General features: G+C 67.5%; 45 protein-coding genes (2 of these 45 only partly in view). 18 read left to right on the top strand and 27 right to left on the bottom strand.

From position 1 onward, the window contains the following. The 3 genes in view from JY500_RS02075 to thiL are tightly spaced (at most 18 nt apart) and all read right to left on the bottom strand, a layout consistent with a single transcriptional unit that may run on beyond the window. Positions 1 to 159: the beginning of a phosphatidylglycerophosphatase A family protein gene (locus tag JY500_RS02075; protein ID WP_172202612.1), read on the bottom strand. It extends 324 nt beyond the left edge of the window; the window shows 159 of its 483 coding nt (coding positions 1-159); the start codon lies at positions 157 to 159; its stop codon lies off the left edge, out of view. A gap of 18 nt (positions 160 to 177) precedes the next feature. Further along, on the bottom strand, positions 178 to 1,044 hold the full coding sequence (locus JY500_RS02070) for a DMT family transporter (protein WP_206254907.1): 867 nt from the start codon (positions 1,042 to 1,044) through the stop codon (positions 178 to 180). Continuing rightward, positions 1,041 to 1,997, bottom strand: a complete 957-nt coding sequence (gene thiL / locus JY500_RS02065) for a thiamine-phosphate kinase (RefSeq protein WP_206254906.1) — start codon at positions 1,995 to 1,997, stop codon at positions 1,041 to 1,043. The genes JY500_RS02070 and thiL overlap by 4 nt, the downstream gene beginning before the upstream one ends. A 187-nt stretch (positions 1,998 to 2,184) precedes the next feature. Between thiL and JY500_RS02060 the strand changes: the two genes are divergently transcribed. The 3 genes from JY500_RS02060 (at position 2,185) to JY500_RS02050 (ending at position 4,974) form a co-directional block, all read left to right on the top strand. Further along, on the top strand, positions 2,185 to 3,423 hold the full coding sequence (locus JY500_RS02060) for a glycerophosphodiester phosphodiesterase (RefSeq protein ID WP_206254905.1): 1,239 nt from the start codon (positions 2,185 to 2,187) through the stop codon (positions 3,421 to 3,423). 147 nt (positions 3,424 to 3,570) lie between these two features. Further along, complete coding sequence (locus tag JY500_RS02055; protein WP_206254904.1) at positions 3,571 to 4,368, top strand: substrate-binding periplasmic protein; 798 nt, start codon at positions 3,571 to 3,573, stop codon at positions 4,366 to 4,368. Between the two features lie 147 nt (positions 4,369 to 4,515). Then, positions 4,516 to 4,974, top strand: a complete 459-nt coding sequence (locus tag JY500_RS02050; protein WP_206254903.1) for a hypothetical protein — start codon at positions 4,516 to 4,518, stop codon at positions 4,972 to 4,974. Here the strand turns inward: JY500_RS02050 and JY500_RS02045 are convergent. Then, positions 4,971 to 5,381, bottom strand: a complete 411-nt coding sequence (locus tag JY500_RS02045) for a hypothetical protein (RefSeq protein WP_206254902.1) — start codon at positions 5,379 to 5,381, stop codon at positions 4,971 to 4,973. The genes JY500_RS02050 and JY500_RS02045 overlap by 4 nt on opposite strands. A 183-nt stretch (positions 5,382 to 5,564) precedes the next feature. Here JY500_RS02045 and JY500_RS02040 point away from each other — a divergent pair, with 183 nt between their 5' ends. The 13 genes from JY500_RS02040 (at position 5,565) to ptsP (ending at position 19,432) form a co-directional block, all read left to right on the top strand. Beyond that, positions 5,565 to 7,718, top strand: a complete 2,154-nt coding sequence (locus JY500_RS02040) for a 4Fe-4S binding protein (RefSeq protein ID WP_206254901.1) — start codon at positions 5,565 to 5,567, stop codon at positions 7,716 to 7,718. 10 nt (positions 7,719 to 7,728) lie between these two features. Further along, positions 7,729 to 8,994: a nitrous oxide reductase family maturation protein NosD gene (locus JY500_RS02035; protein ID WP_206254900.1), complete on the top strand. Its 1,266-nt coding sequence runs from the start codon at positions 7,729 to 7,731 to the stop codon at positions 8,992 to 8,994. Beyond that, positions 8,975 to 9,877: an ABC transporter ATP-binding protein gene (locus JY500_RS02030; RefSeq protein WP_206254899.1), complete on the top strand. Its 903-nt coding sequence runs from the start codon at positions 8,975 to 8,977 to the stop codon at positions 9,875 to 9,877. The genes JY500_RS02035 and JY500_RS02030 overlap by 20 nt, the downstream gene beginning before the upstream one ends. Then, positions 9,874 to 10,689, top strand: a complete 816-nt coding sequence (locus JY500_RS02025; RefSeq protein WP_246479748.1) for an ABC transporter permease — start codon at positions 9,874 to 9,876, stop codon at positions 10,687 to 10,689. Before JY500_RS02030 ends, JY500_RS02025 begins: the two co-directional genes overlap by 4 nt. After that, entirely contained in the window at positions 10,686 to 11,192 is a 507-nt protein-coding gene (locus JY500_RS02020) for a nitrous oxide reductase accessory protein NosL (RefSeq protein ID WP_246479747.1), read from the top strand. Before JY500_RS02025 ends, JY500_RS02020 begins: the two co-directional genes overlap by 4 nt. Before the next feature lie 45 nt (positions 11,193 to 11,237). Then, the gene (locus tag JY500_RS02015; RefSeq protein ID WP_206254898.1) at positions 11,238 to 12,506 is read left to right on the top strand and encodes an Eco57I restriction-modification methylase domain-containing protein; all 1,269 of its coding nucleotides are present in this window, start codon (positions 11,238 to 11,240) and stop codon (positions 12,504 to 12,506) included. A gap of 61 nt (positions 12,507 to 12,567) precedes the next feature. Next, a complete protein-coding gene (gene gshA / locus JY500_RS02010; protein WP_206254897.1) occupies positions 12,568 to 13,860 on the top strand; it encodes a glutamate--cysteine ligase in 1,293 nt (430 codons plus the stop codon). Further along, positions 13,857 to 14,789, top strand: a complete 933-nt coding sequence (gene gshB / locus JY500_RS02005; protein WP_206254896.1) for a glutathione synthase — start codon at positions 13,857 to 13,859, stop codon at positions 14,787 to 14,789. Before gshA ends, gshB begins: the two co-directional genes overlap by 4 nt. 108 nt (positions 14,790 to 14,897) lie before the next feature. Further along, complete coding sequence (locus JY500_RS02000; RefSeq protein WP_206254895.1) at positions 14,898 to 15,788, top strand: GH12 family glycosyl hydrolase domain-containing protein; 891 nt, start codon at positions 14,898 to 14,900, stop codon at positions 15,786 to 15,788. Positions 15,789 to 15,894: 106 nt separating this feature from the next. Further along, positions 15,895 to 16,941: an FAD:protein FMN transferase gene (locus tag JY500_RS01995; RefSeq protein ID WP_206254894.1), complete on the top strand. Its 1,047-nt coding sequence runs from the start codon at positions 15,895 to 15,897 to the stop codon at positions 16,939 to 16,941. Between the two features lie 79 nt (positions 16,942 to 17,020). Continuing rightward, positions 17,021 to 17,428: a PTS sugar transporter subunit IIA gene (locus JY500_RS01990; protein ID WP_172201380.1), complete on the top strand. Its 408-nt coding sequence runs from the start codon at positions 17,021 to 17,023 to the stop codon at positions 17,426 to 17,428. Further along, positions 17,415 to 17,684, top strand: a complete 270-nt coding sequence (locus JY500_RS01985) for an HPr family phosphocarrier protein (protein WP_206254893.1) — start codon at positions 17,415 to 17,417, stop codon at positions 17,682 to 17,684. Before JY500_RS01990 ends, JY500_RS01985 begins: the two co-directional genes overlap by 14 nt. Further along, on the top strand, positions 17,684 to 19,432 hold the full coding sequence (gene ptsP, locus JY500_RS01980; RefSeq protein WP_206254892.1) for a phosphoenolpyruvate--protein phosphotransferase: 1,749 nt from the start codon (positions 17,684 to 17,686) through the stop codon (positions 19,430 to 19,432). The genes JY500_RS01985 and ptsP overlap by 1 nt, the downstream gene beginning before the upstream one ends. A 22-nt stretch (positions 19,433 to 19,454) precedes the next feature. On the opposite strand, the gene JY500_RS01975 is transcribed toward ptsP, so the two are convergent. The 23 genes from JY500_RS01975 to JY500_RS01865 all read right to left on the bottom strand — a co-directional run bounded on the left by JY500_RS01975 (position 19,455) and on the right by JY500_RS01865 (position 54,422). Beyond that, entirely contained in the window at positions 19,455 to 20,774 is a 1,320-nt protein-coding gene (locus JY500_RS01975; protein WP_206254891.1) for a patatin-like phospholipase family protein, read from the bottom strand. 35 nt (positions 20,775 to 20,809) lie between these two features. Continuing rightward, positions 20,810 to 24,487 carry an eCIS core domain-containing protein gene (locus JY500_RS01970; RefSeq protein ID WP_206254890.1) on the bottom strand — a complete coding sequence of 1,226 codons (3,678 nt, stop codon included), beginning with the start codon at positions 24,485 to 24,487 and terminating at the stop codon, positions 20,810 to 20,812. Further along, on the bottom strand, positions 24,484 to 26,451 hold the full coding sequence (locus JY500_RS01965; RefSeq protein WP_206254889.1) for an AAA family ATPase: 1,968 nt from the start codon (positions 26,449 to 26,451) through the stop codon (positions 24,484 to 24,486). Before JY500_RS01965 ends, JY500_RS01970 begins: the two co-directional genes overlap by 4 nt. Beyond that, positions 26,448 to 28,370, bottom strand: coding sequence for a hypothetical protein (locus tag JY500_RS01960; RefSeq protein ID WP_206254888.1), 1,923 nt, complete (start codon positions 28,368 to 28,370; stop codon positions 26,448 to 26,450). The genes JY500_RS01965 and JY500_RS01960 overlap by 4 nt, the downstream gene beginning before the upstream one ends. A gap of 2 nt (positions 28,371 to 28,372) precedes the next feature. Then, positions 28,373 to 29,614 carry a hypothetical protein gene (locus tag JY500_RS01955; protein ID WP_206254887.1) on the bottom strand — a complete coding sequence of 414 codons (1,242 nt, stop codon included), beginning with the start codon at positions 29,612 to 29,614 and terminating at the stop codon, positions 28,373 to 28,375. Positions 29,615 to 29,624: 10 nt separating this feature from the next. Then, the gene (locus JY500_RS01950) at positions 29,625 to 30,938 is read right to left on the bottom strand and encodes a hypothetical protein (RefSeq protein ID WP_206254886.1); all 1,314 of its coding nucleotides are present in this window, start codon (positions 30,936 to 30,938) and stop codon (positions 29,625 to 29,627) included. Further along, on the bottom strand, positions 30,935 to 32,605 hold the full coding sequence (locus JY500_RS01945) for a hypothetical protein (protein WP_206254885.1): 1,671 nt from the start codon (positions 32,603 to 32,605) through the stop codon (positions 30,935 to 30,937). Before JY500_RS01945 ends, JY500_RS01950 begins: the two co-directional genes overlap by 4 nt. 949 nt (positions 32,606 to 33,554) lie before the next feature. Next, a complete protein-coding gene (locus JY500_RS01940; protein ID WP_206254884.1) occupies positions 33,555 to 36,017 on the bottom strand; it encodes a phage tail protein in 2,463 nt (820 codons plus the stop codon). Positions 36,018 to 36,101: 84 nt separating this feature from the next. Then, complete coding sequence (locus JY500_RS01935; protein ID WP_206254883.1) at positions 36,102 to 38,369, bottom strand: baseplate J/gp47 family protein; 2,268 nt, start codon at positions 38,367 to 38,369, stop codon at positions 36,102 to 36,104. Then, positions 38,369 to 38,764: a GPW/gp25 family protein gene (locus JY500_RS01930; protein WP_172201404.1), complete on the bottom strand. Its 396-nt coding sequence runs from the start codon at positions 38,762 to 38,764 to the stop codon at positions 38,369 to 38,371. Before JY500_RS01930 ends, JY500_RS01935 begins: the two co-directional genes overlap by 1 nt. 916 nt (positions 38,765 to 39,680) lie before the next feature. Continuing rightward, positions 39,681 to 41,771, bottom strand: a complete 2,091-nt coding sequence (locus tag JY500_RS01925) for a hypothetical protein (protein ID WP_206254882.1) — start codon at positions 41,769 to 41,771, stop codon at positions 39,681 to 39,683. 2 nt (positions 41,772 to 41,773) lie between these two features. Next, positions 41,774 to 42,499, bottom strand: a complete 726-nt coding sequence (locus tag JY500_RS01920; RefSeq protein WP_206254881.1) for a phage baseplate assembly protein V — start codon at positions 42,497 to 42,499, stop codon at positions 41,774 to 41,776. After that, positions 42,478 to 43,542, bottom strand: a complete 1,065-nt coding sequence (locus JY500_RS01915; protein WP_206254880.1) for a phage late control D family protein — start codon at positions 43,540 to 43,542, stop codon at positions 42,478 to 42,480. Before JY500_RS01915 ends, JY500_RS01920 begins: the two co-directional genes overlap by 22 nt. Before the next feature lie 2 nt (positions 43,543 to 43,544). Continuing rightward, entirely contained in the window at positions 43,545 to 43,718 is a 174-nt protein-coding gene (locus tag JY500_RS01910) for a hypothetical protein (protein WP_172201410.1), read from the bottom strand. 3 nt (positions 43,719 to 43,721) lie between these two features. Then, complete coding sequence (locus JY500_RS01905) at positions 43,722 to 44,525, bottom strand: CIS tube protein (RefSeq protein ID WP_172201412.1); 804 nt, start codon at positions 44,523 to 44,525, stop codon at positions 43,722 to 43,724. Further along, positions 44,525 to 45,004 carry a phage tail protein gene (locus JY500_RS01900; protein ID WP_172201414.1) on the bottom strand — a complete coding sequence of 160 codons (480 nt, stop codon included), beginning with the start codon at positions 45,002 to 45,004 and terminating at the stop codon, positions 44,525 to 44,527. The genes JY500_RS01905 and JY500_RS01900 overlap by 1 nt, the downstream gene beginning before the upstream one ends. A 1-nt stretch (position 45,005) precedes the next feature. Next, a complete protein-coding gene (locus JY500_RS01895) occupies positions 45,006 to 47,768 on the bottom strand; it encodes a phage tail sheath C-terminal domain-containing protein (protein WP_206254879.1) in 2,763 nt (920 codons plus the stop codon). 910 nt (positions 47,769 to 48,678) lie between these two features. Continuing rightward, entirely contained in the window at positions 48,679 to 49,131 is a 453-nt protein-coding gene (locus tag JY500_RS01890; RefSeq protein ID WP_172201417.1) for a phage tail protein, read from the bottom strand. Positions 49,132 to 49,146: 15 nt separating this feature from the next. Continuing rightward, positions 49,147 to 51,456: a phage tail sheath family protein gene (locus JY500_RS22080; RefSeq protein WP_246479745.1), complete on the bottom strand. Its 2,310-nt coding sequence runs from the start codon at positions 51,454 to 51,456 to the stop codon at positions 49,147 to 49,149. Between the two features lie 9 nt (positions 51,457 to 51,465). Beyond that, on the bottom strand, positions 51,466 to 52,311 hold the full coding sequence (locus JY500_RS01880; RefSeq protein ID WP_206254878.1) for a hypothetical protein: 846 nt from the start codon (positions 52,309 to 52,311) through the stop codon (positions 51,466 to 51,468). Beyond that, complete coding sequence (locus tag JY500_RS01875; RefSeq protein ID WP_172201420.1) at positions 52,308 to 52,913, bottom strand: Pvc16 family protein; 606 nt, start codon at positions 52,911 to 52,913, stop codon at positions 52,308 to 52,310. The genes JY500_RS01880 and JY500_RS01875 overlap by 4 nt, the downstream gene beginning before the upstream one ends. Next, the gene (locus JY500_RS01870) at positions 52,914 to 53,174 is read right to left on the bottom strand and encodes a hypothetical protein (protein WP_172201421.1); all 261 of its coding nucleotides are present in this window, start codon (positions 53,172 to 53,174) and stop codon (positions 52,914 to 52,916) included. Positions 53,175 to 53,339: 165 nt separating this feature from the next. Beyond that, positions 53,340 to 54,422 carry a sigma-54 interaction domain-containing protein gene (locus tag JY500_RS01865; RefSeq protein ID WP_206254877.1) on the bottom strand — a complete coding sequence of 361 codons (1,083 nt, stop codon included), beginning with the start codon at positions 54,420 to 54,422 and terminating at the stop codon, positions 53,340 to 53,342. Positions 54,423 to 54,710: 288 nt separating this feature from the next. On the opposite strand from JY500_RS01865, the gene JY500_RS01860 reads away from it, so the two are divergent. Together JY500_RS01860 and metX are read left to right on the top strand one after the other, a co-directional pair. Next, complete coding sequence (locus JY500_RS01860; RefSeq protein WP_206254876.1) at positions 54,711 to 56,333, top strand: methyl-accepting chemotaxis protein; 1,623 nt, start codon at positions 54,711 to 54,713, stop codon at positions 56,331 to 56,333. Between the two features lie 234 nt (positions 56,334 to 56,567). Next, positions 56,568 to 57,671, top strand: partial view of a homoserine O-succinyltransferase MetX gene (gene metX / locus JY500_RS01855; protein ID WP_206254875.1) — the 5' portion only. Its footprint extends 24 nt past the window's final position; only the first 1,104 of its 1,128 coding nucleotides appear in the window; it begins with the start codon at positions 56,568 to 56,570; its stop codon lies beyond the right edge, outside the window.

Raw genomic sequence — 57,671 nt, 5'->3', positions numbered from 1 at the left:
GCTCCATTCGGTGTGGAACAGCCCGCGCAGCATCGGATACAGCGCCCATGCGGCAAGCGTGCCGAAGGTACCGGGCGCCTTCGGGGCAAGGCCGGACCCGAAGCCCAGCGCGAGAAAGTGCGCCGGATGCGCAAACAGGAAACGGACTGTGGGGCGGATGCTCATGGCGCGATCCTATCAGGCCGCATCGCTGACGGCTGCGGGCGCCGGCTGCCAGGCGGACACCAGCGCAGCACTTGCGACCAGCAGTGCGCCAGCGATTTCGCGAACGCCCATCGCCTCGCCGGCCCACCACCAGGAGAACAGCGCGGCGAACACCAGCTCGGTACTCATCAGCATCGCCGCCAGGTTGGCGGGCAGGCGCTGCAAACCCCACTGCATCGCCACGATGATGCCGAGCATCGCAAGGCCGACGAAGGCCGCCATGCCAAGCGGCGCCGCATCCGAGGCCGGCATTTCGCCCTCGGCGAGCAGCCAGCCCGCTGCCAGCACCAGCTCGACAAGAAAGATCAGCGCCACGCGCGGCCGCTCGTCGCCATGGGGCAGCGCGCGGATCAGCACGTTGTAGACCGCGAGGCTGAGCCCGGCGAGCAGCGCCACCCATTCCCACGGCGTGGCGGGCCATGGATAGCCCAGCGCGGGATGCCACAGCATGAGCAGCGCGCCACTGCTGCACAGCGCCAGCGCAACGTAGCCGCGCAGACCGGGACGCTCGTGCAAGAGCCACCATGCGAGCGGCACCGTCCATAGCGGTGCGGTGTAGAGCAGCAGCACCACTTTCATCACCGGTGCATGGGTCGCGGCCGCGTTATAGCCGAGGTTGCAGATCGCCGAGGCAAGCGCCATCACGAGCAGCCGCGGATCGCGCAGGAAAGCTGGCAGGCGCCCGCGCGACCAGATCAGCGCGCCAACAGCGCCGAAGGCGAACGCCAAGGTGTTGGCCTGTGCGCTGCTGAGGCCGCGCTCCAGCAACCAGCGGAAGGGCCACCAGATTGCGGCCCAGCACATGGCAGTGCCGATCAGCGTCAGTGCAGGGCGGTTCATGCGAAGTGATCGAAACCGCGCGGGGGTAGTGCCACGATCGCGCCATCGCGCTGCCGCAGTTGCAGGCCGGGTGGGGCCACGCAGGTGCCGATACGGCTCAGCGGCAGATCAAGCTGTTTTGAGATGGCCGTAATCGCGTCGCGTTTGTCCGGTGCGGCGCAGAAAAGCAGTTCGTAGTCGTCGCCGCCGGCCAGCACACAGCGCTGCGCCAGCGCGGCATCGCCACAGGCCGCCTGCGCGTGCGCCAGCGGCAGCGCTGCCTCGTCGAGCACCGCGCCGCAGGCCGAACGTTCGAGGATGTGCGCCAGGTCGCCGGCAAGCCCGTCCGACACATCCAGCATCGCCCTCGCCACACCACGCAGCGCCAGACCGAGCGCCACGCGAGGCTGAGGCCGTTCGAGCGCCTCGACACAGGTGTCGCGCCAGTCGGCGTCGAGCGGCGTGCCGTCGAGCAGATGGCGCAGGCCCAGCGCGGCCAAGCCCGGCCAGCCGGAAACCCAGATGTCGTCGCCCGCGTGGGCGCCACTGCGGCGGATTGCACCGCCCACCTCGACCTCACCGAACGCGGTCGCGCACAGGTTCAAGGGGCCGCGGGTCGTGTCGCCGCCGATCCAGTCGACGCCGTAGGCCTCGCTGCACTCGGCAAAGCCGCGCGCCAGCGCTGCGATCCAATGCTCGTCGACCGCGGGCAGCGACAAGGCGAGCGTGATCCAACGCGGCTGCGCGCCCATCGCGGCGAGGTCGGAAATGTTCACCGCCGCGGTCTTCCAGCCCAACCGTTCGGCGTCGGTATCCGGCAGGAAATGCGTGCCGGCAACCAGCATGTCGGTCGTCACCACCAGTGCGTGCCGAGCCGACGGCTGCACGATCGCGCAGTCGTCGCCCACCCCCAGCACGGTATGCCGCGTGGGGCGGGTGAAGTGGCGGGCGATCAAGTCGAATTCGGAAGTCATCGTTCTACGGGCAGGTCCGGTGGCAGCGCGAGGCGCGATTATCCCCTGTGCAGCCGGGTACGCGTCAGATGTTGGCGCTGCCGCTCGCTCGCCACGCGGCCTGTCATGCGTTTGCCATCAAAGGCTCACGGTCGCGTCATCGGCACTGCATAGGCTCGGGCGATCCACCCGACCACAGGATCCTTCGATGCACACCCACACCTCGCACCGCCCCCGCCATCAAACCCTCGCCATTTCCCTCGCCATCGCGGGCATGCTCACGCTTGGCGGCTGTGGTGGCGACGACAGTTCGCCGGCCATCACGCCGACACCGCAAGCCTTCCGCACCCTCGGCGGCACGCAACCGATCGTCGTCGCCCACCGCGGCGCTTCCGGCTATCTGCCCGAGGAGACGCTGGAGGCCTACCAGATGGCGATCGACATGGGCGCCGACGTGATCGAGCCCGACCTGGTGTCGACCAAGGACGGCGTACTGATCGCGCGGCACGACCCCAACCTCGCCTACAGCACCGACGTCGCCAGTCACCCGGAGTTCGCCGATCGGAAGAAGACCACCACGGTCGATGGCGAAGTGCAGACCGGCTGGTTCGCCAGCGACTTCACCCTGGCGGAAATCAAGACGCTGGGCGGCATCTCGACCGACGCCGAGCGCCCCCAGCAGTACAACGGCCTCTACAAGATCGCGACCTTCAAGGAGATCATTGACCTCGCGAAAGCGCAGAGCGCCAAGCTCGGCCGCACGATTGCGGTGTACCCCGAGACGAAGAACCCGAGCTACCACCGCGACCTGGGCCTGCCGCTGGAGGGCACGCTGATCTCGATGATCAATGCCGCCGGATGGAACAGCAAGACGGCGCCGATCTATGTGCAGAGCTTCGAGCCGGGCAGCCTCAAGTACATGAAGGAAAACGGCCTCAACACCAAGCTGATCCAGTTGATCGACGCCGACGACGTGGATCTGAAGACCGGCCAGCTCACCTATGCAGCGCCCTACGACAAGCCTTACGACTGGGCCAAGGCGGGCGACCCGCGCGGCTTCAAGGACATGGTGACGCCGGCCGGCCTCGCCGAGATCGCCACCTACGCCGACGGTATCGGCCCGTGGAAGCCTTACATCGTGCCGGTAAAGGGCACGCTGGATGCGAACGGCGCGGTCAAGGACATGAACGGCGACGGCAAGATCAACTATGCCGATGCAACCACGCAGACGCCGACCACGCTGATTGCCGATGCGCACAAGGCCGGCCTGATGGTGCACGCCTACACCTTCCGCAACGAGAAACGGCGGCTTGCCTTTGACTACAAGGGCGATCCGCAGGCCGAGTACCTGCAGTACTACCGGCTCGGCATCGACGGTCTGTTCTCCGACTTCACCGACACCGCGGTCGCCGCACGCGCCGCTTACCTGAAGGAGCTCGGCCGCTGATTCCCGAGGCGGCGCTGCCCGCGTCGAGCGATCGGCGCGGACAATATTCCCGCCACCCGGCATGCCTTGAGGGATACGATGCCGGCTGGCGCCGCAGCGTCTGTTGTAGCGGCGACCAGCTACCTCCATCGAGCATCCTGAAGTGCGATGACCCTCCTGCGCAGAGTTCTTGTCCTGATCGCCGCAGCGCTGCTCCTGCTGCCCCCCATGCCGGCCGCCGCCGACTGTACCCTGCTTCGCTACGCAACAAACCCGAACTACCCACCCTTCAGTTGGCCCGGCGAGCGCGATGACTACAACGGCGCCAGCGTCGAGCTCCTCAAGCTGGTGGCCCCGCCCGGCGTCACGCTGGTGCCAATGATGTTCCCCTGGAAACGCTCGCAAGCCATGGCCGAAGCGGGCCAGATCGATCTCCTGCTGAGTTTGCGCATCACCCCTGAACGCGAGCGCTACCTGAGTTTCACGCGCACGGCGGCCTTCGCCAACCCGATCGTGGTGTTCGTGCCGGAGACCAGCCCGATCAAGTACGCAGACTGGCAAACCCTGAAGAGCTACCAGGGCGGAGTGAGCCTGGGCGACGCCTTCGGCAACGGCTTCGACGAATACATGCGGGACAACCTGAAGGTTGACACTGCGCCGACGATGATCGAGAACTTCCGCAAACTCAAACTCGGTCGCATCGACTACTTCGTCTCCGGCGACTACCTCGGGCGCGCCTACCTGCGCAGTGCCGCTGGCAAAGCCGGAGCGCGCGTGGTCAGCATCGATCCGCCCATCAGCAGCGGCAGCATCCACTTCGGCTTCAGCCGCAGATCTGCCTGCATCGGCCTTCTCAAGGACATGGACGCGCGCCTTTCGGAGCTCAATGCCAAAGGGATACCCGCCAGATTGCTCGATGACGCACTCAGCGCTTTCGCGCTCGAGTCCGGCTATGAGTGGAAGTAGTGCGCAGAAGGCTCAGCTGAGCACGCTTGCATCCACTACCAATCAACTGAACGCCTCCGCGCTGCCGTCCACCACGCCGCACCGCGAGCGCATCCGTCGCGCAGGGCACCGCCTGCCCCGCCACTTCCCGCGCGGAAGATTCACCTGATGCCCGACTACGAAACCCTCGATGCGATTGCCGACGCCTACACGCCCTTGCTCGGGGGGCTTTGGCTGATCTTGGCGCTGTCGCCGCTGGCACAGCGGCAGTGGCGTCTCGCCGGCATGCGCATCGGGTTCGGGCTGGCGACACTGGTGGTCTGCTACAGCCTGATGTTTGCCGACAAGGCTTTGGGCCTCTGGCCCGCCGTGGGCCTCGACTACAGCACCCACAGTGCGGTCGCGATTGCCGCGGTCGCCATCCTGTGCACCCTGTTGCCGCGCGGGCGCCCGGTGTGGCTGGCATCGCTGCTCGCCTACTTCGCGCTGATGCTTTATCAGCGTTATCACAGCGTGGCGGACATCCTCAGCACCTCCGCGATCGTCGCTCCGCCCATCGTCTGGCTATGCGTGCGCTTCGCCGGCAAGGTGGCGCCACAGCGCAGCACGCGGGCACAACAAACCTAGCGGCCGCATTGTTTCGCGGACCCCCCGTAATACACACGGTCGCGCCCCAACTCGAAATACAGCAAATCGTCGGCCGTCGTTCCGATGAAGGCCTCGACCGGCGCGTTCGCCGCGTCCTTTGGCGCCAGGCTGAATCCGATGGCGTCCTGCAAGCTCGCATCGGCCTCGGCGCCGAGGATCTTCAGCACCGGTTGATCATCGACACGCCCAGCAGTCTGCAGGGCGTACAGCGCCACATCCGTCCCCTCCGGCCGGCCGTACGTGAGGCTCACAACATCCCCCGCCTGCGCCATCTCAACGTAGTAACGCGGGTCGGCAGCGCAGAAGCGCTGCGTGAAATCACCCGCCGCCACGGTCGCCGGCATGGCGAGGAAAGACAGTGAGAGACAGGTAAGCAGTCGGTTCATGAAGAGTCCTGAGCGTCGAGTCAGCGCAACGGCGAACGGCATTCTAATTCGCGACCGTCACCAGTCAGCGGACCGCGCTACCAGCGCGCAACAGGGCGGATCCCGTTTCTTGCCCCGCGACAAGGAAGCGACCGCCCCCGGACTGCGACACTTTGCCGCACCAAAGGTCCGGAGTGCCTGGCAATGCCCCGTTTCACCCGTTTTCTTCGCGCAACGATCGCCTTGGCCGCCGCGCTCTTGTGCCTGCAGCCCACGGCAGTACAGGCGCTGGCGTATGAAGCCAAGCTCGCGCCCGAACTCTTCACCGCACCGGATCTCTGCGCCTACACCGATTGCAAGGCGGTGCTGCCCGGCGCCGAGCGCTTCTCGCCACGCGATGGGCAGCCGCGCTTCGCGACCGGCTACAAGGGCGACAAGGCGATCGGCTACGTCTTTCTCTCGACCGATCTGGTCGACATCCCGGCCTACTCCGGCAAGCCGGTGATCACGCTGATCGGCATGGACACTGCCGGGCGCTTCACCGGCATCCATGTGCTGAAGCACTCCGAACCGATTCTTCTGCTGGGAATTCCGGAAACGAAGCTGGACGCCTTCGTCGGCCAGTACCTCGGCAAATCGGTTGCGCAGCATTTCGAGGTCGGTAGTGGTGACAAGCAGACCGTCGGGCTCGATGCAATTTCCGGCGCGACGGTGACCGTCGTTGCCGAAAATCAGGTCATCACCCGCGCGGCGCAGCAGGTGGCACGCAAGGTCGGCATCCTGAAGAGCGAAGTGCGCCCGAGCGCGCGTTACAAGGACGTCGGTGACATCGCGGACTGGGACGCGCTGGTGAAGGCCGGCGCCGTATCGCGCCTGACCCTGCAGCCGGCCGACGTGGGCGAGCCCGATACCGGCCAGCCTTACCTCGATTTGTGGGTCGGCGTGCTGAACCACCCGACGCTGGGCCGTGCGGTGCTGGGTGCGACCGAATGGCGTGCGCTGATGACGCGGCTCAAGCCGCATGAAACCGCGCTGATGGTGATCAGCGATGGCGCCGGCTCCTTCAAGGGCTCCGGCTTCGTGCGCGGCGGCATCTTCGATCGCGTTCAGGTGAAGCAGGATGCGGACACCTACACCTTTCGCGATCTCGACTACCTGAACCTCTATTCCCTGCAGGCGAAAGGCCACCCGAACTTCCGCGAATCGAGCATCTTCATCCTGCGCGATGCAAGCTTCTCCGCCGCCTGGCCGTTCCGCTTCGTCTACCTCGCCAACAAGCAGGACAAGTCGACCGGTCAGCGCCAGTTCATCAACTTCGAGACCAAGCTGTGGCTGCCGGATGCCTGGCTCGAAGGTGGCCGCCCGGCAGTGAGCGAACCCGAGGCCCCTTGGAAGAAGATCTGGCGCGACAAGGCGGTCAGCATCGTCTTCTTCGTCGCCTTCCTCACCATCGTCGCCTTCACCTACTCACGCCGCGACTGGCTGACTGCGCGCGCGACGATCCGCGACAAGCGCTGGGTGGCCTGGCCCAAGTATGTGTTCTGGACGGTCAGCATCGTGTGGATTGGTGGCGTGCTGATGGCGCAGCCCTCGATCACGCATGTGATGACCTGGTTCCACTCCCTGATCTCGCGCTGGGAGTGGGAGCTGTTCCTCACCGACCCCTTCATCTTCGTCTTCTGGTGGTTCATCTTCATCACGCTGTTCGTATGGGGCCGCGGGCTCTTTTGCGGCTGGCTGTGCCCCTTCGGTTCGCTGTCCGAGCTGGCCTACAAGATCGCCGGCAAGCTGGGTTTGAAGCGCTTCCAGCGCCACGTCCCGAAGCCGCTGCACGACAAGCTGAAGTGGGTGAAGTACGGCGTGTTCTTTGCGCTGATGGCGGTGTCGCTGTGGTCGATGACGGTGGCCGAGCAATTCGCCGAGGTCGAACCCTTCAAGACAACCTTCCTCGTTGGCCCGTGGAACCGCAGCTGGCCCTTCCAGTTGTTCTTCACGGTCGTGCTGGGGCTCTCGTTGTTCATCGAACGCCCATTCTGCAAATACCTCTGCCCGCTGGGCGCCGGGCTTGCGATTCCGACCAGCTTCCGCCTCTTTGGCCTGCGCCGCAAAAAGGAATGCGGCCCGTGCAAGGCCTGCGCTGTGCAGTGCGGCTCGCTGGCGATTGCGGCAGACGGCAAGATCGACCAGCGCGAGTGCCTGCTATGCCTCGACTGCATGGTGTACTACCACGACGCGCACGCCTGCCCGCCCCTGGCGACCGAGCGCAAGCGGCGCGAGAAGGCGGGCCTCAAGCTCACCCCGATCGGGCGCGACGGCTACTTCATTCCGATCAAGGAAGTGCGGGGCGAGGCTCCGTAGGCTCAAGCGCATGTGCTCCGCCCTTCGCATCGCCTTCCTGTCGATCACGCTGCTGCTTGCCGGCACGGCCGCTGCCGCCGAACTGCATGTGGCGGCCGGCGAGTCGATTGCGGCGGCGATCGTGCGCGCCCAGCCGGGCGACACGATCCGCGTGGCGCGCGGCCAGTATCACGAGCACCTGCGGATCGAAAAGCCGCTCACGCTGATTGGCGAGAACATGCCAACGATCAGCGGAGACATGTCGGGGGATGTGATCCGCATCGTCTCGCCCGACGTGCGCGTCGAAGGTTTCGTGGTGCGCGATTCGGGTGACGACCTCGCGAAGCAGCAGGCTGGCATCTACATCCAGCCGGGCGCGCACCGCGCGGTGGTGCGCAACAACCAGCTCGCCTACAACCTGTTCGGGCTGTGGATCGAGAAGGCCAACGACGTGGTGGTGGAAAAGAACCGCATCGCCGGCAAGCGCGACTACCTCTCGCCCAACCGCGGCAACGGCATCCAGCTCTACAACACGCAGGGCGCGAAGATCCTCGACAACCACATCAGCTACTCGCGCGACGGCATCTATGTCGACGTGTCGCACCACGCGCTGTTCCGCGGCAACGAGATCCACGACAGCCGCTACGGCACGCACTACATGAACTCCTACTTCAACACCTGGGAGAAGAACTTCGTGCACCACAACCGCGGCGGGCTCGCGCTGATGGAGGTGCATGACCAGGTGGTGCGCAACAACATCGCGTGGGCCAACACCGATCACGGCATCATGCTGCGCACGATCCAGCGCGCCGAGGTCAGCGGCAACATCATCGCCGGCAACGGCCGCGGCTTCTTCATCTACGACGCCCAGGACAACACCCTGACCGGCAACCTCGTGGTGCGCAACGAAGTCGGTGTGCACCTGTCGGCCGGCTCCTGGCACAACCAGGTCGACGGCAACGACTTCATCGGCAACCACGAAGGCGTGCGCTACGTTGGCGCGAAGGACGAGGTGTGGGGGCCGAAAGCCGGCAACCACTGGAGCGGCTACCTCGGCTGGGATCGCAACGGCGATGGCCGCGGCGACGTACCCTTCGAAGCCGCCGACCTGGTGGACCGCCTGATGTGGCGCTACCCCGCGGCCCGCGTACTGCTCAACAGCCCGGCGGTCGAAACCCTGCGCCTTGCCGCCCGGCAGTTCCCGGTGCTGCGCGCACCCACCGTGGTGGAACCCTCGCCTGCGATGCGCCCCCGCCACCCAGAATGGAGATACTGGCTTGAACGCGCCCGCCATTGAACTCACCGGCGTCACCAAGCGCTTCGGCGAAGTGGAAGCCGTGCGCGGCGTCTCACTTGCCGTCGCACCCGGTCGCACCTTCGGCCTGATCGGCCACAACGGCGCCGGCAAGAGCACGTTGTTCCGCATGATGCTCGGGTTGATCGTGCCGGACGCCGGAACGCTGCGCCTGCTCGGCGAGCCCAGCGACGGCGCGCGCTTCCGCGAAGTGCGCCAGCAGATCGGCTACCTGCCCGAACACGTCGCGCTGTACGACAACCTGAGCGGCCTCGAAACCCTGCGCTTCTACGCCAAGCTGCGCGGCGCGGCGCGCGCCGAATGCGATGCGGCACTGGAACGTGTCGGCCTCGCCCATGCGGCGACACGCAAGGTGCGCGGTTACTCGAAGGGGATGCGGCAACGGCTCGGTTTTGCGCAGGCGCTGCTGGGCAAACCGAAACTGCTGTTTCTCGACGAGCCCACGAACGGGCTGGACCCGCAGGCGATCCACGATTTTTACCGCGTCATCGCCGAGCTCAAGGCCGAAGGCGCAACCGTGGTGCTGACCTCGCACATCCTCGCCGAGATCGAGCAGCGGGTGGATGAGGTGGCGATCCTGCGCGAAGGCCGCATCGTGGCGCAGGGCAGCGTCGCCGAACTGCGCGAACGGGCCGAGCTGCCGGTGCGGCTGATCGTTCGGGTGACGGCCGAAGCACGCGAGCGACTGATCGCAACGCTGGGCGCTAGCGCGGAAGACGCGGCCCATGTGGCGTTGAGCGTGAATCGCGGCGACAAGCTCGCGCGCATCGCTCAGTTGGCGGCGGAGCCGGGCGTCAGCGACCTGCGGCTGGTCGAGCCTTCGCTCGAAGCCGTGTTCCTCGAACACTCGCAGGAGGCCGCATGAACATCGTGCTGCAACAGATCACCGCGATCGCCGGCAAGGAATTCCGCGACCGCGTGCGGAACCGTTGGGTGTGGGTGATCGCCACGGTGTTCGCCGGCTTCGCGCTCGCAATTGCCTACTTCGGTGCCGCGAGTGAAGGCCAGGTCGGCTTTCGCGGCATCGACGTGACGATCGCAAGCCTCGTCTCGCTGGTCACCTACCTGATCCCGCTGATCGCGCTGGTGCTGGGCTTCGACGTGATCGTCGGCGAACGCGAGCGCGGCACGATGGAACTGCTGCTTGCGCTACCGGTGACGCGCGGCGAGGTGCTGGTCGGCAAGTTCGTCGGGCTTGCCGCCACGCTGACGGTGGCCACGGTGCTCGGCTTCGGGCTGGCCGGCGCGGCCTTCCTCACCGCGGGTGGCGACGCGTTGTTCCACTACGCCGGCTTTGTTGCGTCGGCGATCCTGCTCGGGCTGGTGTTCCTCGCGATCGCGGTACTGCTGTCGGTACTGGCAAGCGACCGCGCGCGCGCCTCGGGCTACGCGGTCGGCGCCTGGTTCCTCTTCGTCATCGTGTTCGATCTGGTGTTGCTCGGCGGCCTCATCGCCCTGGGCGGCAGCGGCGCAGGTGACGCCCTGCCCTGGCTGCTGCTCGCCAACCCGACCGACGTCTTCCGCATCCTCAACGTGTTCAGCCTCGACCAGGTCGGCGCGCTGTACGGCCTGGCCACCGTCTTCCCGCCCGCGCTCGCCAACCCTGCGGTGCTCGGCGGCGTGATGGCCGGCTGGATCGCCGCACCGCTGGCCCTTGCCTACTGGAGATTCAAGTGAAACCCCGTTTCCGCATCCTGACCCTCGGCCTGTTTCTAGCCCTGGCCGCCTGCAGCAAGGCACCGGTCGACGACAAGCCGGCTTCCATCGCGCGTGGCGACGCGTGCTCGCTGGACGGCATGACGCTGGCCGACTTCCCCGGCCCCAAGGGCCAGATCGTGTGGGCCGACGGCCAGCACGACTTCTTCTGCGATACGCGCGAGATCATCGCGACCCTGCTCAAGCCCGAACAGCAGCGCGCAATGAAGGGTGCCTATGTGCAGGACATGGCGAAGACCGACTGGGACAAGCCGCAGGACGCGTGGATCGACGCGAAGGCCGCCTTCTACGTGCAGGGCTCCAAGCGCCACGGCAGCATGGGCCCGACGCTCGCGAGCTTTGCCGAACGCGGCGCAGCCGACGCCTTCGCACAGCAATACGGCGGCAAGGTGGTGGCCTACGCCGAGATCAAGCCGGACGCCGTGAGCATGGACGGCGGCATGGACCACGACCAGAAGATGTGAGCCCACGCGGGGCAGCCGGTCGGCTTGTGGGACAATGCCGCCCCGATGAACACCGTCTGCAGCCCCGCGCCCACCCGCCCCGATTTGCCCGACTTCGACGTTGCGCAACTCGGACAAGTCTTCACGCCAGAATCGGTCGTGCAGGCGATGCTGGCGCTGCGGCAGCGCCACGGACGCGTGCTGGAGCCCTCCTGCGGCAACGGTGCCTTCCTGCGCCATCTGCCAGGCGCGGTCGGCATCGAACTCGATCCGCGCCATGCCCCGCCGGGCGCCCTGGTCGGCGACTTCTTCGCGCTGCCGGTACATGAGAAGTTCGACACCATCATCGGCAACCCACCGTACGTCAGGCACCAGGACATCGCCGCCAGCACCCGTGCGCTGCTGCCCAACGCGCTGGGCTTCGATCGCCGCAGCAACCTGTTCCTGTTCTTCATCGCCAAATGCCTGGATCACCTGGCCACGGGCGGTGAGCTGATCTTCATCACCCCGCGCGACTTCCTCAAAGCCACCAGCGCACGGCCGCTGAACCGGCTGCTGCATGCACGCGGCACGATCACGCATGTGATCGAACTGGGCGACAAGAAGAGCTTCGATGGCGCGCTGCCCAACTGCCTGATCTGGCGCTTTGTCGAGGGCGATTTCTCGCGCCGCACTGCGCTGATCGACGCCGCCCACCACCGCACGCTCGACGACGCGCTGGCCGCGGCCGCGCGCGGCGACTGGGAGATGCGGGACTTCGTCGAACACGCCGGGCAGCTCGCCTTCGTGCGCGACGCCCACGAGGTACCGCTGACCGAGGTGTTTGCGGTGCGCGTCGGTGCCGTGTCCGGCGCAGACCCGATCTTCGCCGACCCGCAGCACGGCACCCGCGATTTCGTCTGCTCGCGCACCCGCACCAGCGGCGAGACGCGCCGCATGATCTGGCAACCCGAGTCACCCCACCCGGCCTTGCTGCCGCACAAGACCGCGCTGCTCGCACGTCGCATCAAGCCCTTTGGCGAAGCGGACTGGTGGCAGTGGGGACGCGGCTATCCGCAAAGCAGCGCGCCGCGCATCTACGTCAACCACCGCACCCGGGTTGCGGAACCTTTTTTCCTGCACGACAGTCCCCATTTCGACGGGGCGGTACTTGCGCTTTTCCCGCATCGCCCCGATGTAGGGCTGAATGTGCTGTGTGCGATGCTGAACGCGGTCGACTGGGCGGAGCAAGGCTTCGTCTGCGACGGCCGTTTCATCTTCGGCCAGCGCGCGCTGCAAAACGCCCGCCTGCCGGCAGCGTTTGCGGCTTTTGCACGGAACCCCGACAGCGCCTGAGCGCCGACCCGCGCCGCCTCGTCGGGGTTAAACTTGGCGCCCCGACCGAGGAGACACCCCAATGGTCCCGCATCTGACGACGGCCCTGACCGGACCGCTTCTGGAACTCGAACGCTGCTTCCTCGATAACGCCACGAGCATCGAGGCCTGGCTGCGGCAACAATGGCTCGATCACATGCCGCCCTTCTACGGGTCGGTCGATCTGCGCAACGCCGGCTTCAAACTCGCGCCGGTGGACATGAACCTGTTCCCGGGCGGCTTCAACAACCTGCATGAGAGCTTCCTGCCGCTATGCGTGCAGGCCGCGCAATCGGCAGTCGAGCGCATCTGCCCGGACGCGTCGAAGCTGCTGCTGGTACCCGAGAACCACACGCGCAACCAGTTCTACCTGATGAACGTGGCGCGGCTGGCGAACATCCTCGGCCACGCGGGCCTGAAGGTGCGTATCGGCAGCCTGCTGCCCGACATCACCGAACCGACCACGCTCGATCTGCCGGACGGCCAGAAGCTCACGCTCGAACCGCTGGTACGCAAAGGTGATCGCCTGGGCCTGAAGGACTTCGACCCCTGCGCGGTGCTGCTGAACAACGACCTCTCGGCCGGCGTGCCGACAATCCTGAAGGATCTCGATTCGCAGTGGGTGATACCGCCGCTGCACGCGGGCTGGACCACCCGCCGCAAGTCGATCCACTTCGCCGCCTACGACCGCGTTGCCGAGTCGTTCGCGAAGATGCTGAGGATCGATCCATGGCTGATCAACCCCTACTTCGGCCGCTGCGGGAAGATCGACTTCCATGAGCGTGTGGGCGAGGAATGCCTGGCAGCGCAGGTCGATGCCACGCTGACGAAGATCCGCGCAAAGTACGCCGAGTACGGCGTCGAGGATCAGCCTTTCGTGATCGTCAAAGCCGATGCCGGCACCTACGGCATGGGTGTGATGACCGTGCGCGATGCGTCGGAAGTGACCGGCCTCAACCGCAAGCAGCGCAACAAGATGTCGGTCATCAAGGAAGGCATGCAAGTCAGCGAGGTGATCATCCAGGAAGGCGTGCATACCGTCGAACAGGTCAATGGCGGCGTCGCCGAACCGGTCGTCTACATGCTCGACAAGTACGTCGTTGGCGGCTTCTACCGCGTCAATACCGAGCGCGGCATCGACGAAAACCTCAACGCGCCGGGCATGCGCTTCGAGCCACTCGCGTTCGAAACCTGCTGCAATACACCTGACTGCGCACAAGCCCCCGACGCAGCACCGAACCGCTTCTACGCCTACGGCGTGGTCGCGCGGCTGGCGCTGCTCGCCGCCTCGGTCGAGCTGGAAGAAACCGCACCGGCCGAACTGGAACTCGCATGAAAATCGCCTTCATCGTCGATCCGCTCGAAGGACTCAAACCCTACAAGGATTCGAGCATCGCGATGATGCGGGCGGCGCAGGCGCGCGGGCACCAGGTGTTCGCGATCCTGCGCAAGGATCTGCGGCTGCGCGATGGCATCGTCAGCGCGCGCGCAGTGCCGCTCACGCTGGCCGCCGACAATCACGACTGGCACACGGCGGGTGAGCCCGGCGACTTCGCACTGAGCGCCTTCGATGCGGTGTTGATGCGGCAGGACCCGCCTTTCGACTTCGAGTACATCACCGCCACCTGGCTGCTCGAACGCGCCAAGGCGCAGGGCGCGAAGATCTGGAACGACCCGCGCGCGGTGCGCGACCACTCGGAAAAGATCGCAATCACCGAGTTCTCGCAATTCACCGCGCCCACGCTGGTCGCCCGCGCCACGGAAGACATCGACGCCTTCATCGAAGAGTTCGGCGACGTGATCCTCAAACCGCTCGATGGCATGGGCGGCAGCGGCATCTTCCGCGTACGCCGCGACGATCCGAATCGCAACTCGATCATCGAGATGCTGGGCCAGCTTGGCAGCCAGACCATCATGGCGCAACGCTACATCCCGGCCATCAGCGCGGGCGACAAGCGGATACTGATCATCGGCGGCGAAGTCATGCCCTACAGCCTTGCGCGCATCCCGAAGGCCGGCGAATCGCGCGGCAACCTAGCCGCCGGCGGCCGCGGCGTGGCGCAAGCACTGTCGCCACGTGACCGCGAGATCGCCGAAACACTCGCGCCAGTGCTCTGGGCACGCGGACTTCTGATCGTGGGCCTCGACGTCATCGGCGATTACCTCACCGAGATCAACGTCACCAGCCCGACCTGCATGGTCGAGATCGAGGCGCAGACCGGCTGTATGGTGGCAACGAAGGCGATAGAGGCGCTGGAGCCCTGAAAACGCCGCGGCCTGACGACGCGACACTGATCCGACTGTGGCGTTTTCCCTTTCAGAACATCGTCACTGAGCTAATGTTTGCGTTTGCCTATACCAAAGAGGTGTTGGATGAACGCGCATATCCGCCTGCTTCCCGCCCTTGCCCTTGCGCTGATGTTGTGCGCCTGTGGCGGCGGAGATGAAGGCACAACGAACGACCAGAACGGGATTGCGGACTTTAACGTCTCAAGTCCATCTGTGGCTCCACGCGTGCCGCAGTCCCAAGATCTCTCCGGCCAGGAGTTCTGCAAAGACCAGGCCAACGGCCGTCTCGGCTCATACTTGCTGGTAAACAACAACTGGAACAAGGGGGCCGTCACCAACTATACAAGTTGCCTGACGATGAGACCTGGCGCTGACGGCAGCGTAAGCCCAACTTGGCGCTGGGATTGGCCACTGAGTAGCAACGAGTCGATACACGCGTTTCCGGAGCTTTTTTTCGGACAGAACCCTTGGTTCTCCAGCTCCACAACTGCGGCACTGCCTCGGGTCATCAACACGATCAAGGATGTCACCGCGCGTTTCGGCGCACAGGTCACACACTCGAACAACGGCGGCGGCAATTTCGCCTTCGACATCTGGATCACGAAGGCAAGCATTCTCGCACCAGGCGCCAGCAACCTACCGCTCCATACGGAGCTCATGATCCTGCTGGACGAATGGGGCAACTTCTCACCAGTTGGCGACAAGATCGGCGAGACAACGATCGACGGACGCGACTGGAATGTGTACCAGATCACTGCAACATGGGGCCCCGGGCCGTGGCAGTTCGTCACCTACCAGCCCAAGCAAAAGCCCAGCTCACCTTATCAGGTCAGTGTGCGTCTATTTCTCGACGACCTGATAGCCCGCCGCGTCATTACCGGAGCCGAGTGGCTATCGTCGATCGACCTTGGAAATGAGGTCATCGCAGGGGCTGGGACAACTACATTGCAAGACTATTCAGTCGAAGTCCGCTGACTTTGGCGGCGGGGGCTGCGGTGCTCCAATTCTGAATCAAGCGCAATGCCGGGCGCTTTCAGGCAAGGTACATTCTGGTCGTCACCGAACCAAGAATACGCCGCCGATGCAACGCGCCCGACGACTCATTGCAGCCATTCTCTCCCTGTTCGCGATCGCGGGTTTGAGTGCCTGTGCTCGCTACACCGCCCACCATGAAGAATCCTTCGTCTTCGGCACTCGGGTTGAGATCACGACCTGGGGAGTGCCCGAGGCCAAGGCGCGCGAGGCCGTGGGAGCCGTGTTGCGCGAGTTCGACCGTATGCACCGGGCCTACCATGGCTGGCAGCCGTCGGAACTGACCGCACTGAACGAGGCGCTGGCCCGCGGCGAGACGGCGACGGTGTCGTCGGAGCTGGCCGGCATGCTGAGCGAAGCCAAGACCCTTGCGGCACAGGGCGGGCAGCTCTTCGATCCGGCGATCGGCAAATTGATCGGCCTTTGGGGTTTCCATCGCGACCAGTACGAGCCCGTCACCCCCGATCCGGAGGCGCTGCGGGCGGCCGTGGCTGCGCACCCGTCGATGGAAGATCTGACGATCGATGGCACCCGCGTCAGCAGCCGCAACCGTGCGGTGCAGCTCGATCTGGGTGGCTATGCGAAGGGCTGGGCTTTGGATCGCGCTGCAACCATCCTGCGTGACCAGGGCGTCGCCAACGCGCTGATCAACATCGGCGGAAACGTGCTCGCCCTGGGCGCGAAGGGCGAGCAGCCTTGGAAAGTCGGCATCCAGAATCCGCGCGGCGCCGGCGCGATTGCCGCGCTCCCGCTGAAAGACGGCGAGGCGATCGGCACCTCAGGCGATTACCAGCGCTTCTTCGAGCGTGACGGCCAGCGCTTCTGCCACCTAATCGATCCGCGTACCGGCAGCCCCGCGACCGAGACACGCAGCCTCACGATCCTGATCACAGCGCGGCCGCGTGCCGGCACACTGTCCGACGCAGCCAGCAAGCCGGCCTTCATTGACGGCGCACACTGGCGCCAACGCATTGCAGCCTACGGCATCGACCAGGGCCTGCGTGTGGATGCCGCGGGCCGCATCCAGGTGACCGAAGCACTCGCGCGGCGCATCGAATGGCTCAACGGCAGCAAGCCGGACGAGGTCGTCGAGTAATTGGCGCGACGCAGCACTTTGCCCGGCAGGGTGCTTTAGAATCGCAAGTTACCCTCTGCCCTGCAGACCGGAGTCAGGCATGCTCGGAATATTCCTCGTCACCCACGGCACGCTCGGCGAGTCACTGATCCAGTGCGCCTGCCATGTGCTGAACCGGCGTCCGGCGCAGATCGCGCAACTGGGCGTATCGGCAGCGGACGACCCGCTCGACGCGCTGCCAACAGCACGCGCGCTGATGCAGACCGTGGACAGCGGCGATGGCGTGATCGTGCTCACCGACATCTACGGGGCCACGCCGAGCAACATTGCCCTCAAGCTCCTCAAGCCCGGCGTCGTAGAAGGCCTGGCAGGCGCAAACCTGCCGATGCTGCTGCGAATCCTCACCTACCGCGAAAAGAACGACATCCACACCGTGATCACCAAGGCGATTGCGGGGGGTTGTGATGGCGTGCTCCATATGAAAGTGGATCGGGATGCCAAGAACTGAAGTCGAGATCGTCAACAAGCTCGGTTTGCACGCGCGCGCGTCGGCCAAGCTCACGCAGGTCGCGAGCGCGCATGAATCGGAGGTTTGGCTCGAACGCAATGGGCGTCGTGTCAACGCCAAGAGCATCATGGGCGTCATGATGCTCGCCGCCGGCAAGGGGGCGAAGGTGATCATCGAGACCGAGGGCTCGGACGCCGACGCCGCCATGCAGGCGTTGGTCACCCTCGTGGCAAACCGGTTCGGCGAGTCCGAGTAATGCCGCAAACGGTGGCACGGCCGGAATCGGTCTCCTTTGCGCTGCATGGCCTGCCGGTCTCGCACGGGATCGCGATCGGCTACGCCCACCTGATCTCGCATGCGCTGCTGGAAGTGCATCACTATGTGGTGTCGCCCAAGGCCACCGCGAAGGAACTGGCCCGGCTTGACGATGCCATCGCCGCGGTCGGCGCCGAACTCGACGTGCTCCGCCAGACGCAAAGCGCCGCGGCGTCTGAAGTCGCCGTGTTCGTCGACCTGCAGCGCATGTTGCTGCAGGACCCGCTGCTGATCGAGGAAGCCCGCGAGCATATCCGCACCCGCCGCTGCAATGCGGAGTGGGCGCTGGTGCAGCAGATGGAAGTGCTGGTCGAGCAGTTCGACGCGATCGAGGACGCCTACCTGCGCGAGCGCAAGGCCGACGTCGTGCAGCTGGTCGAGCGCCTCGTCAAGAGCCTGCTGGGCCACCCCGGCTACGTGCCGCCGAAACAAAGTGATGGCTTCGCGACGATCGTCGTCGCGCATGATCTGTCACCGTCCGACACGATCCATTTCAAGGACGCCAAGATCGCCGGTTTCGTGACCGACATCGGCGGCGCCACCTCGCACACCGCGATCGTCGCGCGCAGCCTGGCGATCCCGGCCGTAGTCGGCCTGCAGCATGTGCGCCACACCGTGAACGACGGCGATGTGCTGATTGTGGACGGCACGCGTGGCGTCGTGATCGTCGCGCCGGACGAGCGGGTGCTCGAGGAATACCGCATCCGCCAGGGGCAGCTCGAACTCGAACGCTCCAAGCTCAAGCGGATTACCAGCGCCACCGCACGTACGCTGGATACCGAACGCGTCTTCATCAAGGGCAACATCGAGCTCCCGCGCGACATGCAAGGCGTTCGCGAGGTCGAAGCCGACGGGGTGGGCTTGTTCCGCACCGAGTTCCTCTTCATGGGCCGCGACGAGCTGCCAGACGAGGACGAACAGTTCGAAGCCTATCGCAGCGTGCTCAAGGCCCTGCCAGGCAAGCCGGTGACGATCCGCACGCTGGACATCGGTGCCGACAAGGCGCTGCGCGGCATGGAGGTGCACGGCGATCAGAACCCCGCGCTGGGCCTGCGCGCAATCCGCTACTGCCTTGCTGAACCGCGCATGTTCCTGACGCAGCTGCGCGCGCTGCTGCGTGCCTCGCACTTCGGGCAGTTGCAGATCATGCTGCCGATGCTCGCGACGCTCGACGAAATCACGCAAAGCCTTGCGATGATCGAACGCGCGAAGGCCGAACTGCGAGCCGAGAAAGTGAAGTTCGCCGACGGCGTACCGATCGGCGGCATGATCGAGATTCCCGCCGCCGCGCTGTCGGTCGGGCTGTTCACGCGCAAGCTCGATTTCCTCTCGATCGGCACCAACGACCTGATTCAATACACGCTGGCGATTGACCGCACCGACGCGGCCGTGTCACACCTGTACGACCCATGGCACCCGGCTGTGCTGATGCTGATCCATCGCACGATCCAGGCCGGTAACCGGGCGGGCGTCCCGGTCTCCGTGTGTGGCGAAATGGCCGGCGACGTGGCCAACACCCGCTTGCTGCTGGGCATGGGGCTGCGCGACTTCTCGATGCACCCGACGCAGATCCTCGAGGTCAAGCAAGAGATCCTGCGTGCCCACACCGGCGAGCTGGCGGTGAAAGTCGGCAAGCTGATGAAGCTCGACGAGCCGGACAAGGTTCGCGAAGCCATCCAGCGGCTCTGAATCCGGCTCGCAGCCTGGCCGGTCAGACGGGTGTCGTCTTCGGCCGCCAGGCCTCCTGATAGGCGCCGATGAGGCTGGCGCGGGTGTCCTTGTAGCGTTCCCAGTCAAAACCTTCGAGGAATTCGAGCGCCGTCTTCGCGCCGCGATCGAACAGATCCAGCTTGGCCGCGTCACTGAGCTGGAAGTTCAACCAGTCGTGGTCGGCCGTATCGATGTAGGCCACCAGTTGGCGGAAGTCCGGGTTCTTCCGGATGAACTCGTAGTCCAGGCAGTGGCGCGATGAGTTGAAGGTCTGTGTGATCAGCTTCAGCGCGCCAGTGATGGTGTGGGCGCGTTCATCCCATTGCAGCTTCACGCCGAAGGTCGGCCGCGTCGGCACCTTGTGCGTGGAATGGAAGACATCGATCGGGAAGTTGGACAGCACGCCGCCATCCACGAACACCGCCTCCGGCGGCGGGAAGCCGATGTTGTCGTCGGCCACCAGCCCGCCCATGTCTTCCCACTGCTTCAGATGGCCCTCGTCGCGCAGGCTCAAGGGCACCCGCACCGGCTTGAAGAAGAGCGGGATCGACATCGAGCAGCGTGCATAGTCCGCCGGGTTCACCGCACCGACATCGGCCCAATACAGCGCGGCCATGCGCGGGAACTCGACCTTCGTTTCGGTCGCGATGTCCGCGGCCACCACACACAGATAGTCCTTCGCCGGGTCGAGCGGCGGCAGCGCATCCGCACCGTCGAGCTGCGAGGCACGGTGCCGCGTGCCATCGCGCAGGCGCCATCCGGCCGGCGTCGTACCCATGCGCGCCCGCAGCGCGGACGTGGTGGCGACCTCCTTGCCCAGCACCACGTCGCGCATCCAGGCATGGAAGCGTTCGCCGCGGTTCAGCCCGTGGATCTCGTTCATGTTGTCGACCACCTGCATCGCCTTCCAGATGCCCTTCGCGAGTCCCGGCCGCTTGAGCATGGTGTCGATGAAGTCGGGCGCGTCGTCGTCATCGTCGTCCTTGCCGTCGACGAAACTCGCCATCGGCATGTTGGCGACGATCTCGGTCAGGCGCTCGCTCTTCGCCTCGGCGGGCGTGCCCAGGGCAGCGAGCGCCAGCGCAGTGATCGAGCCGGCTGATGCGCCCCCAAGCCCGGAGAAGCGCAGCCCCGCCTGCTCCAGAATGTAGACGTAGCCGAGCAGCGCAACGCCCAGCACGCCGCCGCCCTCCATCACCAGGTCGACATACTGGTGGCCGGCGGCGTCGACCACGTCGCTGTAGATCCGCTGATCCAGCCCCCGGGCTTTGAGCAGAGCGACCGTCGGCTTCACGCAATCGAAGAACTGTTGTGCCTGCATGCTTGATCTCCTGTCCGGCAGAGCCGGTCTGGCCCTCAGGTCTGCGGAAAACCGTTGGGGAAGTTGGGCACCGATCCGCGCTGCGGGCTGCCCATGCGCTCGTAGCCGCCACCCGTCTTCTTGCGCTTGAGCTGCTGCCATTCCCACGAAATCGCGGTGGCGAGGAAGCCCTCTTCGGGGGCGGCTTCCGGCGGTGTGGCGACCGGGCTGCGCGGATACTTCACACTGACTTTGTAGTACACGAACTTGCGTGCGGTGTTGATCATCGATTTGAGCGTGCTTTCCACCGCAGCCTGATGCGCCGCGTTGCAGCTGAAGGTGATCGGCGTGAGGTTGGCGATGTTGTCGCCGGGGCCGCCGAGCTTGTTGTTCAGCAGGTGGCCCATGACATAAAGCCGCTTGTCGTTGCGTCGCTTGTTCACCTTGTCCCAGATCGGCGGCACCACTGACGGCGAGCTGCCGGCGCCGTGCTCGGGCGTCAGTGGGTCGGCCGTCATGCTCTTGCCGCCGCGCTGCGCATCAACGCCACCGTAGCTGACGCTGGTCGGGATGCCGTCGCCAAGCTCCAGCGCCGGGTCGCTGTCATCCGTCGGCACGCCGGCCTGGCGGAACACGCCGCCCAGTGCGTTCAGGTGCTTCTGTACCGTCTTGGCGTGCTTGTCCGCTTCCGCGTCATCCTTGGCGTTCTTGCCGTCGCGGATCGCCTTGTAGACATCGCGCTTGAGATCCTTCGCCTGTGACTTGAGACCGCCGTCGGCAATCTGCCCGATCGCCTCGTCGATCGCCGTCTTCTTGCTCTCAACGTAGATCGCCGGCGCATCCTCGGTGCCTTCGGTCGAGATCGTGTGCGATTCGCCGCTCTTGCTGCGGAAGCCCACGCGGGTCTTCCACCAGTCCGCAATCGCACCGGCCACCGCCTTGATGCCGCGAAGGATCGCATCAATACCCGCCTTGACCTTGTCGATCAGCCACAGGATCGCGTCGTCCACCTTCTTGCGGATCGTGTCGACCAGCTCGCGGATCTTCTTGCCGACGCCGCCCAGCCCGACCTGTTCGGCCAGGAAACCGATCACCACCGGCATCGCGCGGCGCATCAGCCCTTCCACCCGCGCGCCGGCCTTGTCGATCGCGCCACTCGCAATCTCCGACGCCGAATCGAGCGCGCTGATCGCGATGCGGATGATCTGCTGCGCGTAGCGCTTCACTGCCTTGAAGACCTTGTACACCCGACGTGCGATGTCGACGATCTCGGACAACCCGCCGGATGCCGCAGCAGCCGTCGCCACGATCGCGATTTCCTCCGCCACCTTTCCCGCCACCCATTCGGCCACACCCTGCAGCACCGTACTGCCGAATTCCTTGGCCTTGTCGATGATGCCCTTGGTGTTCTCGGCGGGCGACTTGGAGGTGTCGATTGCGCCACGCACCCAGGCGATCGCGCTGCCAAAGCGGCGCATCCAGGTGCGCAGCTTGTCCACCTTCTTCGGGTCAAAGCGCTTCTTCAGCAGATCGAAGATGTGGTTCACCGACAGCCCCAGCACATCCAGCGCGAAGCCGAACACTGCCATCGGGTCCTTCCAGCTGCTCGGCGCGCTGATGCCCTTCTCGGCCAGTTCGCCGAACAGCCAGCCCTCGATGCCGAAGCCAAGGTGGCTCAGGATGTTCTTGCCGAATCGCTTGAAACCGGCGCCGGTGGCGCGCACCGCATTGCGCACGAAGTCGATCGGCGCGCGCATCACGCGGTCCCACACCGAGAAGGCCTTGCTGATGAGTTCGCCAAGCAGCTCCGGCGGCACGTCGAAGACCCGCAGCACCAGCCGGAAGCTCGCTTTCACCGCCCCCATCAAGTCGCGGTTCTTGAACACCAGCTTGATCAGCGCACGGATCTCCGTCTTCGTGCGAGCCCAAGCCTCGCCGTCGCGCGCGAGCGCTTCGAACAGCTCGATCTGGCGCAGGATGATCGGGATCAGGAAGTCGACGAAGGGGTCGCGGATGCAGCTCGGGATCATGTCCCAGATCTTTTCGGCGAGCAGGATCGGGATGCCCCAAACGTCCAGCACCACGTTGGCGATGCGGCGCAGGAAGTTGAGCGCTCGGCCGAGGAAGGCGCCGAGCCGATCCACCATCGCGAGCAGGCCATCGGCCACCTGCATCAGCTTGCCGCCGGCCCAGGCAGCCAGCGCGTCAATCTGGTCCGCTACCCACTGCGTCGCCGACACGATGAACGACAGCCCGACGCCGGCCGCTACACCAACCCAGCCACCCACCGCCTTCGCCACTCGGCCGATCGCGCCCGTGAGCCCGCGCGCGAGATTCACCAACCCGCTGCCGAAGCGATGGGCGCCGCGTTGCAGCGTAGGGATCAGGGTGTTCTGCAGGTAGGCACGCGCCTGCACCACCATGCTGCCCTTGCCCCAGTGGGCCTTGATCCAGCGTACGCCCTGCACCACTCCCACCACGGCCGCACCCAGCGCCACCAACGGCCCGGCGGGCGAGGCCATCACCGCCACCGCGCCCACCACCGTGGCGACCGTCTTGATCTCTTTCTGATAGGGCGCCAGCACTTCCTTCACCGCGTCCCACAGCTTCTCGACCTTGCCCTGCACCCACTGCAGGATGCCGTTCTGGCCCTCCGGCCCGTCGCCGATCCCCAGCTTGTTCTTCACCCAGGTCCAGGCGTCGGCCGAGGCCTTGCGGATCGGCGCGCATTTGTCCCACACCCAGCTCGCCAGTTGTTCGATCTGATCCCACTGCTGCTTGGCGACCTTCTTGATCCAGTTCCACACCGGCGCCCCGACCTTGTCCCACAGCGACTGGCACAGGTCCTCGATCTTCTTCACCACCGGCTGCAGTTTCTCGACGATGGGTTGCAGCAGCTTGGTTGCCAGTTGCTCCACTTTCTCGGCCGCCTGGCGCAGCGGCGTGCAGTCGTTGGCGGCGATCTTCCCGGCCGCCTCCTGCACCCATTGCAGCATCGGCGCAAAGCGGGCAGTAAGTTGTTTGCCGGCCCCGGCCACCGCATACACCGGCGCCATGACGCCGTCGATGACCTTCTTGAAGCCGTTGGTGACGCGCTCCTTCAGGTAATCCAGCACGCCTTGCGGGCCCTTCTGAACAAAGGGCGCCAGTTCGGGCGCATAGCGGTTGACCAGCTCCATCGCCAGATCGCCGGCCGCCTGCTTGACCGTATCCACGGCGCCGCCGAGCAGCGCCCGCCCGCGATCGAGCAAGCCCGGCTTCCGCTGCACCGTGTTGCCACTCGTGCGCCCGCTGACGGTGTAACCGCCGCCCGCCACCACTGCCGCGCTCGCGCTACTGGCTTCGGCTTCCAGCGCACCGCCATCGTCGCCAAGGCGCTGCACCTGCGGCTGCGCCGGCCCGCGTTGCTGGATCACATGGGCCACTTCGTGCGCAAGCAGCGCCAGATCGTCCGGCCGCTCGCCCTTCGCGAGCACGATGTCTTCGCCATACGTGAAGGCGCGCGCACCGGTCTGGGCCGCCGCCCGCTGTGCCGCGGCGTCGGTATGCACACGTACGCTTGCCAGATCCGCATTGAGGCTCTGCTCCAGGCGGCGACGCACTGGCATCGCGAGCGCCTGGCCAGCACCGAGCCGGCCCGGCATGCGCTGGGCGGTACCCGCTGCCGGGCGCGCGCGCGCGGTGGTGGCCGGTGCAGGCCTCGCCGCCACCGCCGCGCGCGCAAGGGCGGTCACGTTTCGCCCTCCTCACGCAGCGGGCAGACCTGGCCGCTCTTGCGATACTCACGGCGAATCGCCGCCTCCAGCGCCGCGGCGTCGATGCGGCTGCCGGCCTCCAGTGCCAGCAGCGCCGCATGCAGCACCACATTGCGCCACTGCCCGCCCGCGAAACTGCAGCGCGCCGCAAAGCGCGACAACACCTCTGGTGGCACCGCATGGTCGCGCGGCAGATGGATCGCAAGAATGCGTTCACGCACCGTGGCATCGGGCGCCGGGAAGTCGATCGTCACGTCGATGCGGCGCAGGAAGGCGCTGTCGATCCGTTCCGCGCTGTTGGTGGTCACCAGCAGGATGCCGTGGAAGCGCTCCACCGCCTGCAGCAGGAAGTTGGTTTCCAGGTTCGCATAGCGGTCGTTGGCGTTGCTGACCCCGGTGCGCCCGGCCATCAGCGCATCGCCTTCGTCGAGCAGCAACACCGCATCGACGGCTTCGGCCGCCTCGAAGATGCGCGCGAGATTCGCTTCCGTCTCGCCGATGTACTTGCTGACGGTACGCGCCAGGTCGATGCGGAAGGCCGGTTTGCCCAACTGCGCGGCGAGGATGCGCGCAGCGGCTGTCTTGCCGGTGCCGGAAGGCCCTTTGAAAAGCGCCCGCACGCCCGGTGTGAGCCCGGCCGCCAACGCATCGCCCACGCCTTCGGCGAGCCGTTCGCGCTGCCGGCAACGCAGCTCAAGCCAGCGCATTTCCTCAGCCGCGCGGGGCGGCAAGGCCAACTCGCTCCAATCACCCGCGCCGGGAAGGGCCTCGGCCAGCGACGCCAGCGTCGCGTCACTGCGCGCGGCCAGCAGCTCAGCCAAAGCACGCGCCGGCTCGGGCCGTGTCAGCGCGCGCGCGATCAACCGCTGCCAGATGCCGGCAGGCAAGCGATGCGGCGCGGCCAGGAAATCAGGAGAATCTTCGAGCCCCGCATGGCGCCACGCGCGTTGCAACATCGCGGCACGCGCCTGCGGTGCGGGCGGCGCCAAGCGGAGCACCGTCACCTGTGGCGGCAGCTCGCCACCGGCCAGGGGCAGCAGGCAGATGTCAGCAAGCGGCGCGACCAACGCCAGCGATTCCGGTAGTTGCCGTCGCGCGTCCAGCACCAGTGCGGCGTCCGACAGCAGTGCAATGCAGCGTGCCGACGCCAGTTCGGCAGCCGACGTCGCTGCGCTCGCGCGCAGGCTCAGGCAAGCGTGGCCGGCCGCAGCCGCGAGCGCAGCCGCGAGCGTCATGCGGCCGCTGCCAGGCAGCCCGCGCAGCGCAAGCAGCCGAGGGGCGTCGGCCGCCGCCTCCGGCACAACCAGCGCATCGAGCGGCGACGCAGCCTCGCGCGGACGCAAACGCAGCGTCGCGTCCTCGACCCGCCGCGCGCACAGCGCGTCCCACACCGCGAGCGGCACCGACAGCGTCCACGCGGCACGCGGGCCTTGCTGCTCGGCGTGCAGCAGCCCGGCGTTGAGCAGCGCCTGCAGGCGCTCGCGTACCGCATCCGGCTCCAGCGTCGGGTGGCAGGCAGCAAGCCAGCCCCAAGCCGGGCGTGCGGTGCCATCCTGCAAATCGGCGGCGAGCGCGGCGAAGCGCGGGTCGTCTTCGATCAGGCCGATCTGGAAGACCAGTCCGATCGCCGCGTCATCCAGCGCCAGTGCTGCTTGCATGCGACGGACCGGCAGTCCGGTCTGCGCACCCGCCCATGCGTCGGCGGCCTCATGCCAGGCATGCCAGCAGGTCTCCAGCGCGAGCCCTTCGAGTTCCGGGCGGTCGATCTGGTCGAGGTAGTCCTGCAGGAAGGGGTGGTGCGCGAACAGCGCGTCGGGCGAGCCTGCCTTGTGCAGGGCCGGCGCCAGCCATGCGAGCACCGCGCCGAAGAAGAACAGCCGCGCATGGTTGGCTGCCCCCGGCGGCACATCGGCAAAGGCGATCGGCGCGCGCGGCGCGTTCATGGCCCTACCCCTGCATCAAAGCGATAGCGCAGATCGCAGCCCGCGGCAGGCAGCCAGCCGAGATCGCGATCCAGGCCAGCGAGGCGCACCTCGATCGGCAACGCGGCAAGACTCATCTGCACCACCACACGCTCGGCGCTGCGGCGGACCGTAGCCGGCCTGTGCAGCAGGCGATCAGCGGCACTGGCCTGCGGCCATCCGGTCGCGAGTGCGAGGCGCGCACGCACGAAGGGTGCGAAACGTGCGGCCCAGTCGCCCCAAGAGCGAATCGCCCCCGGCACCACTCGGGCGGATGCGCGGACGCGACGGGGTGCAACCCAGCCGGGCCACTGCGCCCCGTCCACCACTTCATCTGCCGGCAGATCGGCGACACAGAAGCCGGCCGGATGCCAAAGGCCGCAACGCCCGTCCGCCTCGACGCGTCGCCATGCGCGCGTTTGTGCGGCCCAGGGTGCGAGCCAATGCGCTGGCAGGCGCCAATCGGCATTCGGGGCGTCCGCCCAGCAGCCTGCCGCACAATCCTGCGGACGGCCGGCTGCATTCGCCAGCCAGGTGCTGAGCGGGTCGGCATCGAAATCCGTGCCAATCAATTCTCGCGCCAGCAGCGCGATGAAGTCCCAAGGGTGCAGCGCAAGACCGCGGTCCGCCGGGCGGGTGAAGTCCGGGTAGAGACCGAGCGCGACCGCCAGGTTGAGCAGATGAAAGGCGCCGCCATACTCGGTGGCGATACCAGCGCCACCCGCATCCACGGCTGGCGCCGCCGGCATGTTGGCCTGCGGCGCCGGAACGGCCAGTACATCAGGTGTGGCGAAGATCGCCGCATCGACCCCGTCGCCATCGGGCGACGACATGTTCGGCGGATTTGTCGCGGGCGACGGCGCCGGCAGCCCCCAGCGCATCGGCGGCTGCCGCGCGCCGCGGGTGGTCGATTCGGGCTGTTGCTCCGGCGGCGTGCCCTCAGTTGGCGGCGGCGCAAGCGGATCGTTTGCCGCCTGCAGAATCGACGCGACGGTGCGGCCGATCGCATGGTGAACGCGGATCGGCGCCACGGGCGGTTCGGACGCGACGCCTTGCTGGCCGCCGCGCGCTGCGCCGACCGATGGTTGATCGCGCAAGGGCGGCGGCGCGTCCGCTTCGCCGTTCTGCATCGCCGCACGATCGGACAGTTCGCGAGTCGGTAGCGCGGCCAACCAGCGCGCCGGCGGCCGGGGCGCTGCGCTGACCGCGGCGGGCGCACGCGCCAGCCCCAACGCAAGCCACAGCCAATGGCGCGCAGCTTCCGGCACGCCCTCAGGCGCACTCGCCGCGCAGTCCGACAGGGCATGCTCTAGGGCCACCGACGCGGGCGATTCAGCCGGCGTTGCAAGCTCGCCGACTGCGAAGTGGCGGATCAGGGCCTGACGCAACACAAGGGCCTGGGTGCCGACCGCTTGTGCGAAGTGCACCGCGCGCCCTCGTTGGGCGAGCAGCGCCAGCGCGCCGGGCACTGCTTGCGGATGCTGCTGCCACGCGGCGATGACACCGGATGCACCGTGCAGCGGCAGGCTGCACCACCACCAGCAACGCTCGATGCGCTGCGCGAGCAGATCAAGCGCTGCGCACGCGAGCCACTCGGCGGTGTCGGCGAAACACACTGCAAGTGCGTCCGGCATGACAGCCTCGCGCCACGGGTGGCGCGCAGCGGCAAGGCGCGCCCGTGCCTGCCGCACGATCGGCCCCCAGTCGGCCTGAGCACGCGACAGCGGTGCGGCGAGCGCATCGTCGGTGAGTACGCCGCCGGCCTCACGCAGGCAGAGGATGGCCGCCCCGGGGTCGAGCCCCGACAGCGCCACCTCGGCGCGGCGCGCAAAGCGCGCAGCAAGCTCGCGCGTCTGCGCGCTGCCACGCACCCGTGCCCGCACGATGCGCAGGCCGTCCATGTTCAGCCGCCTTTTCCGCCCTTGGGCGCCGGCTTTTTGCTGGCGGTGCGCTTGGGCGCCGGTTTCACCGGCGCGGCGCGCGCAGGCGACTTCTTCTTTGCTGGCGCACTACGCAGGTTGGTTACCGCGCTCGGCGCCAACGCAACGCCAGACACATTCAGCGCCGGTTGCGTGCTGACTGCGGACGCCGCTGGCGCAGCGCTTACCGTGCTCGCCACGGGGGTCGCCGCCATCACCACCGGTTGCGCCAGTACCGTGGCAATGCTCGGGTTGCTCACCGTCGGCGATACCGCAAGGCCCGCGTTCAGCACCGCGGGGTTCACCGTGAATCCGCCGCTTGGCGCCGGCGCAGTGGTGGCCGCGTTGTTGCCAGCCACTGCCGAAGCAAGCCCCGCGTTGAGCGCGCCGGTGGCGGCAGCGCCAATGCCGCTGGCGACTTCGGTGACGCCAGCGAAGAACAAGCGCAGACGCGGATACGCAACCACTTCCACCTGCAGGATCAGGCCTGGGTCGAAGTTGCCATTCACGCCCAGCGGCTGGAAACCGATCTCGAAGAAGCCGGGGTCCACACGCAACACATAAGGCATCACCGTGGCGATGCCGCCGCGGTGATCGGCATCGACCAAGGTGAAGCGGAAGAAGTAGGTGTTGAAGGTCGGGTTGTAGCCGTCGAACGTGAAGCGCGGCGCGATCAGATCCGCACTGACGAAATTGCCGAGCATCGAGCTGACACCCCAACGGCTGCCGCTGGTGACGATGCCGCGATTCTGGATCGAGGCCGCGGCCACCACCACCGGTGTCGCCTGCGGCGCGGAAACCGGCCGCCACGCATTGTTGGAGAAGCCCAGCAACTGCCCTTCGGCCGGCGCATTGGCGAGCACGCTCTTGCCCTGCAACGCGCTGATCTGGTTCGCCGCGGTGGTGCCGGTGACATCCCCCGTCATCGTCGCTGGCCCGGTATTACCGGCCAGTGCGTTGAGGCGGTCGATGATCGCGTTCATCAGCGTTGCCGTGATGAGCTCGCCGGGCTGCACATGCGACAGAGTCGCCGTAACGGTCGGCCGCAGCACGCCGGGGTCGATGGTGCCGATGATGCCGGTGTTGAGCAGGCCCGGTGCGATGTGCAACAGATCATCGCGGATCGCGCTGCTGGCGAGCGGTTGTGCAAGGGCCGCGGCGGACGCGCGTTGCACGCCGGTGGCGTTGAAGGCGGTGCTGGACACGCTCTTGATCAGGTCGGCCATGTCGGTCTCCTCAGAAAGTGGGGTAGCGGTCGTGATCGAAGCGGGCGCGGTTCTCGCGCGACGCCGCAGGAAGGGGCAGATGGCGATGGCCGAAGAGCAGTGCGCCGCTGGCATTGCCGTCGTCGCCACGCAAACGGAAGCGCCAGATCAGCTGTGCCGGTTCGCTCGTCAGGTTGATCGGCGGCAGCATCGCCGCGCCGCGCCATAGCGGTTCGAGCAAGGCGCCATCGAGGAAGTCGTCTTCGCTCACCGCGAGGCCGGCAAAGAAGGTGTCGGCATCAATGCCGCGCCGCGTGCTGCTCGCGAGCGGCAGCACGCCCACCGGCGGCAGGTAGCGGAACACGCTGGCCGCCTGCAAGCCAGCAGGCAATACGTCACCCGCGTTGATCAGCTCGGCAATCTGCAGCGCGAACTGGCGGATGAAGGCTTCGCCCTCTGCCGCGCGGCGCCCGCTGCCGAGCAACAGAAGATCGGCCGCCGAGGCCGGCGCGTGCAGGCTGCGGCGTACCGCCCACATGTCCAGCCACGCAAGGCCACCGGGCTGCCAGCCGAACAACGCGAGCGGCACTTCGTTATCCGCCACCACGCCGGCCGCATCGAGCAGACCGTAAGCGCGCAGCGGGTTATCGAGCCCGCCGAGCGGATCGGCGAGCGCCTCGGCCACCACGTTGCCGCCAAGCGCCGCGAAGGCCGCGAGGTGGCGAGCACGATGCCGGCCGAGGGTGCTGCTGTCGTTGAACAGCGGAGCATCCGACCCCAACAGCGCACCGGGTATCGTCGCCAGCCGGAAGCGCAGCCCCGACAGCCGCCAACGGGCGCCGCAACGGTTCAACGCCGCGCCGCCCTCGCCCGATACACCGGGCGCCTGCTCGGCGGACAGCGCCTGCGCAGGGCCGACCAGCAGCACCTGCAGCGCGGTGCCGTACTGCACCGAGGGCGTCGGGTTGCCGCTGGGCTTGGGCCCGCACAGGCGGAATTCGCCCGGGCCGAGCGGTGCCGCCGGCGCGTGTGAATCGTCCGGCACCAGCGCGATGCGCAGTGCGGCGGCGAGGCGCAGCACGCTGCCGTCTGGCGCAATCGCGGTGCCGGGCGACAGATCCACTGCATTGAGCAGCGAACCGTTCGCACTGCGCGCACGGGTGACGACCAGCCCACGGGCGATACCGGTGCCGGCCGCGCTGGCGATGGCGGCATCGCGTGCCGCGCTGGCGGCCTGCTCATCGGCCATGTCGCGGCCGGAGAGCAGGCGCCCGCCGAAGAAGTTCACCGCGCGCAGCGCACCATCGAAGTAGCCGGGTGCCGCGGCTTCAGCCAGCGCGCTCATGGCAGCTCCCCGTACTGGCTGATCTCGACCATCAGCTCCATGCCGTTGTCGAAGCCGATTGGCTTGCCACCGAGCGCCAGCGTGACGACGATGCCCTTTTCGCCAAAGCTGCTGAAGCCCACCGTCAGCACCGGGCTGTCGAGCTTGGCCACCGCGATCGCCTTGAGGATGTACATGTGCTTGCGGTCGGCATTGGGCTGGATGTAGCCATCGAAACCGATCGTGAAGGGCGCGCGGTCTACAAGCTCGAGCTTGCCGAACACCGGCCCGCGCGTGCCGTCGAAACCGATGATGCCGGCCGCGACGATCTTCACGCCCGCAGCTGCGGGCGGCGCGCTCACCGCACCGGGCCGCCACGCGTCGATCGTGGCATCCCACACCAGCGCGTCGCCGTTGCTGGGTGCCGTATCGACGACTTTGCGCTTCTGCAGGCCGGCCACCGTGTTGTCGCCCGCGGGGCCGTTCGCGTCTCCCCCCAGCACCACCGGCGCGCCACCACCGGTGGGCGCGGGTACTGGTCGCCAAACGCTGCCGTCAAAGCCCAGCAGTTGCCCGCTCGCAGCGCCGGTCGCGACGAGGCCGACGCCCTGCAGGGCGGTGATCTGCGCCGCGGTGATCGCCCCGGTCAGATCGCCGCCGGTCGCCGGCAGCGTCGGCGACCCGTGTGTGTGGTCTGCCCGCGCATAGGCGAGGCTGGCGCCCACCGCAGGGGTCTGGTTGAACAGGGTCTCCGGCACCACATCGGTCGCGGCCGCCGGCTGCGCGGTCTGGCCGAGGCCGTAGAGTTCCTGCAGCGTGCGGGTCGGCAGCAGCAGCGGGCGGGCGCTGTCGTCCAGCGTCAGCGAGGCGACGTCGAGCGCGCCGGCATTGAGGCGGAAATGCAGGCTCGCGAGCAGCACCGGTTCTTCCGGATGCAGCGCGGTCGGTGCCGCAGGCGGGCCGGCGTCCACCGGCACTTGCGGCCGCACCTCGGTCACCCACACCCGCTCGGCCAGCGCGATCGCCGCATCGAAATCCGCCGCCGCCACCTGCCACGGCCCGCCCACCGCTTCACCGGCGATCAGCGTGCGCACCAGCGCCGGCACATCGGCCAGCGCGAGCGCGGTACCCGCCGAGGGCGCGGGACGGATCGCGCGGATCAGGCGACCGAAGCGATCCGTCAGCCATTCCTCGACCTGCGCCGGCGGTTCGGCGACGAAGGCGAGATGGAAGGTTTCCGCGATCCGCGTCGCGACGCCCTCGCCTTCGCCGCAGCAGGGCGTAACCGGCAGCGGCAGTCGGTCGGTGTCGCACTCGTGGTAGCCGAGCACGACATGCGCGCGCTGGAAGCCCGCGTCGTCCGCCGGCAGCAGCGTCGCCGCATTCGCGCCGACCCAGGCGGCAAAGTCGGCGCACTGCCGCGCATCGACCCGCACCACCTTGCCGGCGACGGTCAGCGCAAGCCCGGGCTCGACCCGCACCTCGCTGCCCGACAGCGACACCGCCAGGCCCAGCGCAGTGCCGTAGCCGTGCAGCACACGGTTGTGCTGGCGATCGCGCTCGAGGAAGTAGAACTGCTCCTGCTCGAATTCATCGGCGCCAAGAATCTGGCCCAGGCTGTAGCGCACACGCTTGTCGGCTTCGGGCGTCGACGGCGTGGCGGCAGTGGAGAAGGCGGCATCACTCATGAGCGATTCTCCCGGAGAGGGATTGTGGTGAACGGGGAGGCCGGTCGGGCCTCTGGGTTTTGGATGTCCGTTGTGCAGCACTTAGGCGCGCCGCACTGTGTATGGTCTGGCGCGCGCCGGTTGGGCAGGACTTTGGAAGACCCGACCTTTGACGGGTGTGGCTCGCGATTGGCGCAGCCGGTTTGCTGGCGTGCGTTGGCCGGGGTCCCGCCCCCGGCGGGCGTGTTACTTCTTTTGCTTCGCCAAAAGAAGTAACCAAGAAAAGGCGACCCGGCGTTCGCGGTCAGGCACTGCGTGCCTGACTTCCCTGCGTTGCTCGCGCGACCGGGGGCCTGCGGAACTCGCCCTCGCTGCGCTCGGTGCTCAGACAGTCCTCGGCCTTCTTCCCGGTCGCGCTCCGCTACTCGGCGCTCTCGACGGGACCCGAAAATCAAAACCATCGGTTGAGCAACGATTGCGTGTGTTTCGTAGCCTGGATGGAGCGCAGCGAAATCCGGGACGGGCGCATCCAAATCTTCAAACGCACATCCCGGATTCCGGCCTTCGGCCCGCATCCAGGCTACGAGAATCGGACAACGGGGAAACGTCGACGCTTTTCCCTCCCCCTCTGAAACGCCGAGCAGCACAGAAGCATCGGGTTCCGACGCACGCAGTGCGGCGGTGGCAAGCACTGTTTGAGCTCCGAGCGAAGCGAGGGCGAGTTGCGCAGCCACCCGATGCTTCGAGCAGCGCAGGGGACCGTGCGCGAAGCGCGCGGCGTTGAAGCGGGGGCCGCTTCTTTGGTTCCTTTCTTGTCGGCACAAGAAAGGAACCCGCCCGCCGGGGCGGGACCCGGCTTCAGCGGACCAACAGTCGCAATGCGACACGGCCAATCGCAAGCCGCCCGAAGAACGTCGGGCTTCGCCAAGCCCCGCCAGCGCAGTCCGCCAGGAAACAAGAACGCCCCCAATCACGACAACACCCCCAAGAGCCCAAGTCGATCGCGATCCACCGCCCACCGCGCCGCCCCTTCCGGCGGCGCAGCCAACCTCGCCATCCCCAAGTTCGCGAAATCGACGATGGCCGCCGCAATCGGGTCGTCCGCCGCGAGCTGCGTTTCGTACCCGACGCGCGCAGCCCCCAGGCGGAAGGCGTAGTCGACCGTCTCCACCGAGCCGGCCACATGCGCCGGCAGGGCAATCGCGAGCACATCGCGCACACGCGTGAGCGTGGCAGCAGCGCCAACCGCAGTGCGCCGCACCGGCACCCGCACAAAGAGGGTGTGCGCGGCGCCATTCGGGCGTTCGAGGTAGCGCACGTCGCCGGGGCGCTCGGCGAGCGGTGCGTCGTCGTCGAAGATCGACGGGTCGACGCAGGGGTCTGTCGCGATGCGGACGAGGCGTTGCAATGCCGGCAGCGTGCCGCGGCGTGCCAGCAGACGGTGGCCGTAGCACACCAGCAGGCGGCGCCGGCGTTCGTCGAGCTGCGGATCGAGCGCAAGGCCCAACCAGCCGGCCAGCCAGGGCAGCGCTTCGCGCGGCGCGGTGCGTGCGTCGAACAGCAACTGCACCGCAGCGATGCGATCTTCCCAACTGGTGAACAGGCCCTCGACGTTGGCGAGTAAGCGTTCGAGGAAGTCCGCAGCAATCGCGTCCTCGCGCCAGCACGCGGGCAGGTAGCGCAGATAGTCGAAGCGCGGGTACCAGATGCGCAGCGCGCCGACGCGTGGCGTGGCGAGGCCGTTGCCGAGCAGCACGATGCGCAGTTGCGCATAGCGGCCTTTCACCCCTTGCAGCAGGAGTTCGCGACTACCGCGTTCGCACTGGATCGGCTGCGCATCGCGGCGCGCGAGCCAGGGCAGTTCGGCGCCGATCGCTCGCGGCACCAATGCGGGTTGATCGTGCCAGGGCGCATTGCGCAGTCCGGCAAGGTCGTCAGCCGCGCGCGCCTGGATGCGGATCGCACAGGCGGGCGGTATCGCTACGTCCATCACGATGCGGTGCCAGGTGCAGCCGGGCTCGCCGGCATCAAAGGGCGGGCGCGCCGCCGTGCCGGGCCAGGTATCGACCTGCAGGCGGCGGCTGTAACGCGGCCGCCGCTGCACGACCAGCGGCACCCAGTGCCCGTCGCTGTCGTACTTCGGCGCACCGGCAACCGACACCAGGCCGCGCCCGCCGTATCGCCGCATCGGCTGGAATTCGGGCAGCGGCTCAAGCGACAGCACACCCGCACGCTCCACCAGCAGGATGCGGAAGGCCTGGTTGCCATCGTCGCCCACCACCCACAGTTGCGCGCGTGCCGCGCTGCCGTCGTCCGCTGCGGGGGCCTCGGCCAGAAGCGCATGGCCGGCGAGGCGGAAGGCATCGGCGTCTTCATCGGCAATCACCGCGCGCACCGCGTCAAGGCTCAGCCGCACGCGCGCCACCGCGGGGTCGCCCGCCACGATCACCAGCGCGCCCCAAGGATCAGCGTCACCCGCCAGCGGCGTGTCGAGCAGGATCGCGCGGCCATCCGGCAAGGACTCGACCGCGATGGGCGAGCGCAGCGCCAGAGCGATCGCATGGGCGAAGTCGATCCGCTTCGGCGCAGGTGGCAGGGCTCGCGGTCCGCCGCCCTGCGGCCCGAAGTCACCCGATTCAGCAACCGGAGCCGCGCCGGCTGGCCCGACGCTGGCGAGTCGGCGATCAAGCCGCCATAGCCGGGCATCGACCGGCGTGGCGGGCAGTGCGTCGGCGGGTAGCGCGCGGTCGAGAATCCACAGACCACAGGCATCCGCCGCGATGTCGCAGGGCATGAAGGCGCGCACGCCGGGCGCCGCGTCAGGCCACGCCAACCAGCGCGGCGACCCGCCGGCGATGAGGTCGAAATCAAGCAGGCCGGCCGGTGCGATGCTGCCGGCGATCAGCCGGTGATCGGGCGTCATCGCGAGGCCGGCGAGTTGCGGCGCGGCCTCGTCGGCCACCGACGCATCACCAAAGCGCGGCTGACCCACGCCACGGAACGCCGGCGTCGGTTCGCCCAGCAGCGGCAGCTCGGGGCCGAAGGCCTGGGTCACCGCGCCAACAACTTCCGGCATCGGCCGCTCCACAGGCCAGAACACGCTGAGCTGCCCGCTCTGCGCGCACTGACGCAGGATGCGGCGGCCGTCTTCGTCGATCCAGAACACATTGCCGTCGGCATCCGCCGCGGCACCGCGGCGGCGCGCGGCGCCGGGCTTCACGTCGAGCGGTGCCGCGCGGAAGCGGAAGGCCTCGCGCGGCAGCATCAGCTCGGCGTCGTCCGCGTCCCAGCCTTCTGCAGCGAGTTCGCCCGCGCTGGCACCCGCCGGCCACAGGGAAGCGAGCGTCGGCGAACCAGCGAGATCGCTGCGCACGCACGCGCCCCAATCCTTGGGGCCGAGCAACAGCCAGTAGCGGGAGCCGTTGGAATCCATGTCAGAGCCCGCCCGGCCGCCCGAAGGGCTCGGAAGCCCCCTCGGGGGGCAGCGAATGGAATGAGCGTGGGGGCATCATGGTCCTTAGCACTGATCCGGAATGAAAGGCACCGGCAGGCGGCGATCGCCGCTGGCGCTGCCTGCACGGCCCAAGGTCGCATCGCGCAAGCCAACCAGCGGGTTCTCGCCGGGTGCGAAGTCGCGTGCTTCGACCAGCAGGCCCAGCAGTTCTGGTTGGTCGAGATCGGCGAATGCGATGCGCTCGGTCGGTTGCGGGCCGGAAGACGATTCCTCACCCAGCAGCAGGTCGTTCACCAGCCGCACACCGGGCACCCGCGCGACCACTGCAAGTAGCTGTGCAGCGATCACTGGCGCACGCAGCGGCCAGCCGCCGGGCGTGATGTCGTCGATGCCGCCTGGCCGCGTGCTGGCGTCGGCAAGCGGCAGCGGCGACAGGAAGGCCAGCAGCGCGGCCCGCACCCGCGGCCGCAGCTCGGCCAACGCGACACCGGGATCGGGTTCGAGCCCGACCGCGATCCACAGGCCGCGATAGCGCGGGCCGGTGACGTAGACATCGGTGGTGACGAGGCGGCGCGGATCAAGCCATTCGCACACCGCGCGCAGCACCACCGGATCGGGCCGCGGCGCGTCCGGGTGTTTCGGGTCGCTGGCCGGCACCACCATCACGGTGACGGCGCCCGCCTGCGTGCCGACATCCGCCTTGAAGGCGCTCAGCACTTCCACGCGTGCGAGCCGCACACTGGGGGTACGCAGCGCAAGGTCACGGAAATCTTCTGCGGTGACCGCGCGGTCGCGATGCCGCAGCCAGGCCTGGATGCTGCGCTCGCCCTCATCCGCCGACTCCGCATTGCGCCCGCCCCAGGTGGCAATCGGATTCGCAACGCTGAGCCCTGCGGGCAGGCGTGGCCCCAGCTTCACCGCACCCGCGGCGACGTTGCCTTCGGCGCCCTGGGTGATGTCGTAGTCGACGAGGATCGTTGCATCGAAGGGCGGCCGCGCACCGCGCAGACCGTCGCCAAACTTCAGCAGGCCAGCCTCCGCATCCACCGCGAACACGCGGCTCAGCTCGCCGCCGCCAGCGGGTTGCAGGCTCTGCGGCAAGCGCGCGTCGCGCAGCGCGATCTCGGGTGGCGCGGCGTACAGCTCGTCGGTCGCGGCCCACGGTGTGCCGGCGACCGAGACCTGCACGCTGCCGGTGACGATAGGCCCCCGAGCGAAGCGGAACTGCTGATCCGGCGCGCCGCTGCCGAGCCCGATCACCTCGTTGCGCACCAGGTCGCGCTGTTCGACGGCGCAGGCGTTGATGCCGGCCCACAGCGGGGCAAGGCGCGCACCGCCCAGATCCCCTTCCGGCCGGATACGCAGCCACAGCACCACACGCGCATCGGTCTGCGGATCTTCGAACAGCGGCGGCAACTCGCCCGAGCCCGCTTCAAGCGGGTCGACATCATCAAAAGTCAGCAGCCCTTCGGCGGCCGGCAGTTCCACATCGAGACGCAGCGGTTCGACCTCGCCATCGCCGCTCATGCGCAGCGGCAGGCTGCGCCAGCTGGCGAGGCGATCCGGTGGCGGGCCAAGGTGATCGGCCGCGGCGATCTCCACCACCAGCTGCGGCGGCTTGTGCGTGACGCCCTCGCCCGCGGCGAGTCGTCGTGTGGTCGCGGGTTCGGGCGCCAGCACCATGCATATCGTCAGCACCTTGCTGGCGATCGCGGCGCGGACGTCTTCGCGCGTGGCATTGCGGTCGGCGCTGCGGCGCAGGAGTGCAAGCCAGAAGCACTGGCCTTCGGTTTCGCCGATCTCGGTGCCGGGCGCACTCGCCAGATCCACGGTCTCGTACAGGCTCAGCTCCGGCGCGGCGCCGCCGGTCGAGAAGCTGGCGTAGAGATCCTGATACGCGGCGAGCGTCACCGCGTCAGGCGAGGCGAGTGTGCGCTTGAACACCAGCGCGGATTCGACCGGCAGCACATCCAGCCCCTGTGTAGTGCGGAAGGGCAGGCTGCCAGCGCGCAGCGGTTCGCCGCGATTGAGCGTGAGTGTCGCAAGTGGGCCGCGAGCGTTGTCGAACGCCACCACGCCACGTGCCGGCTGCGCCGGCAACAGCGGCACCCCGAGCAGTTGCAGGAACTTGAGGCGATTTCGCTCCGGTATCTGATTCGCGCGGTAGAGCATGTTCTCCGCCATGAAGGCGAAGAGCTCCAGCAGCGTGACCCCCGGATCGGCCTCGTTGAAGTTGGTCCACTCCGGTGTGTGCGACGGTATCCGTGCGATCGCCTCATCGGCGATATCGCGGAATGCGCGGTCGTCGAGCTTGGGCAGTTCGATCGGCATCAGCTGCCTCCGAGCGTGAGCGTCAGACCGACCCGTTCCTGCCGGCCGGTCGCAACAAGGCTGTAGGTGATCGTGACGCGCGCCGCAAACGGATCGTCCGGCAGCACATCGACATCGACCTGCGATACGCGGATACGCGGCTCCCAGCGCGCCAGCGATTGCTCGACGCGGCCGCGGATCAGCTGGTGGGTGGTGATCGTGTTCGGCTCGAACAGAAACTGCTCGAGCCCGGCGCCGAACTCCGGCACGCCGACGCGCTCGCCGCGGTTGGTGGCGAGGATCAGGCGCACGTTCTCGCGGATGTTGTCCTCGCCCGATGAGCGGGCGAGTCGCCCGTCAGGGGTGATCGTGAGCGGCCAGGCCAGGCTGCGGCCGAGGAGGTGGTCAGCGTTCATGGTCTGGTGCTTTTGCTGTGTTGCGGTGGCAGCCAACGCTCGGCTGTTGGTTGGGCCGCGCGTTGAAGCGCCGAAACTGAGCGGTTTGTCGTGTGCGGCTTGAGATTGGCGCTAGCGGTTTGCTGGCGTGCTTTGGCCGGGGTCCCGCCCCCGGCGGGCGTGTTACTTCTTTTGCTTCGCCAAAAGAAGTAACCAAGAAAAGGCGACCCGGCGTTCGCGGTCAGGTGCTGGGCACCTGACTTCCCTCGCGTGCTCGCGAAGTCGGGCGGCTGCGGAACTCGCGCCGGGCTGCGCCCGCCGCTCAAACAGTCCTCGCCGTCGGCGCTACGCGCCGATCCCCCGACCCCGCTGCGCTGCTCGGCGCTCTCGACGGGACCCAAAGTCAAAACCATCCGCCGCGTGAAGCTTGCGCATTGTTCGTAGCCTGGATGGAGCAGAGCGGAATCCGGGGCGGTCGCGACCTGATGTTCGACCGCACCTCCCGGATTCCGGCCGGCGGCCTGCATCCGGGCTACGAAGAAGCTGCGACGGTTGATCGTCGACGCATTTCTTTCCCCCTCTGAGACGCCGAGCAGCGCAGCGTTGCCGGGTTCCGACGTGCGCAGCACGGCGGGGCCGAGGACTGTTCGAGCTCCGAGCGCAGCGAGGGCTAGTTCCGCAGGCCCCCGGCGACGCGAGCAGCGCAGGGGACCGTGCGCAAAGCGCGCGGCGTTGAAGCGGGGGCCGCTTCTTTGGTTCCTTTCTTGTCGGCACAAGAAAGGAACCCGCCCGCCGGGGCGGGACCCGGCTTCAGCGGGAAGGCCGACGCAAACTGGCAACGCAAGTCGCAAGCCGAAACCTTGGGCTTCACGAAGCTCAGCCCTAGCTACGCGACCATTACCCGTGGCGCCTTTGCGCCCAGCAACAAAACCAAAAATCATGACCCGCCCCCCTTCTTCTTCAAGATCGGGAAACAGATCGCAAAGAACGGCAGCCACGCAAAGATCATGTCCAGCAGCGCGACCATGACGAGCAGCAGGATCAATGCGCACAGCGTGATGATCGGAATCGACAGCGAGCAGATCATGCCGAGTTGGTTGGGGTCGTTCTTCGAGCACGGCCCCATGTCGCCGACATCGAGGTCCTTGTGCAGCGGCCACGGCAGCACCGAGCGCACGAGATCGATCAGGCCGAGCCCCTTGGCGCGGGCGACCTGGCCGCAGAGCAGATCGCTCATGACGAAGGCCGTGTTCTTGTCGAACTTGCGCAAGCCCGCGGCGCTGGTGTCGACCGGCAGGCCAATGCGGATCGGCCGCGCGGGCGCATCGGGGTCGAAAAAGCTGGCGAGCTGGAAGGCTTCGGTGGGTGCCGAGAGCAGCGCACCGTGCTTGAAGCATTCCGGCTTCAGATACACGCAGCGGATCACGAACCAGTTCTCCGCGTCGAGCCGCGGCGGCGCGGTGACGTTAAGCAGCTTGGCGCGCTCGGGTGCCGCCGGCAACGCAGCGGCGGCGAGTTCAACGAGCCGGTTGAGCGCGCGGAAATGGCGACGCTCGAGCGGCGAGATCTGGAAGGCCGCATCCTGTTCCGCCAGCGCCATTGGCAATGGCGCATCGGTGGGCACGACGCCGTCGGCGAGCGGATACAGGAAGCCCGGCCAGCCGCGCCGCGCCGCGAGCCCGGTCCAGGCGAACACGCCCGATGCCGCTTCCAGCGCGCTGCGTGCCGCATCGGCCGCGACCAGCGCAGCACACAGCGAGGACGGCATTGCGAACAAGCGCTGGGCGTTCTCTGAGACCGACTTGCCGGCGTCGTAGGCGAGCCCCTCCGGGTTGGCCTGATACGCGTTGCCCACCGCCTCGGCGAGCGAGTTGGCGAGCCCGCCCCCGACCTGCGCCGCATCCAGCGCATCGAAGAAGCCGCGCTCCGCGGCACTCATCGCCGGCAGCGCGGTGCCGGCCGCACGTGCGCGCACTGCCTGCCACACGTTCGGGAGTTCGGCCGCCAGCCAGCTCGCGAAGTCGGTCAGCACATACCAGCCGCCGATCTGCATCGCCTCACGCAGACGACGACGTGCGAGCGTCGAACGCCCCTCTTCGTCGTCGAGGAATTTCTGATCCACTGCCACCGGACTAGTGCGCTCGTGGCGGTTGTAGTGCGCCCAGCCCTGTTCGATCAGCTGGCGCCAGGGGCCGGTGACGGTCTTGCGCAGCAGCGTGAGGCGCGCGTCATCGTCCTCCACCGCGCCGCTGTCGGACGCCGGCGGGGCTGCGGCGTCGTCGATTGCGCCGCCGAGGTAGGCCTCGCGCTTGCCGACCGGCACGAGGCCTGCCCACATCCTGCGCGGCCGCTCGCCGGCGGGCCCCGCCTCGCGCCATGCGAGCGGGAACAGCGGCAGCATCTCTTCGCCATCCGCCGCCGCGTCGCTTGCCGCCGCCACCCAGCGCGCACCGACCCAGGCGTACTCCTGCCACTGTTGCGGGTCGTAGGCGGTGTGCGTCGGCTTTGCGAAAGCACCCGTGGTATTCGCGGCGGTCGGAAGCAGCCGCCGCACGACGAAACGCACCGCCTCCTTCTTCGCGCTGTCGAGCGCGCGATCCGGCAGACCCGGCACACCGCACACGAGGCTCGCACCGACCAGGTAGTAACGTTGATGCGCGGGCTGGAACAGTTTCAGCGGCCGTTCGACCGGTGCCGCCACCTCGGGCGCCTCAGCCTGCACGTTGAGACGTAGCGGCTTGCCAATGCGTGCGGCAATGCGTCGTGCCAGGGGCGACGCCGCGGGTGCAGGCTTCGGTGCCGCAGGCATGCCGTCGCGCCAGGTTTCGCCACGTGCCTGCAAGGCTGCCAGCGCCGCGGTACGCGCTGCCGAATCGGGCTGCGCGAGGATCGCCGCGATGCGCTCCATGAAATCGTCGTCGGCAAAACGCAGCAAGGCTGGCCGCAGCGTGCGCTCACGCGCCCCGCCCCACAGCGGCGCAGGCGCCTGCCAGACGCTGTCGTGATCAGGGAAGCGCGCGCGGTCCATGGCTACCAAATATTCCCGGCGCCGGGGGTATAGGAGGCGCTGATCACCGAGTTCGAAATCAGCGTGTCGCACTGCACCACGCCGGAGAAGCGCGACATGCCGGCGTTCACTGTGACCATGCCCGCATTCACCTCGACCATTGCACCCGCATTGACGGTTACCTTGGCTGCAGCGTCGATCGTGATGCCCGAGGTTTCGAGCTTGATCGAGTTGCCGTTGGAGTCGACCACCTCGACCTTGCCGGGGCCGTCCTGCAGCGTGATCTTCTGGCCGCCCGGGGTTTCGACGATGAACTTCTCCTGCCCGTCCTGATCGTCGAGCGTGAGCTTCACGCCATTGCGCGAGCGGATCACCTTGCGGTAGTTGTTGCCGGCACCGTCCATCGAATCCGGCGGTGCATCGCTGCCGTTCCACAGTGCGCCGACCACGCAGGGGTGGCGCACATCGCCGCCGACAAAGGCCACCAGCACCTCGTCACCCACATCCGGGATGAACCAGCTGCCGCGGTTGTTGCCGGCCATCAGCGTGGTCAGGCGCGCCCAGCTCTCGTAGTGCGCGCTGCCGGAATCCGGCACCCAGGGCAGCTTCACGCGAACGCGGCCCTGGCCGTCCGGGTCCTTGATGTCGGTGACCTGGGCCGGATAGACGCCGTACCACGGGCCGCCAAGGCCGCTCGCGGCGCGGGTGCGGAGCTCGTCGCTCGGCATCATGACGCGCCCCCGATCCATGCGCGCTCCAGCGCGATGTCGCTGCGCAAGCCGATCCGATTGTCGAAACGATGCGTCACGCCAACAAGATCGTATGCACCCGAAAAGAGCGGGCCGACTTCGGCGATCTCGATCCGCGCGCCGACCTTCAGATCGGCGGTGGTTTCGGCCACACCATGGGCGACGACGAAGCGCCGCGCACGTGCGGCGAGCCAAGCGCGGGCAATCGCGTCGGCCTCGGACTGTGTGGCGGGGAACACATGCGAGACAACTTCGGTGCGCGCCCCGAGCGCCTGCGAGATCAGATCCGCACCGCGAGTGCCACCGCCTTCGGACGACAGCGACGAGGCCGCCGCCTCGCCGGTGAGCGCGTCCTTCGCCGACACATCCCAACCCCCCACACGCGCCGTATCTACCTGATGCGCCAGGTCCGCAACGACACGGAAGCCGCGCAGGCTCGCACCGATCGTCAGCGTGAGCGGCGAACCGCGCCGGCTGCTGCGTTCGGCCGCATGCAGGGTGCGGTCGTCCACCCAGATTTCGAAACCACCACGCCGCGCGCGTTCGCGCAGGAAGCGCAGGTCAGTTTCGTTCACCTGCGCAAGCACACGATGCGTATCGCCGGAGAGATTCACCTCCGGCTGCAGGCCGTGATCGTTCGCGATCTGGCGGATCACATCGGCATCGCTCATCTGCTCGAACACCCGCGTGCGGCGCGCCATGCGCAGGCTTTGCAGGCGGTCTTCAGCGAGCACCGTGATGCCCGGCGGCGTGCCCTCTTCGAACGCGGCCTCGATTGCGCTGATGCGGCCACGGAACAGCGTGGCGTCGCCGACACGGATTTCGAGCTGCTTGCCGAAATCGAACACGCGGCGGTCGAAGTACAGGTAGTCCGGCGTGCCGTTGCGCGGGCCCCAGTTCTCCAGCGTCAGGCTGCAATGCGCGAGGCCGGCGTCGCTATCGCTCACCGCGAGTTCGCGCAACCCGCTGGCGACCTGCGGATAGGTCTCGCCATCGATCACGACGGTCGGGCGTGCGGAGCGAAGGGCTTCCGGCGGCGGCATGCTCAGTCGTCCTTGAGCCGGTCGCTGCGTGCAGCCAACCAGGCCAGCACCGCGGCGAGGGTGTGCGGGTCGGCCGCCGGCGCGCTGTCTGCCGCAGGCGTGTCGGGCGCGGCGCTGGCCGCACCGGACGGCGCAGGCGCCGTCACCACTTCGAAGTCGTTGATCACGATCGGCATCGCTCAGCCCCGCCCGATGTTCAGGTTGATCAACTGACCCGGCGCCAGCAGGCGCGGGTTCTCGATGCCATTGGCCTGCGCGATCGCCCGCCAGTCGCCGCCCTGCCCGCTCGCGGCGGCCATCTGCTGCAGGCTGGCGCCGGTGGGTGCGGCGGTCAGCGCCTGCGCGCCTGGGCCGGTACTGCCGGCACCAGCTGCGCCCGGCGCGGTGGCGCCCGAGCCGCCACCGGTGAGCGGTGTGCGCGGTGCTGCGTCGGGGCGCCCGACCGGCTGCGCGAACTTGAAGGCCGAAATGCGCGGCTGCGACATCGCCAGCGAGACTTGCGCGCGCAGGGGCTTGCCCTCCGGCGCGAAGAACTCCAGCGACTCGTCCATCGAATCGATCATGCCGTTGAACTGGAAGGTGCCCCAGAAGAAGGCCACCGCCGGCGGCACGAACTTCTTCTTGTCCTTCGGTGCCGGCTGCGGCGTGATGAACCAGGCGACTTCCTGGGTCAGCTTGCGCACATCGTCCACCTTGCCGGCGCCGCGTTCGGCTTGCGGCAGCGCACGCGCCTCGATCGGCGCGGTGGCGTCGAACCACAGCTGCACGGTGAGCTTGGTGGTGCCCGCGCCGACGAACTGGATCGATGGCGGCGCACCGGAATCCCCCCCACCCTGTGGCTGCTGCACCTGGTTGGCGAAGCTGACCTTGAGGCTTTCCGGATTGAACTGCACAAACACGCTGCGGCCGCCGGACTTCACGGTTTCGAAGTCCGGTTCGAGTTCGACCAGGCGTGCCTTTTCAAGCGGAATCGCGACCGGCATCAGCGGCCTCCCGGCGGTTTGAGCGACAGGGTTTCGTAGGCGAGCTGCAGTTCCTCCACCGCGACCATGCCGTCCTTGGCATTCAGCGCGGGCGCCTTCAGCTTCACGGGCAGGCAACGCGCAGCAAGGAAGCGCACGCGCTCGGTGCTTCCGTCGGCAGCAAAGATCACCACCTCGCAGTCGGCGCGCACACGCGGGTCTTCGACGGTCTGCTCAACCCATTCCCACAAATCGAAGTTGGCGGTCATTCCGCGCTTGAGCGTGAGCGTGCCGTAGCTCACCGGCGAGGCGAGCCGCACCAGCTGCCCGTTCGCACCGCCTTCGCGGATCGTCTTCGCCTCCATCGTGATCTCCAGTCCGTCGCACTCGGCGAAGGACGCTGCGGCCATGCGCTCGGCGCTGCCGGCGCGATTGATCTCGACCGCGAAGTTGAAGGCGGTGAAGGGATACACGACGGTTTCGGGCCGCGGGTTGTCCATCTCAGGCTCCTTCAACCCGCAGGGCATCACCGTTTCGGACGAGGCGCACGGTCAGGAACTCCAGCGGCGTCGCCGGTGCAAAGCGCAACTCCACGATGAAGCGGCCGTCGTCGCGGTCGCGCTGTTGCCCCGGATTGAGCGTGAGCTGCCACGCCTCGGCCGGTTTGCGCCCGGCAAAGGCACCACGGGCATGCAGTTGCGTGAGCCATGCGGTGAGGCCGCGCTCGACCGAACGCTCCAGCGCAGCGCCGTTCGGCTCGAAGACCCATACGTTGCCCTCGCGGATCAGCAGGCGGCGCAGCAGGCTCATCAGGCGGCGCACATTCAGCGGCACCCAGTCGGGATCGAGACTCAGCGTGCGCGCACCCATCAAGCGCACCCGCAGACCGTCGTAACGCCACAGGTTGGCGCCAGCACCGAACAGGCGCAGCGGGTCGGCTGGCGGGCGTTCCAGACCAATCGCGTCGGCCACCACTTCGTTCGCCGCGGCGATCCACGCACCGCGCGACAAGGCACGCCGCGCAATCAGCCCGCAGGCCGCCCCTTCCGGCGCGAAGGCGACCACGCCATCGGCACGGCGGCGGCGCAGCCAGGGGTGGTAGATCGCCGCGTAGGACAGTGCCGCGACCTCGTCGTCACCCAGCATGGATTCGCCGCCGCCCGGGCCGTGGCGCGACAAGGCGGCGATGTGGCGCTGCGCATCGGCGTCGTCCATCCATGCCGGCGCACCAAGCACGGCAAGGCTGTCGGCCCGCGCCGCGGCGATGCGCAACATCGCCCGCTGCACGCGCAGCGCGGTGCGGAGCCCTTCCGGCGCATCCGGCTGCGCTGCCCAGCCGGTCGTTTCCGCCTGCGGCACGATCGCACCGATCGACCAGTCGCTGTAGCAGCCCGGCGCCGCGACGCGCACCCGCAGGTAGCGCCAGGGTGTCGGTTCGCCGTCGAAAGCCCAGCGCGTGTCGCCGCCCTGGTACAGCACCACCGCATCCTGCCAATCCGGATGCCGTGCGCCTTCAAGGATGAATTGATCCGCCACCGGGTCGGCGGTCCACTGCGCGGTGAGGCGCGATTCGCCGTCGACCGCTATCGTCAGCAGCGGCGGCGCCACGCGCACCGGCACGCAGGCGGCAAAGGGGAGCGCCGCACCGCAGGGGCCGGTCGGGCCCGCAACCGGGTCGGACGACGCCGGTGCGGGCCATGAAGCCGCGTGGGCCGGGCGCCACGGCGGCAGGGCGAGGTCGGGCGCCGCGAGCAAGGTGGCCTCTTCCAGCGCGAGCAGGCTATGCACACCGCGCACCGAGCGCGCCGGCATGCGTGCAGGGTCGAAGGGGAAGCGCAAGGCCTCGGCGCGGGCAACCAGGGTGTGCATCGTCGCGTCCGCGAGGCGCGGGTCGAGGAACAGTGCCGCCGACAAGCGGCGCAGCCCGTCGCGCGCCATGCTGCTGCGCGCATCCTGCACCGCGTCGAGCCAGCTCGGTGCAGCCCAGGGAAGACCGATCGGCAGGCAATCGCCTAAGCCACGGCCGGCAATCGGAAACGCATTCGTTCGCGCCTCGGCCCAGAGTGCCGCGTGCTTGGCAGGAATCACGACCTCGTGAGCCGGGTCGGCACTCCAGCGCGCGTCGTCACGCGGCAGCGCCTGCCAGGCGCGCGCATGGCCGGGGCACAGGCCAACGTCGGTCAGCGTGCGCGCGCCTTCGAGTTCGTCGTCGCTCATCAGCGTGATGCGCAGACGTTCGCCGAGCGGCTCGTCATTCAGCGCGCAGGGCGCGGGCAGCTGTTCCAGCAAGGCCACCTGCGCCTTGAGCGTGACGGTGCTGGCGTCGCGCGCGGCGAGCACACAGTCACCCAGCGTGGCGAGGAACACCCGTGCGCCAGCCCGGAGCCGCAGCGGATGACCGGCCTGCGGCCAATCCGCGCTGCGAAGCGTGGCCGGCAATTCGATACGCAGCACGCCGCACCATTCCGGTCCGATCGGCGACGGCGCCGCCACCTGATCGTCCGCCACAAAGCTCACCGTCACCGACCTTGCGCGCGGCAGCGCAAGGCTGCCGTCGAAACTCGCCGGCATGGCCTTCGGTACGCCGAACCACCAGGATTCGGCAATGCGCGCATCGACACGCGTGCCGTGCTGGCCGTCGTTGCGTTTGAGCACACTGGCAACGCGCAGGAACGTGACAACGCGCGAGAAATCCGTTGCCACAACCGCATCAGGCGCATCGCTGACGAAGCGCAGCAGGTCGCCCGCTTCCGGCAGCGCCGTGCTCGCCGGGTCCAGCGCAATCCGGTGCGGCGCCTGCCCATCCCATGGGTTGCCCGCGCTCAGCACGCCCAGCGCCGCGCGTTCCAACCGCACACCAGCGCGCAAGCCGAAGCCCCAACGCCCGCCGCTCGCCGCGCGTGCCTGAACCGCGCGCCAGCCGAGCTTGGTCTCGACCCACAAGCCCGCCAGCGGCAACTTGGCCGTCACCGGCCGCAGCGCGACCCGCACCACCCAGCAGCGCCGCCCACCGTTGGCAAAGAAGCTCTGCACCGCCGGCGCGAGTTGCGCGGTGACCGGCGCACCGCTGCCAGCATCGATGAACAGATCGTGCTCCGGGCCGAACACCGAAGTGAACGCTGCGAAGTCCTCGCACAGCACCGGCCGATCGATCGGGCCGCGACGCGCGAAGCCGACGAACAGCGCGATGTCCATGCGGGGGAGGCGCTCGTCGAGGGCGACGGGGGCGGATTCGAAGGCGAGACCTGGAAGACGGAGGCTCATCGTCATGGCCTCCGACGCATGTTCTGGCACTGGCGGTCGTGGTCACGCGTTGGCGTTGGCGTGGCTTGAGCTGAAGGCATTGAAGCCCAACGCGCAGAACGACGGATGACGCCTAGCAACCGTGCTTCGGCCGGGGTCCCGCCCCCGGCGGGCGTGTTACTTCTTTTGCTTCGCCAAAAGAAGTAACCAAGAAAAGGCGACCCGGCGTTCGCGGTCAGGTGCTGCGCACCTGACTTCCCTGCGTTGCTCGCACGACCGGGGGCCTGCGGAACTCGCCCTCGCTGCGCTCGGAGCTCAGACAGTCCTCGGCCTTCTTCCCGGTCGCGCTCCGCTACTCGGCGCTCTCGACGGGACCCGAAAGTCAGAACCATCAGCGGCGCAACGCCTGGGTGATGTTCGTAACCTGGATGGAGCGAAGCGAAATCCGGGGCAGGCGCATCCAAATCTTCAAACGTACATCCCGGATTCCGGCCTTTGGCCTGCACCCAGGCTACGAGAATCGGACAACGGGGAAACGTCGACGCTTTTCCCTCCCCCTCTGAAACGCCGAGCAGCGCAGAAGCATCGGGTTCCGACGCACGCAGTACGGCGGTGGCGAGCACTGTCCGAGCACCGAGCGACAGCGAGGGCGAGTTGCGCAGACACCCGATGTTTCGAGCAGCGCAGGGCACCCCTTGCGCAGCAAGGGGCGTTAAAGCGGGGCGACTTTCTTTGGGTACTTTCTTTGTTCGCACAAAGAAAGTACCCCGCCCGCCGGGGCGGGACCCGGCTTCAGCGGACACACACTCAAAGCGAGACACGACCGATCGCAAGCGATAGTGTTGGGCTTCGCTGCGCTTAGCCCAACCTACGCCACGAAACTCGGCGTGCGCGATAGAAGAATCGCGTGCGAAAGGCACGGCGCCTCCCCTCACTCCATCTCCAGCCGCTCGTACGCGAGCACCAGTTCCTCCATCGCCACATCCGTCCCCTTGGCGTTCATCGGCCCCGAGGTGTGCTTGATGATGCGGGCACGCAGGAGCTTCCAGGTCTGCACGACTTCGGTGTGATCTTCGTTCTGTAGCTGGATCGTCACCGTGCGCATCGCGTTCTGGTTGCCGTTGCGGATTTCGTTGAGCCAGTTGTAGAGGCGCAGCGAGCCGATGACGCCGCGCTTCAGGGTGACGTCGGTGCTCTTGTTGAGCCCGGTGATCTTGCGCACCGAGTTTTCACGCTCGTTGCCGTTGCGGTATTCGGCGACGGTGACTTCCATACCGATGCCGGAGACTTCCTGGAAGCCCGCGTCGGGCCCCTCGGTGTTGCCATCACCGAGGTCGACGAGGAAGTTGAACTGCACATAGGGGCGATCGCGTAGCACGGCCATGGTCGGGTTCTCCAGTTAGCGACGTGCATCGGCAGTCCACTGCCCGATGCGGAAGATGACGAATTCGGCGGGTTTGAGCGGTGCGACGCCGATCAGGCAGATCAGGCGCCCGTTGTCGAGATCGTTCTGCGTCATGGTCGAACGGTCGCAGCGCACGAAGTAGGCTTTCTCCGGCCGGTCGCCGAGCAGCGCGCCCGACTGCCATTCGTTGAGCAGGAAATCTTCGATCGTGCGGCGCACGTTCGCCCACAGACGCTCGCCATTCGGTTCGAACACCGCCCACTGCGTGCCCTTGTCGATCGAGCGTTCGAGGTAGCAGAAGTAGCGGCGGATATTCACGTACTTCCACTCGGGGTCGGAGCTGATCGTGCGTGCCCCCCACAGCCGCATACCGCGACCTTCGAAGTAGCGGAAGCAATTGATCCCCTCGGGGTTCAACACCTCTTGCTGCGCGCGGTTGAGCATCAGCTCGAAACCGATCGCGCCACGCACCACTTCGTTGGCCGGCGCCTTCCACACCGCGCGTTCGATGTCGTTGCGCGCGTAGATGCCAGCGACGAATCCTGAGGGCGGCAGCATCAGGTCTTGCCGCGTGATCGGGTCGCGCACCTTGACCCAGGGGTAGTACAGCGCGGCGTACGTCGAATCGAAGCGGGCGCGCATGGTCCGCACGGCGGCGATGGACTGGTCGTTGCCGCTGTCGAGCACGGCGATGCGGTAACGCATGCGGGCGGCGTGTGCGATGACGGTGTTGAGGATCGCCTGCGCATTGCTGCGCGATGCGTCCGACAGCTCGTAGCCGAAGGTGCTGCCCGGTGCCGCGACGATCGAGATGTCCTCGATGTCTTCGAACGATGCGAGGCCGGTCTTGTACGGATCCGTCAGCTCGGCACGGCCGGTGTATTCGGTGGCGGTGAGCGGCGCGCCATCGTTGCCGCCAGCCAGGCGAATCTCCATGCTGCCGAGCGCGCCGTCGGCATCCGGCGCGCGCAGCGCGTTCGCCAGCGTGTTGGTCGGGTCGGCGGTCACGCCTGCGCCGAGCGGGTTGGCGGCGGCATGCGCGCCTTCCAGCGCAGCGATGACCGCGAGCGCGTCGTCAAGGTTCTCGCCAGCCAATACTTCGATCGGAATTTCGCGCGCCTGCGGATCGGCCGCCGGCAGCACGCGGAAGCGCGCGGTGAGCGAATCCGGCGCGCCGCTGCGGGTGTGCGCCGGATCGGCCGCAAGGCCTTCCCAGACTTCGGCGCCACGTGAGCCGTCCATCGGCTCCACCGCGACCGACAGCGTCAGCACGCGGATGCGATTACGGGCGGCCGGGTCGGTGTTGTCCGGATCAAGGTCGGCAAGTTCGACATGCGTGCCGCCGTCGGCAGGCTCGAAGGACCAGGTGCGGGTTTCCGAATCCCAGCGGGCGCGGTGCAGTTGCCCGTTCTCGCCGTCGGCGGTGTCGATCAGCGCCAGGTCGTTGTGCAGCAGCGTGGATACGCCCGGTGCGCCGTCGCGCAGCCCGAGCACGTTCTGCCCATAGTGGAAGAACACGCGGATGCGGAAGTTGCCGGCGCGGCCCGGGAAGCGGGCGCGCAGCTCAAGGCCGCCGCCAAGCACACGGTCTTCCAGCAGGTTGGCGGCGGCGCGTGCAGCCGTTACCGCGGCGGTCACATCGTCCGGCACCAGGGGGGCGGCGTTGGCAGCGGCAGCGGCGGTGGCCGCATCGTCGCTTGCGGCCTTCGCGGTGTCGTGCAGCGGCGCTGCCGCAAGGATATGGACCAATGCAGCGGCGGCAGCGGCAGACGCCGCGTTGGCCGCGGCGCCATCACCGCTGGTGGCGGCACTGGCGGCTTCGCGCACCTGGCGCACGATCTCCAGCGCGTGGATGGCGTCTTCAGACACCAGCAGCGCACGCGCATGGCCATCGCCCTGGGTCTCGCCCACCTCGGCGGCGAGCGCGGCCTCGGCGTCGTCGCTCAGCGTGGCAGGCGGCGGGCCGTAGGGCTTCGGGTTATCCGGATCGGTGTCGTCGAGGCGGCGGAAGATGCGGCTGATGTAGAGGCGCTTGCCGCCTTCCTCGAAGAAGCTGCGCGCGGCGTGCCACAGGTAGTTGGTACCGCCGACCGGCGTGCCGCTGTCGTCGAAGGCCAGCGCGCGGCCGTCGCCGTAGAAGTATTCAAACTCGACCAGCCCGGTCAGGATGTCCGGCCGCTGTGTGATCGGGCCGTAGCGGCAGGGGCCGACGAAACCGGTGGTCGTGGTGCTGACGCCTTCGATGGATTTGGCACGGAAGGACGTCTCTTCGACGTACACGCCGGGTGCGAGATATTCGGGCATGGCGAGCTCCTAGGGTTGCACGAAGAGCGCCCGCGCGCCGGGGGTTGCCACCGCAAGCGGCTGGCCATAGCGCAGGCTGACGGAGAGATCGGCGCCCATAACGACAACCGGCGGCTCGCCGGCGGCGGAACGGGCAACGGGCTTGGCAGGCTGTGCGAGCAGATCGCACAGCAGTGGAATCGACGCCGCGGACTGCCGGCGATAACGCAGCGACAGGGTCAGCGGCCAGGTCACATCGAATGCGCTGCGCGTACCGGCGCCCGCATCCGGCGGCTCCGGGTAAGGGAAAGCAAGCAGCGCCTCGCCGCGCGCGTCGGCCAGCCCTGTTGCCAGCCGCGTCGCGCCCTGAAAGACATCGACCAGCGCCCATGCGGCCGGCGGCGCCTTGTCAGGGTCGGCCAGCGGCAATTCGCGCACACTGGCACGAACACAGGCCCAGCCTGCCGGTACGCTGCGCGCCGGCGCCGCGAACAGGGGAATCGGGAAGTGCTCGATCGGCGGATCGCCTGGCGCAACGCCGGGGCAGGCCAGATGGGCAAGCCGGTTCTGCGGCAGCCGGACGCGAAAACGGCTAGGCAGCACCCGGCCGCGCGGATCGTTGACCGCCACCTCGAACAGCCGTGCAAGCAGCGCCGGGTCGTCCCCTTCGCCCGCCTCCCACGCACGCAGGCCGGGCAGGCCTTGCGCCGTCCAGTACCCGGACGGTGTGGGCAGCAGCGAGACCGGCGGCAGGCCGCTGTCGGCAAGCACGATGCTCGCCTGCAAGCCCTCGCCCAAGGGCCCGCCAAAGGGGTCTTCGAGGCGCAGGCCGACACCGGGGCGCAGGCGAAGGCGCTCCATCTCGCGCACGCTCACGGCGTCACCTCGCCGACCGGAAACACCCGCTCGAGTACCGGCGCGTAACTGTGCAGCGGCACGCTGGAGTCGAGCAGGACCGCGCGCGCCACATACGTCATGCCGATCACGAGATGCGGTTTGAGCTTGTCCCACAAGCCAAGCCAGTCGGCGATCTGCAACGGGTCGCAGACCACTTCCACGCCTTCGTTGTCCGCAAAAACGTCGCTGGCCGGCGCGTAGTGATTGAGCAGGCTGGCCGGCAGCAAGGGCACGTCCTCGACCTGCCGCATCGCCCAACCCAGCATCATCTGGCTGGTCTCGACATCCTTGTGCCAGCTCACCAGCAGGTAGTGCAGATCCACCGGCAGCGAGGGCCGCAGGCGCGTGCCATCGGGCGCGGTGCGCGGCGGCAGCGAACGCCGCGCGGTGTTGATCGTGACGCGGTGCAGCAAGAGCCCAAAGCCGCCGTCGGTCGCGTCCTTCACGTCCTTGTAGGCGTTGTCGAAGTCGGCTGGCCGCAGCAAGGCGACCGGCAGCTCGGCAAACGCCGCGGGCCGTGCTTCGGCGAGCAGGCCCTGCAGGGTCTTGCTGACAGTCGCGATCGCGTTGGTTCCAGCCACTCAGTGATCCCCCTGACTTGTCTCGCGCGCCACGCGAAAGATCACGCGGCCATCGGGCAAGGTCTGACGTTCAACCCGTGCGTGCGCCACCAGCCAATCAAGTGCCGCCGCCACGTCGCGCGGATCGGCATCGACCCCCTCGGTGGGCAGCCACCATTCGGCAATGCCTAGCTCGCTATCCGCCGCCCCGGGGTGCGCGGAGAGGTAGCTCTCGATCGCTTCGACGACCCGACCCACATGCGAATCGCTGGCTGGACACACGCCAACCTCCATCAGGCGCAACAGCCCGCTTATGCGAATGGCGTGCCAGTCCCTGCAACTAAACGCAAGCGACTGATTTGAATGGGGATTGATTGCCGCCGGGATGCGGCTGCGCCGAACGGCCGGGTGGCTGGCGACCCACCCCCTGGCCGTCCGGCGCCGGCCTCAGGAGTTCAAGCTGCGCCGCTCGAATGCGACCGGCAGATGCCGCCGCGCCGGGGAGCGGCGTTCGCGCGGGGCGGGTGCGATTTCACCCGGGTGGGTCTGGAATGACCCAGTCGCGGGTGTCGAGGCCACGGCGCCGCGGTCAAGGCCGTACTTCTTCAACATCTTGCCGAGGCAGCGGCGTTCCTTGCCTGCGATCCGCGCCGCCAGGCTGACGTTGCCACCCGCTTCGCGCATCAGGTTTTCGAGGTACTGCCGCTCGAAGCGCTCGATCGCCGCCGCACGCGCTTCGTTGAATGACAGCGGGCCGGATGCGGACGGTCGCGGCACCGGGGCGGACTGGCCACCCAGCCGGAGCACGCCGCCCTCGCACAGCAACAGGCTGCGGTGGACCAGGTTGTCCAGTTCGCGCACATTGCCGGGCCAGAGATGGGTTTCGAGCCATTGCAGGCTCGCCGGGTCGAGCGAGCAGGGACCGAGTCCATAGCGCCGGGCGTAGCGAACAAGGAAGTGCTCGGCCAGCAGGCTGGCGTCGCCCGGCCGTTCGCGCAGCGGCGGCAGCTCGATCGCCAGCACATTGAGGCGCCAGGCCAGGTCCGGGCGAAAGCTCCCGGCTTCGATCAGCGCCGTCAGCCGCGGGCTGGACGCGGCCACCACACGTACGTTCGCCGCCCGTTCGCGGCTGCAGCCAAGCGGGCGATAGCTCTGGTCCTGCAGAAAGCGCAATAGCGAAACCTGAGCGCGCGGCGGCAGCGCATCCAGCTCGTCGAGGAACAGCGTGCCGCCATCGGCCGCTTCGATGAGGCCGCCGCGCGTCTGCCGTGCATCGGTATAGGCGCCCCGCTCTGCGCCAAACAGCTCGCTTTCTATCAGCGCATCGGGCAAGGCGCCGCAGTTGAGTGGCACAAAGGGCGCCTCGCGCCGCGCCGACAGGTAATGGATCGCCCGCGCCGCGACTTCCTTGCCGGTGCCAGTTTCACCGGTGATCAGCACGGGCGCGTCGAAACGCGCCAGGCGCTCGATCAGGCGCAGCGCATGCAGGAAGACCTCGGATTGGCCGATCAGATGCGGCAAAGCGGACATCGGAAACCTCCGGCGCCGTCCTCCAGCGGGACGACAGTTCACTCGGGCGGACTGTCGTTATAGGCGAGCGGCAAGCCAGCGTCATGTTTTTCGGTCGAACGAGAGCGCCCTGTCGCATATGGGCGACAAGTCCATGTCAGCTTTTCGGCAATGCGCCCGATGCATCCATGGCGGCGCCGCGTCAATCGCAAAAAAGGGCAAAACCTGACCGGGATTGCTCAAGTTTCCGGGGCCCGCACCGATAACCGTGCTGTACATGGCCAGTCCCCTCTCCGGAGTTCCAAAAAAATGATCAAGAATCTGCGGATATCGTCCCGACTGGTTCTTCTTTCCAGTTTCCTGCTTGCCCTCGTCGTTGTCGTCGTGGCCTTGGGTCGTTCCGGGCTCAGCACCGCCACCGCGCAGATGGAAAGCGCCTACACCCAGCACACGGTGCCGATGTCCTTGCTCGGTGTTTCGCTCGACACGCTGCACCGTAGCCGCATGCGCATCGTGCTGGCGATGGAGACCCAGTACGTCAAGACCGCCGAAGAGCACTTCGAGGCCATGCGTCAGCTCGATGCCGACGCAATGAAGGGGCTGCAGACGGTTTTCAAGTCGATGACCGATGCTGCTTCCAAGAAGCACATCAAGGAATTCCAGACCCACTACGCCGAATTCACCGAGTCACGCGACAAGATGGTGAAGATGTACGGTGAGGGCGACCGCATGCAGGCGGTGTCCGAGTTCCGCTCGAACGCGCTGCCGGCGTTCGAGCAGGCGATCGACGCCCTCACAGCGCTGCTGAAGATGCAGGTGAAGGAGAACGAAGCGTCCAATGCCGCCGTGGCTGCTAACGCCGCGAAGATCAAGAACACCACCATGGCAATTGCGCTGGTCGGCCTCATCGCCGCCGTCGCACTGTCGTTCTCGATCATCCGCTCGGTCACGAAGCCACTGGGGCAATCGGTCAAGCTGGCCGAGAAGATTGCCGACGGCGACCTGAGCACCGAGATCCGCGTCGAGCGCAACGACGAGACCGGCAAGCTGCTGACCGCGCTTGACGCGATGCAGCAGCAGCTGCGCGCGATGATCGGTGCAATCGAGCAATCGAGCGCCAATATCGCCGGCGCCGCCCAGCACCTGAATGGTGCCTATCACGAGATCGAAGGCAGTGCCGCACAGCAGAGCGAAGCCGCCGCCGGCATCGCCGCCGCCGTGCAGGAGATGACCGCCGGCCTCGACCATGTCGCCGAGCGCGCCGCGCGGGTGCGCGAAGAAGCCCAGAACGCCCATCGCATGTCGGAAGAAGGCTCGGTACTGGCCGACGCCGCGAGCGACGAAGTCGGCCGCGTTGCCGAGTCGGTCAATACCGCAGCGTCAAACATCGGCCGCCTCGAAGAACACTCCACCCGCATCAGCGGCATCGCCGGCATCATCAAGGAGATCGCCGACCAGACCAACCTGCTCGCGCTCAACGCCGCGATCGAAGCGGCGCGCGCCGGCGAACAGGGGCGCGGCTTCGCAGTGGTGGCGGACGAGGTACGCAAGCTGGCCGAGAAGACCGGCAAGGCAACCAGCGAGATCATGACCGCGCTCGGCGCGATCCACGGTGAGACCGAAAGTGTCGCCCGCGTGATGCGCGCATCGGCCACCCAGGCGAATTCGTCGGTCGAAGCGATCAGCCGCCTCGGCCCGGCCCTCGGCTCGCTCAAGAGCGGGGCCGATACGACCCGCCACGAAGTCGCCGAACTGGTCGAGACCTACAACGAACAAAGCGCGGCCAGCCATGCGATTGCCGAGCACATCGAGCGGATCGCGCAGATGAGCGATTCGACCAATGCGGCGATCACCCGCAGCGCCGGCTCGGTGAACGACCTCGAATCGATGGCGGCAGAACTCCGCGCAGCGGTATCCAAGTTCAGGCTTTGAGCGGACCGGGAGAGACGCTCCTGACGGCGGGCCGCCCACATGCGGCGGCCCACCGTTTTCTTTCCTGCCTTGATGCGGCGGTTTGACTTCCAGCCGCCCCCGCGTTAGTTTCCTGCCACTGCGCCGATTTGATCTACAGCTTGCGGGCGCAATACAAATCCGGCTAAAGCGAGGGCAGCCCGACCGTTTGCTCTCCGAGAGCCGGTCGGGTTTTTGTTTTTCTGACGGGCAACCATGACTTCTTCCGGATCCGTTGGCGTCGTCTCGCCGCAGACGGCGCATTTCGCAGAGCCGCTCACGCTGAAAAGCGGCGCGGTGCTGCCAGCCTACGATCTCGTCTACGAGACCTACGGCACCCTTAACGCCCAGCGCGACAACGCGGTGCTGGTCTGCCACGCGCTGTCAGGCTCGCACCATGTGGCGGGCACCTACGCCGGCAAACCCAAGAGTGTGGGCTGGTGGGACAACCTTGTCGGCCCCGGCAAGCCGCTGGATACCAACAAGTTCTTCGTGATCGGGGTGAACAACCTGGGCGGCTGCTATGGCTCGACCGGGCCGACCTCGATCAACCCGGCCACTGGCAAGCCCTGGGGCGCGGACTTCCCCTTCGTGACGGTGGAAGACTGGGTCGCGGCACAGGCCCGGCTGGCCGATCTGCTGGGGATCGAACGCTTCGCGGCCGTGGTGGGCGGCAGCCTCGGCGGCATGCAGGCGCTGGAGTGGACGCTGGCCTTCCCGGACCGCGTGCGCCACGCCGCGATCATCGCCGCGGCGCCGAAACTCTCGGCGCAGAACATCGCGTTCAACGAAGTCGCGCGGCAGGCGATCAAGTCCGACCCGCAATTCCACGGCGGCCACTACTACGAGCACGGCGTGGTGCCAGTGAATGGCCTCAAGCTCGCGCGCATGGTCGGCCACATCACCTATCTGTCGGACGACGCGATGGGCGAGAAATTCGGCCGCAAGCTGCGCCACGGCGAGCACAAGTACCACTGGGACGTGGAGTTCGAGATCGAGTCCTACCTGCGCTATCAGGGCGACAAGTTCGCCGGTTACTTTGACGCCAACACCTATCTGCTGGCGACCAAGGCGCTGGACTACTTCGACCCGGCCTTCGACTACGACGGCGACCTCGCCGCCGCGCTCGCGCGCGCCAAGGCCGACTTCTTCGTCGCCTCGTTCTCGACCGACTGGCGCTTCTCGCCAGAGCGCTCGCGCGAGCTGGTGTTCGCGCTGATCCAGAACGGTCTCAAGGTCAGCTACGCCGAGCTGGAAAGCACGGCCGGCCATGACTCCTTCCTGCTCGACGATCCGCAGTACCACGCGGTGTTGCGCGCG

Source organism: Niveibacterium microcysteis, assembly GCF_017161445.1.
GTDB classification, from domain to species: Bacteria; Pseudomonadota; Gammaproteobacteria; order Burkholderiales; family Rhodocyclaceae; genus Niveibacterium; species Niveibacterium microcysteis.
The sequence above is the reverse complement of the archived record's forward strand: the minus strand, read 5'-3'. Positions and strand labels throughout refer to the sequence as shown.

Excerpts from the sequence above, each read along its gene's own strand:
- JY500_RS02045 (WP_206254902.1), bottom strand. The coding sequence starts at position 5,381 with ATGAACCGACTGCTTACCTGTCTCTCACTGTCTTTCCTCGCCATGCCG.
- JY500_RS01995 (WP_206254894.1), top strand. The coding sequence starts at position 15,895 with ATGCAACGCGCCCGACGACTCATTGCAGCCATTCTCTCCCTGTTCGCG.
- gshA (WP_206254897.1), top strand. The coding sequence starts at position 12,568 with ATGGTCCCGCATCTGACGACGGCCCTGACCGGACCGCTTCTGGAACTC.
- JY500_RS01895 (WP_206254879.1), bottom strand. The coding sequence starts at position 47,768 with ATGAGCCTCCGTCTTCCAGGTCTCGCCTTCGAATCCGCCCCCGTCGCC.
- JY500_RS01900 (WP_172201414.1), bottom strand. The coding sequence starts at position 45,004 with ATGGACAACCCGCGGCCCGAAACCGTCGTGTATCCCTTCACCGCCTTC.
- JY500_RS01915 (WP_206254880.1), bottom strand. The coding sequence starts at position 43,542 with ATGCCGCCGCCGGAAGCCCTTCGCTCCGCACGCCCGACCGTCGTGATC.
- JY500_RS02055 (WP_206254904.1), top strand. The coding sequence starts at position 3,571 with ATGACCCTCCTGCGCAGAGTTCTTGTCCTGATCGCCGCAGCGCTGCTC.
- JY500_RS02050 (WP_206254903.1), top strand. The coding sequence starts at position 4,516 with ATGCCCGACTACGAAACCCTCGATGCGATTGCCGACGCCTACACGCCC.
- JY500_RS01910 (WP_172201410.1), bottom strand. The coding sequence starts at position 43,718 with ATGCCGATCGTGATCAACGACTTCGAAGTGGTGACGGCGCCTGCGCCG.
- JY500_RS01890 (WP_172201417.1), bottom strand. The coding sequence starts at position 49,131 with ATGGCCGTGCTACGCGATCGCCCCTATGTGCAGTTCAACTTCCTCGTC.
- JY500_RS01865 (WP_206254877.1), bottom strand. The coding sequence starts at position 54,422 with ATGTCCGCTTTGCCGCATCTGATCGGCCAATCCGAGGTCTTCCTGCAT.
- JY500_RS01985 (WP_206254893.1), top strand. The coding sequence starts at position 17,415 with ATGCCAAGAACTGAAGTCGAGATCGTCAACAAGCTCGGTTTGCACGCG.
- JY500_RS02040 (WP_206254901.1), top strand. The coding sequence starts at position 5,565 with ATGCCCCGTTTCACCCGTTTTCTTCGCGCAACGATCGCCTTGGCCGCC.
- JY500_RS01940 (WP_206254884.1), bottom strand. The coding sequence starts at position 36,017 with ATGGATTCCAACGGCTCCCGCTACTGGCTGTTGCTCGGCCCCAAGGAT.
- JY500_RS01960 (WP_206254888.1), bottom strand. The coding sequence starts at position 28,370 with ATGGACGGCCTGCGCATCGTGCGGGCACGGGTGCGTGGCAGCGCGCAG.
- ptsP (WP_206254892.1), top strand. The coding sequence starts at position 17,684 with ATGCCGCAAACGGTGGCACGGCCGGAATCGGTCTCCTTTGCGCTGCAT.
- JY500_RS02070 (WP_206254907.1), bottom strand. The coding sequence starts at position 1,044 with ATGAACCGCCCTGCACTGACGCTGATCGGCACTGCCATGTGCTGGGCC.
- JY500_RS01935 (WP_206254883.1), bottom strand. The coding sequence starts at position 38,369 with ATGCCGATCGAACTGCCCAAGCTCGACGACCGCGCATTCCGCGATATC.
- JY500_RS02015 (WP_206254898.1), top strand. The coding sequence starts at position 11,238 with ATGAACACCGTCTGCAGCCCCGCGCCCACCCGCCCCGATTTGCCCGAC.
- JY500_RS22080 (WP_246479745.1), bottom strand. The coding sequence starts at position 51,456 with ATGCCCGAATATCTCGCACCCGGCGTGTACGTCGAAGAGACGTCCTTC.
- JY500_RS01905 (WP_172201412.1), bottom strand. The coding sequence starts at position 44,525 with ATGCCGGTCGCGATTCCGCTTGAAAAGGCACGCCTGGTCGAACTCGAA.
- JY500_RS01955 (WP_206254887.1), bottom strand. The coding sequence starts at position 29,614 with ATGGCCGACCTGATCAAGAGCGTGTCCAGCACCGCCTTCAACGCCACC.
- JY500_RS01930 (WP_172201404.1), bottom strand. The coding sequence starts at position 38,764 with ATGAACGCTGACCACCTCCTCGGCCGCAGCCTGGCCTGGCCGCTCACG.
- JY500_RS01920 (WP_206254881.1), bottom strand. The coding sequence starts at position 42,499 with ATGGATCGGGGGCGCGTCATGATGCCGAGCGACGAGCTCCGCACCCGC.
- JY500_RS01990 (WP_172201380.1), top strand. The coding sequence starts at position 17,021 with ATGCTCGGAATATTCCTCGTCACCCACGGCACGCTCGGCGAGTCACTG.
- JY500_RS02000 (WP_206254895.1), top strand. The coding sequence starts at position 14,898 with ATGAACGCGCATATCCGCCTGCTTCCCGCCCTTGCCCTTGCGCTGATG.
- thiL (WP_206254906.1), bottom strand. The coding sequence starts at position 1,997 with ATGACTTCCGAATTCGACTTGATCGCCCGCCACTTCACCCGCCCCACG.
- JY500_RS01965 (WP_206254889.1), bottom strand. The coding sequence starts at position 26,451 with ATGAACGCGCCGCGCGCGCCGATCGCCTTTGCCGATGTGCCGCCGGGG.
- JY500_RS02060 (WP_206254905.1), top strand. The coding sequence starts at position 2,185 with ATGCACACCCACACCTCGCACCGCCCCCGCCATCAAACCCTCGCCATT.
- JY500_RS02025 (WP_246479748.1), top strand. The coding sequence starts at position 9,874 with ATGAACATCGTGCTGCAACAGATCACCGCGATCGCCGGCAAGGAATTC.
- JY500_RS01975 (WP_206254891.1), bottom strand. The coding sequence starts at position 20,774 with ATGCAGGCACAACAGTTCTTCGATTGCGTGAAGCCGACGGTCGCTCTG.
- gshB (WP_206254896.1), top strand. The coding sequence starts at position 13,857 with ATGAAAATCGCCTTCATCGTCGATCCGCTCGAAGGACTCAAACCCTAC.
- JY500_RS01925 (WP_206254882.1), bottom strand. The coding sequence starts at position 41,771 with ATGGACCGCGCGCGCTTCCCTGATCACGACAGCGTCTGGCAGGCGCCT.
- JY500_RS02035 (WP_206254900.1), top strand. The coding sequence starts at position 7,729 with ATGTGCTCCGCCCTTCGCATCGCCTTCCTGTCGATCACGCTGCTGCTT.
- JY500_RS01950 (WP_206254886.1), bottom strand. The coding sequence starts at position 30,938 with ATGAGCGCGCTGGCTGAAGCCGCGGCACCCGGCTACTTCGATGGTGCG.
- JY500_RS01860 (WP_206254876.1), top strand. The coding sequence starts at position 54,711 with ATGATCAAGAATCTGCGGATATCGTCCCGACTGGTTCTTCTTTCCAGT.
- JY500_RS01945 (WP_206254885.1), bottom strand. The coding sequence starts at position 32,605 with ATGAGTGATGCCGCCTTCTCCACTGCCGCCACGCCGTCGACGCCCGAA.